42 protein-coding genes and 5 pseudogenes (2 of these 47 cut by a window edge) are annotated in these 57,671 nt (G+C 42.5%); 8 read left to right on the top strand and 39 right to left on the bottom strand.

Going from position 1 to position 57,671, the window contains the following annotated elements:
• The 3 genes from C173_RS20745 to C173_RS20735 all read left to right on the top strand — a co-directional run.
• On the top strand, positions 1–715 hold the 3' end of the coding sequence (locus C173_RS20745; RefSeq protein ID WP_051478227.1) for an extracellular solute-binding protein. It extends 848 nt beyond the left edge of the window; only the last 715 of its 1,563 coding nucleotides appear in the window; the start codon falls outside the window, past its left edge; the stop codon is at positions 713–715.
• A gap of 247 nt (positions 716–962) precedes the next feature.
• The gene (locus C173_RS20740) at positions 963–1,913 is read left to right on the top strand and encodes an MTP-1 family protein (RefSeq protein ID WP_036727878.1); all 951 of its coding nucleotides are present in this window, start codon (positions 963–965) and stop codon (positions 1,911–1,913) included.
• Between the two features lie 66 nt (positions 1,914–1,979).
• The gene (locus tag C173_RS20735; protein ID WP_036727876.1) at positions 1,980–2,990 is read left to right on the top strand and encodes a glycoside hydrolase family 130 protein; all 1,011 of its coding nucleotides are present in this window, start codon (positions 1,980–1,982) and stop codon (positions 2,988–2,990) included.
• Positions 2,991–3,056: 66 nt separating this feature from the next.
• Here C173_RS20735 and C173_RS20730 read toward each other — a convergent pair whose 3' ends face one another.
• Positions 3,057–3,701 (bottom strand): hypothetical protein, encoded by a 645-nt coding sequence (locus tag C173_RS20730; RefSeq protein ID WP_036727874.1) that lies wholly within the window; start codon positions 3,699–3,701, stop codon positions 3,057–3,059.
• 318 nt (positions 3,702–4,019) lie between these two features.
• Between C173_RS20730 and C173_RS20725 the strand changes: the two genes are divergently transcribed.
• Positions 4,020–7,139 carry an amidase family protein gene (locus C173_RS20725; RefSeq protein WP_081751268.1) on the top strand — a complete coding sequence of 1,040 codons (3,120 nt, stop codon included), beginning with the start codon at positions 4,020–4,022 and terminating at the stop codon, positions 7,137–7,139.
• Positions 7,140–7,914: 775 nt separating this feature from the next.
• Here the strand turns inward: C173_RS20725 and C173_RS20720 are convergent.
• From C173_RS20720 to C173_RS35395, 10 genes and pseudogenes are all read right to left on the bottom strand, one after another.
• Positions 7,915–8,814, bottom strand: coding sequence for a S8 family serine peptidase (locus C173_RS20720; RefSeq protein ID WP_235191968.1), 900 nt, complete (start codon positions 8,812–8,814; stop codon positions 7,915–7,917).
• A gap of 409 nt (positions 8,815–9,223) precedes the next feature.
• Positions 9,224–9,982, bottom strand: coding sequence for a hypothetical protein (locus C173_RS20715; RefSeq protein ID WP_036727871.1), 759 nt, complete (start codon positions 9,980–9,982; stop codon positions 9,224–9,226).
• 22 nt (positions 9,983–10,004) lie between these two features.
• A complete protein-coding gene (locus tag C173_RS20710) occupies positions 10,005–11,732 on the bottom strand; it encodes a prenyltransferase/squalene oxidase repeat-containing protein (protein ID WP_036727869.1) in 1,728 nt (575 codons plus the stop codon).
• 346 nt (positions 11,733–12,078) lie between these two features.
• Positions 12,079–12,309, bottom strand: a pseudogene (locus C173_RS33795) (sigma factor); the annotation flags it as partial.
• A 117-nt stretch (positions 12,310–12,426) separates the two neighbouring features.
• On the bottom strand, positions 12,427–15,648 hold the full coding sequence (locus C173_RS20700; RefSeq protein ID WP_036727866.1) for an AAA family ATPase: 3,222 nt from the start codon (positions 15,646–15,648) through the stop codon (positions 12,427–12,429).
• Complete coding sequence (locus C173_RS20695; protein WP_235191972.1) at positions 15,648–16,280, bottom strand: hypothetical protein; 633 nt, start codon at positions 16,278–16,280, stop codon at positions 15,648–15,650. Before C173_RS20695 ends, C173_RS20700 begins: the two co-directional genes overlap by 1 nt.
• Positions 16,281–16,305: 25 nt before the next feature.
• Positions 16,306–17,760: a hypothetical protein gene (locus tag C173_RS20690; protein ID WP_036727863.1), complete on the bottom strand. Its 1,455-nt coding sequence runs from the start codon at positions 17,758–17,760 to the stop codon at positions 16,306–16,308.
• Complete coding sequence (locus C173_RS20685; protein WP_051478224.1) at positions 17,736–19,043, bottom strand: DUF2399 domain-containing protein; 1,308 nt, start codon at positions 19,041–19,043, stop codon at positions 17,736–17,738. Before C173_RS20685 ends, C173_RS20690 begins: the two co-directional genes overlap by 25 nt.
• A 217-nt stretch (positions 19,044–19,260) precedes the next feature.
• The gene (locus C173_RS35690; protein ID WP_442792661.1) at positions 19,261–19,965 is read right to left on the bottom strand and encodes a family 1 glycosylhydrolase; all 705 of its coding nucleotides are present in this window, start codon (positions 19,963–19,965) and stop codon (positions 19,261–19,263) included.
• A gap of 60 nt (positions 19,966–20,025) precedes the next feature.
• Positions 20,026–20,250: pseudogene (locus tag C173_RS35395) on the bottom strand (family 1 glycosylhydrolase); the annotation flags it as partial.
• A 156-nt stretch (positions 20,251–20,406) separates the two neighbouring features.
• Here C173_RS35395 and C173_RS20675 point away from each other — a divergent pair.
• A complete protein-coding gene (locus C173_RS20675) occupies positions 20,407–20,889 on the top strand; it encodes a sensor histidine kinase (protein ID WP_155991596.1) in 483 nt (160 codons plus the stop codon).
• A gap of 191 nt (positions 20,890–21,080) precedes the next feature.
• Here the strand turns inward: C173_RS20675 and C173_RS20670 are convergent, their stop codons facing one another.
• The 4 genes from C173_RS20670 to C173_RS20655 form a co-directional block, all read right to left on the bottom strand.
• Positions 21,081–22,577: an alpha-L-fucosidase gene (locus C173_RS20670; RefSeq protein WP_036727860.1), complete on the bottom strand. Its 1,497-nt coding sequence runs from the start codon at positions 22,575–22,577 to the stop codon at positions 21,081–21,083.
• A gap of 53 nt (positions 22,578–22,630) precedes the next feature.
• Positions 22,631–23,539 (bottom strand): carbohydrate ABC transporter permease, encoded by a 909-nt coding sequence (locus C173_RS20665; RefSeq protein ID WP_036727859.1) that lies wholly within the window; start codon positions 23,537–23,539, stop codon positions 22,631–22,633.
• A 16-nt stretch (positions 23,540–23,555) separates the two neighbouring features.
• A complete protein-coding gene (locus C173_RS20660) occupies positions 23,556–24,473 on the bottom strand; it encodes an ABC transporter permease (protein ID WP_051478221.1) in 918 nt (305 codons plus the stop codon).
• Between the two features lie 76 nt (positions 24,474–24,549).
• Positions 24,550–26,247, bottom strand: coding sequence for an extracellular solute-binding protein (locus C173_RS20655; RefSeq protein ID WP_036727857.1), 1,698 nt, complete (start codon positions 26,245–26,247; stop codon positions 24,550–24,552).
• 324 nt (positions 26,248–26,571) lie between these two features.
• Here C173_RS20655 and C173_RS20650 point away from each other — a divergent pair, with 324 nt between their 5' ends.
• On the top strand, positions 26,572–27,411 hold the full coding sequence (locus C173_RS20650) for a helix-turn-helix domain-containing protein (protein WP_081751265.1): 840 nt from the start codon (positions 26,572–26,574) through the stop codon (positions 27,409–27,411).
• A gap of 241 nt (positions 27,412–27,652) precedes the next feature.
• Here C173_RS20650 and C173_RS20645 read toward each other — a convergent pair whose 3' ends face one another.
• Complete coding sequence (locus C173_RS20645) at positions 27,653–30,736, bottom strand: glycoside hydrolase family 2 TIM barrel-domain containing protein (RefSeq protein WP_036727853.1); 3,084 nt, start codon at positions 30,734–30,736, stop codon at positions 27,653–27,655.
• A 139-nt stretch (positions 30,737–30,875) separates the two neighbouring features.
• Here C173_RS20645 and C173_RS33000 point away from each other — a divergent pair, with 139 nt between their 5' ends.
• Entirely contained in the window at positions 30,876–31,730 is an 855-nt protein-coding gene (locus C173_RS33000; RefSeq protein ID WP_051478220.1) for a helix-turn-helix domain-containing protein, read from the top strand.
• A 35-nt stretch (positions 31,731–31,765) separates the two neighbouring features.
• Here C173_RS33000 and C173_RS20640 read toward each other — a convergent pair whose 3' ends face one another.
• The 11 genes and pseudogenes from C173_RS20640 to C173_RS20590 form a co-directional block, all read right to left on the bottom strand.
• A complete protein-coding gene (locus C173_RS20640) occupies positions 31,766–32,002 on the bottom strand; it encodes a hypothetical protein (protein ID WP_051478219.1) in 237 nt (78 codons plus the stop codon).
• Positions 31,995–32,174, bottom strand: coding sequence for a hypothetical protein (locus C173_RS20635; protein ID WP_036727852.1), 180 nt, complete (start codon positions 32,172–32,174; stop codon positions 31,995–31,997). Before C173_RS20635 ends, C173_RS20640 begins: the two co-directional genes overlap by 8 nt.
• A 176-nt stretch (positions 32,175–32,350) precedes the next feature.
• Positions 32,351–32,863: pseudogene (gene sigK, locus C173_RS20630) on the bottom strand (RNA polymerase sporulation sigma factor SigK); the annotation flags it as partial.
• Positions 32,864–32,980: 117 nt separating this feature from the next.
• Entirely contained in the window at positions 32,981–33,712 is a 732-nt protein-coding gene (locus C173_RS20625) for a hypothetical protein (RefSeq protein WP_036727850.1), read from the bottom strand.
• 48 nt (positions 33,713–33,760) lie between these two features.
• Entirely contained in the window at positions 33,761–33,946 is a 186-nt protein-coding gene (locus C173_RS20620; RefSeq protein ID WP_155991595.1) for a hypothetical protein, read from the bottom strand.
• Between the two features lie 289 nt (positions 33,947–34,235).
• Complete coding sequence (locus C173_RS20615; protein ID WP_051478218.1) at positions 34,236–36,455, bottom strand: AAA family ATPase; 2,220 nt, start codon at positions 36,453–36,455, stop codon at positions 34,236–34,238.
• A gap of 319 nt (positions 36,456–36,774) precedes the next feature.
• Positions 36,775–37,283, bottom strand: a pseudogene (gene sigK / locus C173_RS20610) (RNA polymerase sporulation sigma factor SigK); the annotation flags it as partial.
• 14 nt (positions 37,284–37,297) lie between these two features.
• Positions 37,298–38,347, bottom strand: a complete 1,050-nt coding sequence (locus tag C173_RS20605) for a hypothetical protein (RefSeq protein WP_036727846.1) — start codon at positions 38,345–38,347, stop codon at positions 37,298–37,300.
• Positions 38,344–39,447 carry a glycosyltransferase family 2 protein gene (locus C173_RS20600; protein WP_036727845.1) on the bottom strand — a complete coding sequence of 368 codons (1,104 nt, stop codon included), beginning with the start codon at positions 39,445–39,447 and terminating at the stop codon, positions 38,344–38,346. The genes C173_RS20605 and C173_RS20600 overlap by 4 nt, the downstream gene beginning before the upstream one ends.
• The gene (locus C173_RS20595) at positions 39,434–40,540 is read right to left on the bottom strand and encodes a glycosyltransferase family 2 protein (RefSeq protein ID WP_036727843.1); all 1,107 of its coding nucleotides are present in this window, start codon (positions 40,538–40,540) and stop codon (positions 39,434–39,436) included. Before C173_RS20595 ends, C173_RS20600 begins: the two co-directional genes overlap by 14 nt.
• Positions 40,537–41,601: a hypothetical protein gene (locus C173_RS20590; RefSeq protein ID WP_155991594.1), complete on the bottom strand. Its 1,065-nt coding sequence runs from the start codon at positions 41,599–41,601 to the stop codon at positions 40,537–40,539. The genes C173_RS20595 and C173_RS20590 overlap by 4 nt, the downstream gene beginning before the upstream one ends.
• A gap of 349 nt (positions 41,602–41,950) precedes the next feature.
• Between C173_RS20590 and C173_RS20585 the strand changes: the two are divergent.
• Positions 41,951–42,292: pseudogene (locus tag C173_RS20585) on the top strand (TIGR04141 family sporadically distributed protein); the annotation flags it as partial.
• A gap of 282 nt (positions 42,293–42,574) precedes the next feature.
• Here C173_RS20585 and C173_RS35685 read toward each other — a convergent pair.
• The 12 genes from C173_RS35685 to C173_RS20530 form a co-directional block, all read right to left on the bottom strand.
• On the bottom strand, positions 42,575–42,727 hold the full coding sequence (locus tag C173_RS35685; RefSeq protein ID WP_155991593.1) for a transposase: 153 nt from the start codon (positions 42,725–42,727) through the stop codon (positions 42,575–42,577).
• A 149-nt stretch (positions 42,728–42,876) separates the two neighbouring features.
• Complete coding sequence (locus C173_RS20580; protein WP_036727837.1) at positions 42,877–43,950, bottom strand: hypothetical protein; 1,074 nt, start codon at positions 43,948–43,950, stop codon at positions 42,877–42,879.
• 9 nt (positions 43,951–43,959) lie between these two features.
• The gene (locus C173_RS20575; RefSeq protein WP_036727835.1) at positions 43,960–44,970 is read right to left on the bottom strand and encodes a hypothetical protein; all 1,011 of its coding nucleotides are present in this window, start codon (positions 44,968–44,970) and stop codon (positions 43,960–43,962) included.
• A 110-nt stretch (positions 44,971–45,080) separates the two neighbouring features.
• On the bottom strand, positions 45,081–46,145 hold the full coding sequence (locus C173_RS20570; RefSeq protein ID WP_081751262.1) for a BtrH N-terminal domain-containing protein: 1,065 nt from the start codon (positions 46,143–46,145) through the stop codon (positions 45,081–45,083).
• A gap of 167 nt (positions 46,146–46,312) precedes the next feature.
• Positions 46,313–47,908, bottom strand: coding sequence for a serine hydrolase domain-containing protein (locus C173_RS20565; RefSeq protein WP_036727831.1), 1,596 nt, complete (start codon positions 47,906–47,908; stop codon positions 46,313–46,315).
• Between the two features lie 39 nt (positions 47,909–47,947).
• The gene (locus tag C173_RS20560; protein ID WP_036727829.1) at positions 47,948–48,889 is read right to left on the bottom strand and encodes a hypothetical protein; all 942 of its coding nucleotides are present in this window, start codon (positions 48,887–48,889) and stop codon (positions 47,948–47,950) included.
• On the bottom strand, positions 48,886–50,370 hold the full coding sequence (locus C173_RS20555; protein WP_036727827.1) for a class I adenylate-forming enzyme family protein: 1,485 nt from the start codon (positions 50,368–50,370) through the stop codon (positions 48,886–48,888). Before C173_RS20555 ends, C173_RS20560 begins: the two co-directional genes overlap by 4 nt.
• The gene (locus C173_RS20550; RefSeq protein WP_036727825.1) at positions 50,367–50,615 is read right to left on the bottom strand and encodes an acyl carrier protein; all 249 of its coding nucleotides are present in this window, start codon (positions 50,613–50,615) and stop codon (positions 50,367–50,369) included. Before C173_RS20550 ends, C173_RS20555 begins: the two co-directional genes overlap by 4 nt.
• Positions 50,590–51,396: a 2-amino-3,7-dideoxy-D-threo-hept-6-ulosonate synthase gene (locus C173_RS20545; RefSeq protein WP_036727823.1), complete on the bottom strand. Its 807-nt coding sequence runs from the start codon at positions 51,394–51,396 to the stop codon at positions 50,590–50,592. Before C173_RS20545 ends, C173_RS20550 begins: the two co-directional genes overlap by 26 nt.
• Positions 51,397–51,435: 39 nt before the next feature.
• Entirely contained in the window at positions 51,436–52,530 is a 1,095-nt protein-coding gene (locus C173_RS20540; protein ID WP_036727821.1) for a 3-dehydroquinate synthase II, read from the bottom strand.
• Positions 52,527–55,715, bottom strand: a complete 3,189-nt coding sequence (locus C173_RS20535) for an amino acid adenylation domain-containing protein (protein ID WP_036727819.1) — start codon at positions 55,713–55,715, stop codon at positions 52,527–52,529. The genes C173_RS20540 and C173_RS20535 overlap by 4 nt, the downstream gene beginning before the upstream one ends.
• Before the next feature lie 15 nt (positions 55,716–55,730).
• Positions 55,731–57,671 carry the 3' end of a non-ribosomal peptide synthetase gene (locus C173_RS20530; protein WP_036727817.1) on the bottom strand. 5,247 nt of this gene lie beyond the right edge of the window, so 1,941 of the gene's 7,188 nt are visible here — the last part of the coding sequence; its start codon lies off the right edge, out of view; the stop codon is at positions 55,731–55,733.

Below are 57,671 nucleotides of genomic sequence, written 5' to 3'. Positions count from 1 at the left end.
GAACCCTGACATCCTGGTCATGAAGCAGGAACAGGTAGATGCCCAGCTCGACAGCGGGGAGTGGTTCGTACGCCTGGGAACGGGCGGAAGCTTGAACGGACTCCAGAAATACAACCCGGATGCTACAGTGGACGATATCGGCGTAGTGTGGTTTAACCCGGAGAAAGAGTATCTGCGCCCTCTCTCCTTCAAGAACGGAAATGCCGTACCAGCGAACAGCAAGCACCCGGAGGCTGCCGTGAAATTTATGGATTGGATGCTGGCCAGCCAGGATAACTACGACCTGGTTCAGTATGGCATCGAGGGTGAGCACTACACCAAAGATGGCGACAAGGGCCTGAAGCCGATCAGAGACCCGAACAACAATAATAATCCAAGATACAGAGGCTCCGATTCACAGAACGGCAATGTGAACTTTATGCGCTTTGACCCGGAGAGCAGTATTCCTGAGAATAACAAGGTCTTATTCGAGCCTAATCCGAATGCGGTCAATAGTATCGCCGCCAACTTTATTTTTGACCCGACGAATGTAAGAACCGAATATACCAATATCCTCTCGGAAGCTTCAGCCAGCATCACTCCAATCTATATGGGGGTGCTGGACTATGACAAGGCCTTCCCGGAAGCGCTGGATAAAATGAAGAAGGCAGGTCTGGACAAAGTCGTTGCCGAATACCAAAAGCAGTTCAAGGAATATCAAGCCTCTCAGCAATAAAACGAGCTGCTATATAAATTGAACTAATGTTTTTTGTGTTTCGGAATTAGCTGTGACTCCAGAGAAGTTTTGGACTTCCGGCCGCTGTTGTCTCCAGATTTCATGATTTTATACCGTTTGTAACGGTTGAAATCCGGAGACAAAGGCGGACGCTACCGCTCCTCCAGTTCCAAAATTCCCCTCCGCCACTTTTCCTTTAACTTAAATTTTTAGTTCAATCTATATAGAATAAAGGAGTGAAAAAATTTTGAGCCTGCATCAGCAAAAAAGAGAATTTGAAGCAACAAAAACCATTTATGACAGCGCAACCTTGATATTTAAAAACGTGGACGGATTCGATGTCTATAATATTTCGATCCCTTTTGAACGGGATGGCAAGCGCTACTTGTTCGGCCGGGTGGAACGCCGGGAGGAATGGGCCCGCTCATGGGTCCGTCTGTTCGAGGAAACCGGTCAGGATGAGTGGACCCTGGTGGAGAACAGCATGATCTATACGCTGGAGGACCCCTATATCACTGAAATAGGTGATGAACTCGTACTGGGCGGAACGCATGTGCAATATGAAAGAGGCAAATACAGCACGTATTTCGGTTATTTTTACCGGGGGACGGATCTCCACGACTTGTACTACTTTACCACTGGTCCTAACAAAATGAAGGATATTCGCCTTGTCGCTCTGGCGGACGGCAGAATTGGCGTCTTCTCGCGTCCGCGGGGCCATGAGGTGAAGGGCCAATATGGCAGCGAATCGATGATCGGCTTCACGGTGATTGACAAGCTGGAGGATTTGACTGCTGATGTCATTGAGAACGCCCCTTATATTCATGGTATCTTCGGAGCAGGCGAATGGGGAGGCGTCAATCAGGCTTACCTGCTGAGCAGCGGCAAGATCGGAATCATCGGCCATATTTGTTATTCGCACAAGGATGAGAACGGGCAGGAAATCAAGGTCTATCTGAACATGTCCTTCATCTTCGATCCTGTGACCCGGGAATCCCATGACCTGCATCTGATCGGAAGCCGCTCCTGCTACCCGCCCGGACCGGCCAAGGCACCGTATTTGACGGACTGCGTCTTCTCTTCGGGGATCGTGATGCGGGGGGACGGCAAGGCCGATCTGTACAGCGGCGTTGGCGACTGCCAGGCCGGACGCATTACGATCGACTATCCGTTCGCACCCTACGGAAGCATTGTCTAAATAGATTGAACTAAAAATTCAAGTTAAAGAAAAAGCAGTTCAACACTCAAGGAGGATTATTCAACGATGAATGATAACAATACACCCGTCATAGGAGCTTTGGCATCCAGTCCCTTCATCCGCCGTCATCCGGCCAACCCTGTGCTGGATGCAGCGCGGGTCCCTTACCCCACCGCACTTGTGTTCAACGCAGGAGTGGTGAAGTTTGGCGGCCGGTATGTGATGGTATTCCGCAATGACTACGGCTCCCTTGAGAAGCAGACCCTGGAGCCGTCTCACACAACGGATCTCGGTATCGCTTTCAGTGAAGACGGAATTCACTGGACGGCCGGGCCGAAGCCGGTGTTCAAGCTGAACGACGAAGAGTATGTGCGCGGATATGATCCGCGGCTGACAGTGATCGGCGGCCGTTGCTACATGTGCTTCGCTGTAGATACGCGGCATGGGATCCGGGGCGGGATCGCAGTCACGGATGATTTTGAATCCTTTGAAATCTTGAGCCTGTCCACGCCGGACCTGCGGAATATGGTCCTATTCCCGGAGAAGATCAACGGCAACTACGTGCGGCTGGAACGGCCGTTCACCGTATACAGCCGCGGAGGCAGGGACCGGTTCGACACCTGGATCGCGGAGTCGCCGGATCTCATCTATTGGGGACGTTCCGATCTGTTGCTGGCGGTGGAGCAGGTCCCATTCGCCAATGACAAGATCGGCCCGGCAGCACCGCCCGTGAAGACAGACAAGGGCTGGCTGACCACCTTCCATGCGGTGGATCTTGATCCCGCCAGAGGCAAGAACGGCTGGGAGCCGTCCTGGAAGAAGCGGTATACAGCAGGCATTATGCTGCTTGACCTCCATAATCCGAAGAAAATCCTCGGGATGAGCGCCTCTCCGCTGCTCGCCCCTGAAGCCCCCTACGAAATCGACGGAGGCTTCCGCAATGACGTCATCTTCCCCGGCGGCATGATTCTGGAGGACGATGGCGAAGTCAAAATCTATTACGGTGCTGCTGACACTGTGGAATGTTTGGCGACCGCGCATGTCGATGATCTGATCAGGGTTTGTTTAGGGCAGTAAGACTGGCATCCTAACTAACAGAAGCGGGTATCATCCTTGAATGAGGATGATACCCGGTTTTTCAAACTATGCTTCAACCGCTTGCGGTAACGTTCTTTCATACTCCTTATATAACACATAACGCTGGACACCTCTCGAAGCCTCCACCGCTTCCCTGGCATACTTGACCGCGAGCTCGTTGTTGCCCGCTTTGCGTTCAATTTCCGCAAGCACTGCTGATCTCATCCATGCCTTTCGGATGGACTTCAAATGTTCCCGCGCCTGTGCACTATTCCCTTCCTCCAGCAAAAGAGCCGCTTCATAGTACGCCCGGTAATCCGGATAGCGGATATACGGCACGGCTTCCTGAATAGCAGCCATATCTTTTCGGTACCATCCGTAAGCCGCCTTATACGTTGCCTGTACCGCTACCCTTTTATGCTTGCTCATCAGCTGCTCCATAACCGTTCCCGCTTCATCCTCAAGCCGGTTCGCAAGAACATACTGAATATACAGCGCAGGATTGTTTGTCTGGTTGCGCAAAAAAGACTCCACGCGGTCCACACGCTTGTCCAAAACTGCCGGATAATAGAATTGGATTGTAAAAACAATGAGAGTAGCCACCACAGCGCCCACTACGATCAGGATTGGTGAATAGTCATTGAATAATGTGAATAAGACAAACACGAACAGCATGAAATAAACCGTAATGCTCCATCGATAGCGTTTCATTCTAAATCTCCTTTGAGTGTCATCCTATACAAGCAAAAATTCCATTTAAAATATTGTAGCACATTCCATAATCTATCAGCATAAAAGTAGGCTTATGAAAAAACTAACCAGGATAACTACCATATACATAACATATAACGTTATATAAAACACCTTTATATTATTTTTCATGCACTTTTTAATAAATATAGTACTCTCCCTTTGTTAAAATCTCTAAAAATACTTTAATTTCATATTATTCATTGACTGAATTAATATACAATGTTATATTTCTTAACACAATTAATAATATACATAGAGGAAAGGGAGATTGCCTACATGAGTAAGTTAAAACGTCTGCGTAGAACGAAGAGGCAAGTTATAGCTACTTCCATTGCGTTATCTGTTATTGCTTCAGGAGTCATTCCGTTTCAAACGGCCGATGCTTTAACGAGGGTTACTTCATCTAGTGGCACCGTATGGGAGATTCACGATGCTTTTGCACCCAGCTTGGACACAGGGAGCTTGCGTACCGTCGGTACTACACAAGTGCAGGGATTCGGTAATATCTTTGTTAAAGTATCTTCACCTTCAGCTTCCCTGATGAATGGACAAATGATGCGCGGGTTCGACCTCAAGTACGATGGCGTTAATAGATTCACTTCGTCTCAATCTGTCAATCTCGGAAATGTCACCGTCACCCGTGATGTGTATGTGGACACTATCAATAATAGAACTAGATTCTTTGATACTTTTACCAATAAGAATGATATGGCTGTAAAGGTTGATGTATCCTTCGGCGGCTCCTTAGGCTATGGCACAGCGGCCAACGCTTCAGTCGTCAAGGCAACCTACTCCAATGATCTGGAGGTGACTACAGACGATTCATGGATTGTGGTCGACAGCAGCGCCAGAAACAATAAACCTCTAGGTGTTGCGGTCGGGTCTCCACATCCATTTAATAATGGATTAACCGCTCTAGGGAATCAACAGCAGAATCCATTCACCACACCTCTGGCCAAGTCCGGTAATGAGGCGAATTTCTATGGCTTCATTAATACCTTGAACCTTGAACCGGGCCAGTCGAAATCCCTGGTGAATTTTGTACAAGTTGGAGAAGCTGGTGAAGCCGGGCTGAACAATCTGGTTGCCACGCTTAATGGACTTAATCAGCAGCTGGATGTATCCGGCTTAACCCCTGCACAGATCCGCTCCATCAGCAACTGGGATATCTCAGGCATAGAGGGACTTAATACTGGAGATACCCTGTTCGTTCCAGAGGCTCCTGCAGCGCAAAGCTTCATCACTTCCTCCCCTTACGATGTTGTGAATAAATCCATTGCACAGATGCAGCAGGATCTGATTAGCGGTACAACGACTTCTGTACAAATTACTCAAGCGTATCTGGATCGAATCAAGGCATACGATATGGGGCAACTCGGCTTCCATGCCTTCCTGCATGTATCCGAAACTGCGCTGGCTCAGGCCAAAGCGGCTGACGAAGCCCGTGCACAAGGCGCCAAGGGCGATCTGCTGGGAATTCCGATTGCGATCAAAGACATCTATGACACCAAGGACATGCCTACAACAGGCGGCAGTAAAGCACTTGAAGGGTGGCGCCCTGAATCGGATGCCTTCCAGGTGAATAAGCTGCGGGAAGCCGGCGCGGTCATTATTGGTAAAGTGAATACTTCGGAGTTCGCGAACAGCGGAAGCTTTAGTGAAAGCGGCTGGATGCAGACATGGAACGCACTCTATCCTTCCAAAACCTCTTTCGGCTCCAGCGGAGGATCGGCAGTATCGGTTGCAGCTGATTTCGCAGCGGCAGCTATGGGATCGCAGACCGGGGTATCTCTCTATGCACCGACAACAGGCGCCAGTCTAAAGAGCTTCCGTGGTACAGACGGCATGGCGAGTACGACAGGTGTGCTGCCGCTCACTTGGGGACAGGATTATGCGGGGCCCATCGCCAAAACCGTAACGGACCTGGCTATTATGCTGAATGCTACAACGGGTACGGACCCGCAGGATATTTTCACCGTAACTGCTGATGCAGATCATAAACGTCCGGAGAACTGGAAGGAGTCGCTGGATGCCGGCGCACTGAAAGGAAAGAAAATCGGATACATCCCCGAATCCTTTGTCTCCAGCTACGCAGATGATGATACCGGAGTGGCAGTAAAGAATAAGTTCTCTGAGCTGCAAGCTGCGGGAGCGGAAATGGTTGAAATGTCAAAAATGCCAGCAGCCCCTACCCGTCCTCAAGGCATTAACGGATCTACGGAAGGCTGGGCGCGCTATATCGAGCTTCATAAGGCCTTCCCTTACGCGGATGGAGCAAGTGTACTCGCTTCAGATAAGGTGCTTATCTATAATCAGAGAGGATATACTGCACCTACGCGGATGACGGAACAGGCTGTACAGGATTACATCAAGTATAGAACGGACTATAAAGAAGTGATCAAAGGCTGGATGGACGAGAATGGCGTGGATGCCATTGTCTATGCAGGCTTCATCAGTGACGTGTATAACAATGACGCATCAGCCTCTCAGTTAAGCTCTGACCGCAACACGGGAGTATTAACGTCTAATGTCGGCCTCCCTACCGTAGTGGTTCCTGTAGGAACGAACGACAGCGGTTATTCGATCTCGATGCAGCTTGTAGGCAGAGCATGGGACGATGCCAAAGTTCTGGGTATGGGCTATGCGCTTGAGCAGCAAAGTCAAGCCAGACTGCTTACCGCTTTTGCTCCAGCACTCCCATATGTTCCAACCCCTACTGATCCTGATCCAGTAGACAATGAACCAAGCAATCCAAGTCCTGGAGGAGGTACCGGAACTCCACCGGTAACAGCAACGCCTTCGCCTACACCAACACCGGCTCCTACAGCAACACCAGCACCAGCAGAAACAACAGCACCAACACCTGCGCCGGAAGTGGTCAGCTTCACAGATACACTGAATCATTGGGCAAAAGCAAGCATTGACCTGCTAATCTCCAAAGGATTGCTGACGGGTTATGAAGATGGAACCTTCCGTCCGAATGCAGGCTTGACCCGTGCCGAAGCCATCAAGGTCATTACAACGCACATGGGGCTTGACGGACAAGCAAGCAGCTTCACCGATGTATCTGGAGCACATTGGGCAAACAAGCACATCGGCGCAGCCGCCAGTGCCGGCCTGATGAACGGTTATAGCGACGGCACCTTCCGCCCTAATGCTAAGATTAGCCGCAGTGAATTAGCAACCCTAATCACCAGAGCCTTCAAGCTGACGGGTACCGGAACCACCTCATTCAAGGATGTTAATAAAGAGGCTTGGTATTATAACTCCATTGATGCACTCGCATCCAATAAAATTATTACCGGATACGAAGACAGTACCTTTAAGCCTGCTAAAGACATTACCCGGGCAGAGTTCGCTACTATGGTGGCGAGGTTGTTGGAGAGTGGGAAGTAAGGGAAGTTAAAAGTGTAAAGGAAAGAGGCTGTCCCAAAAGTAAATATTCTTATAGGTGGAAACAAAACCTATAGCTTCTTCAAAGCGTAACAGGTAAAAAAAGGAGCGATTCTCCGTTATTGGAGGACCGCTCCTTTGCTTTTCTGGTCGTTCGCTGCTTGCTTCAGCAGGTTGTGGGTGAGCGAAAGTAAGCTGAGCTCCAGCGTCACTTTTTCCATGCCCGTGATGCAGAAAGAGCGGGAAGCCCTGGTTATTCTATATTTGAAAATATAGTACGTCCAGCTACATATCTCCAGAGGTCTTCGGATTCGTTTTACGTTTAGTTCTCGATTTTTCCGACATCGGCTTTCCAGACATTGCTCTTTTCTTTGTGATAGGTGCTGAATAGTTGTTCTCGCTTACAATTCAACAGATGCGCAGTTGGAGGCCTTCCTAGTGAGTCATAAACAAGCGCGTCCTATACCTATTCCAAAGACGCAGTAAATACATCTTATTATACAAGTCGATACGCTGGTGGATCACTGCTGCTTTTAGTCTGATGCAATATAATTTTATTTTTTGGGAAACATAGCGATAATTAACAAGGCCAAAAAAGAAGTAAATAAGCCTACAAAAAAAGCAGGCACCTTCAAAAAACCCCTTTTTGCAGCCATATTACTGGCAACTAACCCCATCATTATGTTTATCAAAAATAAAAGAAGATACGGCAGTATTAAAGCCCTAGACATAATCTAACCACCTTTCTTTGTAATATAAAAGTAGATATAAAAGGTTATTAATAATTTTTTTTTTTATGACTCTTAAAATTGTCAAACTCGAAAAGATTCTCATAGGAAAATAAATTCATTAATTCATGCCTAACTTCCAATGCACTGTATGTGGGATTGCTATCGAAGATATTAGCAGCAAAACCTGCTGCAATTGCGGCAGAAAATGATGTCCCACTTGCTAAAAAGAAATTATGAGAAACATTAATTCTTGTAGTTGGTGCGACAATATTAACTCCTAGCATGTAAATGTCAGGTTTTAGACTCTCGTTTATAACCACTTTATAGTTAGAGTTATCGGCAATACTATATCTAATACCACTGGATTTTTTTTCGAATTTCAAACTACCAACTGCTAAAACATCAGTTAATCTGCCTGGGTATGTAAGTTTGTGATTTCCAGCAGAAGTTATTACCAGCACGTTATCATTTACAATCTCTGTTATTTTACTATTTAGAGGGTCTTCTAATTTCCCATCAGTTAAATATCCTGAAGACAAACAAACTATATTAATATTAAATTTATCTCTATTTTTAGAAACCCAATCAAAAGCCTTTAAAAGCGTATATATATCTGTTTTTCCGTTTTCATCCATAGCTTTTAATATAATTAAATTTGCATGTGGTGAAACGCCATAATACTTGTAGTCTTTATCAATCAATTCTCCTGCCATTATTCCACTCACTGCAGTACCATGCCCATTATCATCATATAAATTCTCCCTATTGTTAACGAAATCCTTGAAAAATGTCACATTTGATTCTTGAAATTTTGAGGCTCCCGTATCTATAACAACTATATTTACGGATTTTGTTTTTTCGTTTTTATTATTCGTTTTCATTTTTGTTAATTCTGTTGTACTAAATATTGCATCGTTAGGCATAAAACCACTTTGCAATAATTCCAAGTTAGAATTAACTTTATTATTGAAATTCAGATGCCATCCTACAAACAAAAGTATAAAAAACATAGTCAAGATTAATATAATGGATTTGGGTTTAGAGGTTAAATACTTCAATCATTCCACACTCCAAATAGGTTCTTGTTCTCTAAATCAACTTATTAAAAGTAATTATCCACCTTTCTGCAAACTGACTTCCAGCCAATAAATATGTTTCCATTTAATATCAATTGTCTTTTATTTAAGTTTTTCAGCCACTCTCTGTAATCAGTGAAAACATAGTGGGTCCTATACAAGCCGCATGCTTTAGAGTATTCCTTTCTTTAAAATCTAATTAAATAGTATAAAAGGAGACTTATTATAAGCCCCCTTTTAACTATACTCTACGGAATGGTCGATGAATTAGTTTTTAGTATTACCAGTTATAAAACTTCACATAAGTACGTGGTTTATATATAGTTGAGCCACTTGTCAAGTAAATATCTCCTCCGTCTTGATATATAATCGAGGAGAGGGAATTAACTCCAAGTGTCCCACTTACCATAAGATCGTCGTGTTTTGCACCAACTGTACCACTGCTGTTATATCTTTCAGATATCCAGCCTTTTGTTGAGCTTGAATATGTTATATTTAAAGAAGGTGGCCAAGATATAGTTCCCCCTATCCCATATTTATTAACGGTGACTTGTTGTACCAGTTTCAAATAATCAAAATTACTTCCAAACCATCCTGCCGAACTCCCTCCCCAAGCTCTAGCATTCCAACTATTAAAAGGATAATTCCAAGAAGCATCAGTGTTTGCCCATGTGTACGCCACAGCGTTATTCGTGTCATAGCCTGTTGAATTCCCGTAGTAGACCCCTTCACTATGCCCTCTATCTACATCGGTTTGCACATTTACATCCCCAAGGATAGTATTAATATATTTCATTGCTATTTTTGATGTTTCCGGGTCCATTTTTTCATTAAATGTATATACTTTATTACCACCATCCTCGTATTCAATAAGTTCAAAATCCCTATTAAACTTCTTATCGATGTTTACTTTTTGTGAAGAAATAAATTCCTTTTCAACTACTTTTTCTTGATCATTAATATCATTGGCAAATGCACTTACTTGGAAAACCGACATTAATAATAGCACTGTTACTGACACCTTAAACAACTTTTTCATTGTAACGTCTCCTTTAATTTTTTTATATACCATTCCATAGGTATCTTTGATATAACCAGATTCCGTAATACGTTGACTCAAACGATGCGAAACTTTCGGCCTCTGATTTCATTCTGAATACACCTTCACCTATATGATAAAAATACAAGAAATTCTTTAAACCTTCTTTCGTTGTAACGTCAATAGTAAGATTAAAATCTTCATAAAATTTTAAAATAGAAAATACCTCTTTTATTGACGAATCGTTTTTCAAATCTAGTACATTTCTTAAATGTCTATCTAATTGATTGATAGTTTGTTCCTTTCTAATAAAACTGTCTTCCTTTAGAAAATCTGCTATATAAAACTGATATATTGTATTATTAATTTGCATATTTTCATTTTCTTTGGTTAGTAGTGTCTTTAATCTCTCCTTGTTAAACTCAGAAATGGAAATATCGTATTTCTTAATTGATTTAAGTAACATCATTAAAACATCCATATTACAAGGAGTGCTTTTTCCTGTCTGAATACAATTACTTAAATAATTTTCAAATACCACTACAACATCATTTTTGAAATTTCTTCCGACTTCCACTAAGTTATTTTCACTTAACATATCTAGGTAATAAGGGTTTGTATTGTTACGTGAATAATTATCTACAAGGAATTGTTTTATTTGCTTGCTGTATTTCTCCCTGTTTATCATTGTCAAAATATTAAATGAGTAATATGTATCTATAAAGTTAGTGTTAATTTTACCTGGGGTAACATAGTATCCATTAGCTAATCGAAATCTATTAAGAATTTTAACTATATTACTTTTCCGAGGGACATTGATACTGTATGAATTAAGCATTTTTACAGCAATATATGTGGCTAACGAATCAGACTCTTGATTATTACTAAAAGCAAATCCACCGTCATCGTTTTGCAATGATAGTAAATACTCAGAATATACCGAAAGAAATTCCCCATAAATATTATTGTAAAGTTCGCTAAATGTCTCAATTATTTGAATATCAATACCTTCATTATTTTCCAAAGTATCATTAATCTTCTTTTGTAATTCTTCTAATATTTCACTGTTTTTTATATATTTTGTTACATCTACTTTGACTAATTTTGCAATATCACTCAGTAGTTTTATATTTGAAGCTTTAATGAATAAATCCTCGTCGGTTTTAACCTTTTTATTATTCTCCAACTCTAAACATTTATAGATCCACTCTTTAATTTTGTAATTATTAATATCCTCATTAACCTTCGACATAATCCTTAACCCCATATAAGTTGATAAATAGTTATTTTCTTGTTTAAATTCACTATCAAAATTAAAAGTATTGTCCTTATCTTGATAGTTTAAGATTTCTTTTTTTATTCTTCTTGTTTGTTTACTATCAAATTTCAATTTATTATGGAAAATCTCAACGTAGTAATAAATATCACTTAAATCTTTAAAATACAATTTATTAGTATCAATAAGTGGTAGGTTATCGTTCCCCGTTGAATACCCAAGATAGTTCAAAGTTTCTAGAGAATGAAATGTACCATAATAATCGACCCCACTCGCTCGAAGCTCATCTATTAAAAAACCAACACCTTTATTTTCTTCATTGTACAAATCTATTTTTTCAGTTATTTTTTTAAAATCATTAGTGTTTATTGGTTGCATCTGCATTTGGAGGCTGTTATCACATGCTGATAATAATATAAAAACAATAATTAATATCATTTTGACTAAGTAGTTATTGATTTTGAAACTTTTCATAAGACACCCCTCTTTTATTAAGCGTTTACATTCTGACGCTAATAAACGACCCTTATTATAGTAAATGCAAAGAACTGGGTTTCAAAAAAACAATATTAACTATTTTACATCCAATATATTCTATTTTTTTGATATTACACCCTTATTATTACACATTATATATATATGTCAATATGTTTATCTAATATCCCAAAAATGGAACCTTGTTATTCTAATTAAATCTTAAAGTCTAGTATGGAGTAATTAGTAGCTGAGAAGCCTACCTCTCACATCCCCAAATGTACATTTGAGACACGAAAGTTAAACCGCTTTAGGGCAATTTACGTAGACGCTTGTTTTGCGCAGGACCTTCCTTATCCGTTCCGATCGGATCGTGGAGGGATACGTCTTTGCGAGTTTTTTCCGGGGATCTTAAATGCATCAGGATTTCATTCTCAATACAACGGGCGGCAAAATTAGACAGCTTAGTTCCTTTGTTCGGGCGGTATCTCTCGATGGCTTTGATCAGTCCAATAGTTCCGATGGAGATCAGGTCTTCCATGTCTTCGCCGGTGTTGTCGAATTTCTTGAGGTTGTGGACACGTTACGATGTCAAAAAAATAAACCAATCAAGATCGTTTCCGATTCGAATTGGTTATTTTTAAGTTTTGAATTTAATCTCTAATTGTTTGTACAATGTAATTTATATTTGCTCTCATTCACGCTTTAGAATCAACCCCGTCACCTTACTCCAAGGTACGGTAGGGTCATGTTGCACAATATAGGCTTTGGAAAAGCGGTCCAGGTAAGAGTTCTCATGTGACTTCGGAGATAGGATAATTAATTTGCGCTTTAGCTCGCTCGCATAGAGATCAAATACTTTTAACTTCCGCTGCTCATCTAACGCACTATCGAATTCATCCATCACAATAAACCCCGGTGCCGTTTGCAGATTCTGTAACAAAGCGAGTGCAAACAGTAGTGAACTAAGCGACTCCTCCCCGCCAGAGACACCCTTACCAACTCTTCCTCCCCGTGCCTTCACACTGACATCCTCTAACGTTCCCCGGTGCCCTTCCTTACGGGCTCTTATGAATAAATGGAACAGCACCCGTCCCTTGCGATCCTCTTGCTGCTTCCAATCAATCTGCCCCTCGAACTGAAAACCGCTCATGTAGTTCTTGAATCGCTGCTGAATTTCAAGCACTCTCATATTAATGGTTGTCTCCAATTGATCCCTGAGCGTCTCAGCCCGTTCTTGATTCTCTTCATACAATAAGCTTGTCCGCTTATACTCATCCTGCAGCCGGTGAACCTCTTCTTCAATGACTTTGTAATTCTCAGGTGCAGCAGGGTCTAGACCCGATTCATACCTGGCATTATCAAATGTAACCTTCCCGGACTCATATTCTTGACGGAGCTTGGTAAACGACTGCGTTTTTTTCACATTACTAAGTTCTGGTGCAGGCTCGTTAACCAGCTCATCATAAATAAATGGTGCTGTTCCTTTGAAATTCTCAATTTCTTCGATGGCCGTAAGCAGATTTATTTGTGATGTCTCAAGCGCCTCATGGGTATCTTTTAATTGGATATTCATTTGCTGCAACGTACGCGTTACCTGTTCAACATCGTCTTGATTCTTGGCAAAATTCCGGTTTTGTCGGCGTTCATTACCCTCTATACGATCAAGCTGTTCTTCAAGAGTGTCAGATTGCTGCTTTATCATATCCTGTTGCGCGGCTAAGCTCTGGCGGTGCTTTGTCTTCTGCTGCAACGTCTCATACTGTTCCTTCTGCTGTCCCAAGCGCACATAAAAATCCGCTTCCTGCTGCAAAATTTCCTGTGTATGCTCCAGCTTGACCTGTTTCTCGAGGATTTTTTTGTGCACAACCTTTATTTCCTGAAGCTGCTGCTTCTGCTCGTCAAGACGTAGCACTTCAAGTGCATATTTCGCAGCCCGTCCTTCACGTTCATGCTTCTTGGTGAGGAAAGCTTCGGATTCACGAACAGCTTGAATAATCGCATGCAATTCCTGCATAGTCTGTGTATCACTCTTAATGGAGTCCTCGATATCCGCAAGCACTGTATTTAATTGGCTAATGTTCTTCTGAATTTCCTCTTTACGTTTCTGCAGAGCCTTCTGGCTTAGGATATAGTTCTTCTTCTCCTGTGGCCCGCGAATCCCCCTCGGATCAATCAGCAGACTGTTCTCTACACGTATTTCTCCTGCCTGATAGAATTGCTCTACCCACCATAGAGCTTTAACTGCATGCGGGAATACATCATCACTGATGCCTTTTTTCACATGAATCTGAAGCTCCTGAATGTCAGTAACCGATCGATCCGGCACAATACTTCGCAGAGGAACATGATACAAATCATTCGGAGCCTGTACATGCATACCATCAAAAAATACTGTATATTTAATAGCTTCGAATTGCTCCTCTGCTGCGGGCCGGGCGGACTCGTCTAATTCAACCAGCTCATTTAAGGTATAAGCACGCACCCCATTCGCTTTAAATAGCGCAAGTGACTCCCTCTGGCGGTCCGACCATAATTGATTATGCTCAAGCTGAAATCCCTCTTCCGTTAATGCCTGAAGCAGCTTCGCCTTCTTATCTCGTTCATGCTTAAAGTCTCGAATTCTTTGCTCTAATGCTGCAATATTCTTATCCACATCATAACTGCTGTGATATTGCCATAACCGTCCCTGGTGTTCATACTCCAGTGCCTTATCCTGCTGAATCTGCGCATGCAGAATATAGCTTGAATTCATTAATTGCGCTATCATACCCTCGGATTCCTGGATGTCTGCATCAGCCTTCGCCAAGTCACGATTCCGTTCTTGAAGCTGTAAAGTGATTGCCTCGAGCTGCGCCTGTACCTCTTCTTCAGTGCGCGTAATTCCAGACTTTTCTTGATTCAGCTCCTTCAGCTGGTGGTTCAATTCATTAATAACGTTCGTGGTTTCATTTATTTCATTATTAACAAGAGATAGCTTCTCCTGTAATAAAGTGATTTCCTCGTTAATCTGCTCTTTTTCCGCTTGGACCTGCGTTAGCTCATAAGTAATCCGCTCGGCTTGCTCCTGTAATAGGTCAAGGTTGTCTTTCGTTGCTTCCTGGTCCACGAGCAATTGGTCTTGCTTGGCTAATAAATGCTGTTGTTCCTGCTTATAAAAGGTTTCTAATTTCAGCAGTGCTCCAGCGTACATCCGGCCTCCTTGTACAAGACGCTTGCGATTATCCTCATACCGTTCCAGCGCTGCCTTAGCAATTCCCAGCCATTGCTTTTTATTGGAAACGTTAATGTCAGCTGTTCTTAGACTCTCCTGCACTTCCTTCAACTTCTCCATACTTTCTTCCCAGTTGTGCTGTACCTGATTAATGCCATGCATTTCAGCAAAAATACGAAACCGCTCCTGCGGGTCCATGACCGCGAATTGATTAACCTCCTGCTGATACCAAATCAGGTAGAACAGGTCGGGATCAATTTTGTATTTGTACTGGAGGTCCTTCTTGTACGTAGTGAAATTGTATTGCCGGTCACCTGAAGTATACTTAATAGTCTCATCCCATTGCTCCGGATCATCCCCCGATTGAATGATAAATTCCTTCTTGGCCGGCTGTCCAGGTTCCTGCACAATATAAATCGAGAATTCGATAAAGGCAGGGGCATCCATGCGCACGCTTCCCTCATTCTTAAACAATAGCCGAATGTGAGCTTTCCACGTATCATCCGGAAGGAGATTGCGGGATTTCAGACCCTCTAAGTCTACCTTGGAAGAATACAAAACAACCCCCATGCAGTACGTTATGGTAGATTTCCCTGCTCCATTCGGGCCGGTGATCAAGATATGTGATTCTTGTCCTGACAAGTCCATCATCGTTGGCTGATAATCCCGAATGCCAGTAAACCACATTTTCCAAGGTATCATTATGCTTCGTCAGTTCCTTCCTGATACAGATTATATCGTTTGAAAAACTTCAGAACTTCCTCTTTGTTTAATTGATTGGATTGACTGAATTCAACCGTACGCCGCAGAAAGGAATCCGAGAACATATTAGCCCCAATTCCAGTGATGGTATACGCCTTCTCATTTGAATTGGTATCATATTCTTCGAGTGCCCCGATTTTTTTCAATTGGTCAATATTTAGAATCAAACGCTGATTTGCCTTCGTCGTCTCATGTCCAAGAGCATTTAACAATTGATCGAATAGCGTGAACTCATGCTGCAACACTTCTTGCTGATAAAAGATAAACAAGAGAATGGCCAGACTTTCTTTGGACAATGTACTGCGTGCGGATCGGGCAGGAACCCGCATCATCACGATCACCTGATCTCTTTTCACATCATAGATTACTTTAAAATACCGGCTTACCGCCTGATTAACCCGCATTAAAAATGAATTGAACTGCTCATCATCATTAGATATCTTTAACTGCTTCTCTACCTCGCGCCGGGATAAGCCGAAATTGCCCACACGTATTGTTGCAGAGGATGAGAATAAAAGATTCATGAACACGATCTCTTCCGCCTCGGTTAGCATGCCTTTGATTGCCTGCATGACATTAAGCGGATTTACATTTAATTCATCCGTCAAGCTCATCGTCACTCCTCTTCTGCCTGTTCATTGAAGCTTTGTTATGCTTAACGACTTGATTAATATCCTTCGGATTCATCCAGTCCCATTCCTTGTCATATCGGGGGGCTTCGGATTCTGATTCCGCTGCCGCTTCCTCCATTGTCAGCTTCTTGCTGCCTACTAACGCAGATAACGCCGTAAGTGCGTTAATCGCATCGCCCCACTCCGCAGATGTTGCTTCAATGATTACCGTCTCTAGCGGAGCTTGCTCCACTTCCTGCATGAATCCTTCAATGGCGTCCGTCTCAATCATAGATTTCGTCAGCAACCACGCTGAATCTCCCATCATATCCTCTAATTGTGTAATATCAATCTCCTCATGGATATATTGGGTCTCCTGGATATCTTCCTGCATTCGATCCACTAGCGGCTCATAGTCCTCAAGATAATGAATAGCTTCACTAATAGCTGCACCGGACAGCGGCGCGGCGAATTTAACAGGCATCCACAGACCATCCATGGACTCCCCCTCGTATTCATTCTGCTCCATAAAGCTCATAATCTGATGAGCATTAGGAATGTCCGATTCTGGAGGCGGGTCATACATTTGAGTAATGAACATCCGAACTTTTTCGGGATTAATCGAGGACAAGAGCATCGTTTGCTTCATCATCGTAAATTTGAGATATTTATTAATCATCCCCATGCTCAGATTCGTGCCATCGGCAAGCGCAGATGTTCCTGCCTGCATTAAATCACTGAGCACCAGACTGTCCTCTAATGTATGAAACTTACGGAGACGCTCTGTCAGCTTCATCTCCAGCTCCTGCATCAACTGATGGATAATCTCTAACTGAGGCAGTGCATTACGGTCCGCCAGCATTTCTAATTCACGTTCCTTCATCAATTGTATAGCATTTTCCACGTTGCGAATCATACTGGCAATTTTGTTACCGCCGGAAATGCCATGATCATCATAGGCTTCGCTAAGCTCGGCATCCCGTCTGGCCTGGAATAACGATCGACCAATATCATCATGCATATAATAGGCTAAAGAATCATTAGCAAGCCGTATGAGCGTATCCATCATCCGCTTCCCTACATCACGCATTTTTAGCTGCCTGGTTTGTTTGGATATCCAGTTATACTTCACCAGGACATTTACAATCTGTTCAACCTTTTTCTTGCTTGGCGGGTCAAGGTCCTCATAGCGGTTCCGGTAACGAAAATACAGGGTATCTACGTTCTCAATCGGTTCATCCAGCCCCAGGGCCTCCTCATTGAGCAGTTGAATAATACGTAAGAACCGTAAAATTTCGATAGGCGTCTGCAGAAAGTTCTGGGAGCCCAGATCATTCAATACCCCTGACAACAGAGCAATATCCCTTAAGGCCTGGTGCATTTCCGGCCCGGATTCGTCAGTCTGAAAAATTGAAATTAATGGTTGATCCAGCTTCTCCAATCCTCTGCCTCCCCTAACACAATCTCTTGTTCCAACTTCATATACTGTAGCAAATCCTCCATGCGCTTTTGATACTCCGGCCAACTGGTTAGTATGGAGTGATCAGGGCAGATCCATTTATGCCGCACATCATGTCCACTAAGCGACTGGTACATTTCTCGTGCAATTTGCAGCCCCGCCTCATCATAATCACTCCACAAGATCACTTGACCGATTGAGCTACTATTCATTAATTGCCTGATAAAATACCGGTGCAAACTCCGGATATGGCCGTCTACACATACAATTATAGAATTAGTCTCTTGCAGGAAATGGGGTTCTGCTGACATCCGCGTCAAAACAGCCCGATTCTCGACTAACCATAGCGTAGTTGCTGCGGTTGAATACTCGTCTTGGGAAACGGAAATATTTGTTAAGGCATGGACAGGACCTGCCTGGAAATTTGACCATTTCCCTTCAATCGTACCCGCGAAATAGATGGGTGTAATCTGCCCTCCGCTTATCATTCCTAAGGCTTCCGCTGGCTGACCGCTTAGCGTCTCCAGCATGTTAAGAAACTCTATTTTAGACAGATCAAATGCCTTAGAGCCTCCAATACCCGGGTAATACCGCGCGCCAATTTCTTTCCAGTCAAATATCTCTTTGGTACAAGAAATCATGCCAAAAGCCAGTAAAAAGTGTAATGAATGAATTCTCTTAGATACGCTCCAATTCGCAGGGAAAACAGCCAGATCCTTCAGAGTAGTAATACTCCACGCTAAACTCTCCGTTAAGAATACTGTCAAACCCTTTAACTGAAGCATCCGTTCGCCCGGTACACACATTATTTCTTCCATTCTCCGGGCAGCTTCTGACTGATAAAACGTAAATTGATCTATTATATCCCTTTCTGTGTCTTTTTGCTTATTTATCAGTTGAACATATAATAAATACCCCATACGGTAATATATCCGGTCTACCGATTTCCCGTCTTGCTTGAACCGGACCTCCTTCACAATCCATCCCTTACTCAGCCAGTCAAAAGTTTGTTGATTGTCATCTAATAAGGCACGCTTCCCCACTGTCCAGCGTAACAGCTGCTGCTCCGGAGGTTCTTCAGCACTTAAGCCATCCTGCCATGCAAGGGTAATGATCCCTACTCTTCGTAGCGTACGGGCAGTCCTTTTTACAATATCTATATCAACAAGAGAATCATCACTTATTACTGTTGGCATCTCCAGTTGCTCATCTTTTTTCAAATAATTTCGGCTTATAAACGAAAGGATATCATCTGAAGTATTCACTTTTGCCTCCTACCCTAAGCTCTTTAATTACATATTCAAGCTGCTTAGATAAGTATAGCGGAAAGTAGAATACTCTACGATGATACCCAAAATTTGTTCATGATATAGAAACATAAATAGCCTGTAGGAATGAGACGTTATTCTCTCATCTCTACAGGCTATTATCCTCAGCGGAAGCTTCTATGTCGTCCGCTAGTAAGGTTATAGAAAATCCACACTAATAAATAATATTAGCTCGGGCAATCTGTCCAAGATGATAAGCGCTAGGTTTAGGAGTGCGCTCCTGTGTCTGCCGGTCTACTTCAATTAACCCGAAACGCTTGGAGAATCCAAGCTGCCATTCAAAATTATCAAGTAGTGACCAATGCAAATACCCCTTAACTGGAATCCCGTCAGCAATACATGCAGCCACACCCTTTAAAGCCCGATCAATAAAAGCAACACGGCGTGTATCATCATCCGTAGCAACACCATTCTCCGTTACGATAATCGGCTTGTTCAGATGCTTCGAAGCACAACGAATAACATTCTCTAGAGCTTCGGGATAGAATTCGTAACCCATCTGGGTACGCTCTCTATCAGCAGGTACAGGGATGAGACCATCCGGTCCGTAGATCTCACGTGAATAGTTCTGTAAGGCCAGGAAATCATCGTCCTCCATATAAGGAAGGAATTGTAGAAATTCCTCATGTAATTCATGAGCAGCCTGTTCTTCTCCACCAGGGACGGACTGAAAATCAAAGAGCGACATGCTTAATCCGATTTTAGTGTTCGGACTAACCTGCCGGATAGCCGCCCTTGCCTCCACATGCGATTGGAAGATGATGTGCAGGCCTTTTTCGGAACGTGGTGACAGGAAGGTATGCACCTCCATGGGTGGTATACCAAATGCTTTGGACAATTCAGCATAGTAGTCCCGCATTTGTTCTTGAAAATCCATGTTCATGCCAAGTTGTCCTGCTGCAGATCCCCCCTGCTGATACTGCTTCATAACTTTTGCAATTCCAATAGAAATATTTGCCTCATTGATTGTACATACATAAGGAATTTGATCTCCTAATTGGCTCATGACATGAGCGCAATAACGTGCAAACCTTGCTGGCGTACCTTCAGCTTCCCAGCCTCCGGCGCTAATAAGCCATTGCGGGGAGGTGAAATGATGAAGCGTTACGACCGGGGTTACATTCAAGTTGCTGCAAGTTCTTAATACATCCCGGTAATGTTACATGGCTGCTTCATCGAATTGCCCTTCCTCCGGTTCAATCCGGGCCCACTCGATGGAAAAGCGATAAGAATTGAGGCCAAGTGCGGCTAAACGTCCGCTCAGAAATTGATTGTTCATTCTGTCGACTTCTATCGGTACATGATCAAAATAGAGGTCGATTTGCTCCCACTTTATGAAGAAATCAAACATGTTAACACTTATCTTCAGATTCAGTCAATCCGCTATAAAGACAGGTTTACCTATTCCATTGAAACCGATAAGATGATCGAGGATATGCTTGTTCCACCTATGCTTATTCAAAATTTTGTAGAGAACTCCATTAAATATGCTATACAACCCGATAAATCAACACATATTTCAGTTAAAATTGTCGCGATCGAACTCGATTTCTACCCATTTGCTAAAATAATGATTTCCGACACAGGAAACGGATATCCTGCAGCTCAACTAGAGCAATTGAATCAAGGGAAAGCTATAGTTGATAGCAAGGCTGAGCATATTGGAGTCAGTAATACCCTGCAGCGTCTCTCCTTGTTATTTGAGGGAAAAGCAAAATGGCGCTTTTATAATCAAAACGGCGCCGTAAGTGAACTCATCTTGCCTGCGCTCTTCCAAGAATAAGTAAAGTCACAGTTAGCACCTCGGACGTCATGAGTTGAGTGCGGCGTATTACGATCGACTATCCGTTCGCACCCTATGGAAGCATTGGCCTAGAACACTTTTCGTACTCCAAGATGATCTGATCAGACTTTGTCTGGGACAGTGAAGCAAAAGCGGGTATCATCCTTGAATGAGGATGATACCCGCTTTCTCTATCCTTCCAGTTCGACCGCAAGACAATGCACGTACGGCGTCGGCAGATGTTCCGGCAAAGATACAACCAGCGGGCCTAATGCCTGGCTGAATTCTACCGGTCCTGCACCGAGCAGACGCACGTGTCTAACCCGTTCTTCCGGCCCGAATGACCGTATGACAGCCATCCGGTCACCGGGTGCCTTCATCTGGAAGGCGTAGACCGTATTCCCTTTCTGCGTGAACCGGAAATCCGTCGCATCCCACTCCACCCTGTCCTCTTTGTATTGCTCGATAACCACGCGCGAATTCCCTTCGCCAGACACGTGGAACGGCCTCGTCCCGTAGACGCCTTCCGAAGATACAGCCATCCACTGAGCCATCTCCTGAAGAATATATCGGCATTCGTCATCAATTGTTCCATCCGGTCTCTGGGGTATATTTAGCAACAGATTGCCGTTCTTGGAGATGATATCGATCAGGATTTCAATCACGTGATCCGGTCTCTTGTATACGGCTTTGGCATTATAGAACCAGTCACCGACACAGGTGTCCGTCTGCCAGGGCTCTTCCTTGATACCCGGCTCCTGGCTGCGTTCGATATCCAGGACGCCGACCGAGTACACTGCTTTCCTGCGGTCTTTCTGATTATAGACCGCCTTATTCACGCCTCCGTTACGGGCGGCGCTGCTGTTATAGAGATGGGCAACTGCCTGAAGCCCTGCCGCCATAACCGCCTCATCCGGCGCAGTCGCCGCATCCTGAAAGATGTCAGTGAACGGAAGTGCTCCGTCGGAATACAGCAGATCCGGCTGGTACAGATCGATGAGCTCCATCATCACATCCAGCCAGCGCTGATGCCACTCCGGCTCGGTGGCATACCACGGATCCAGATCGTACATCTTTTTATCTGCGTGATAATACATCTGATTGGGCAGGTACAGGTCTTCGTATTGCGGATCATTGCCATCGTATGGGACACCCTTGTACAGGCCTTCCTTATCCTGTCCCTTATTGCTCTGGAACCAGCTGAACGTTGCTCCAAGATGCTCGGTCAGGCCGAATGGCAAGCCCCGCTTGTCTGCTGCTGCTTTCCACAAGGCCACGATATCCTTCTTGGGTCCCATCTGAACGGAATTCCAGCGGTGCAGCCTGGAATCGTAATTGAAGAAGTTGTCATGGTGCATCGCCTGCGCCACGAAATATTTGGCACCCGCAGCCTGATACAGATCCATCAGCTCTTCGGGATCGAACTTCTCTGCCTTCCAGAGCTGGACAATGTCCTTGTAGCCAAAGACCGACGGATGGCCGTAATGACGGATATGATAGCGGTATTGGTCCGAACCTTCAAAGTACATGTTACGGGCGTACCAGTCACCGAACATCGGCACGGACTGCGCTCCCCAGTGTGACCAGATTCCCAGCTTCGCATCCCGGAACCAGGCTGGACATTCGAAGGTTTGCAGGGAAGCAAGCTTCGGCTCAAACGGTCCTTTGACCCTAGCAGATGTCTTCATTGAACGTTCCTCCAATTCGCTTTGTGTTTTAGAGACGGGTAATATGCCTGTAACTATTCTTTCACCGAACCGATCATGACCCCCTGCACAAAATACTTCTGCACAAAAGGATAAATGATCAGAATGGGAACAGTTGTAATGACGATCAGTGAATATTTCAAAAGCGTCTCCATGTTCTTCATCATGGTCAACCGCTGAGGGTCGAGCGACGCGGACATGCTGGTGTAGTCGATTTTGTTCTCGACCAGAATCTGGCGAAGCACCAATTGCAGCGGATACAGAGACTGTGAATTCAGAAAGATCAGTGCATTAAAATATGAGTTCCATAACCCCACCGCCGACCATAGCATCAGGACAGCAAGAATCGGCTTCGATAACGGCAAGACGATACGGGTCAGGAACTTGAAGTCCCCGCAGCCATCCAGCTGGGCAGCCTCGTACATTTCCTTCGGCAGCGAATTCTGGAAGAACGTCTTCGCAATGATAATCGAGTAAATATTGAGTGCCGACGGCACGATAATCGCCCATGGCGTATTGAGCATCCCCAGATCCTTGACTACAAGATAAAAAGGAATAAGTCCTCCGTTAAACAGCATCGCGAACAGAATCGCCCAGATCCAGATGTTGCGTCCAACCATCTCTTTTCTTGACAATGGATAGGCCATCATGACAGTAAGCGATACGCTCAGCAGGGTGCCGCCCACCGTGTAGAGCAGCGAGTTGACGAATCCCGTCCACACCGCATTGTATTGAAAAACACCGATATAGCCGTCCAGCGTGAAATCAACCGGCAGCAGCCAGACCTTGCCTCCCTGTACGGCCGCTGCCGAGCTGAAAGAGGAACTGACGATAAAGATCAGAGGGTACAATACCAAAAGCAGAACTATTGTTAATCCGGTGTACACGCAAAATAAAAAGATGCGGTCTGAGCCGGACTCCCGAATCGCGGATGTGCGACGCATGAAATTTCCTCCTAACCTAGAACAGACTGCTGTCTGAAACTTTACGGGCGCTATAGTTGACCGCGGTAATCAGGATCAGGCCGATGACAGAGTTGAATAAGCTGATCGCTGTCGCAAAGCTGAAGTCGGCGTTAACCAGTCCGATCTTGTACACATACGTGGATATAACTTCCGAACTGCTTAGATTAAGGTTGTTCTGGAGCAGGAATACTTTCTCGAAGCCGATACTGAGCAGCCCGCCCACGCTGAGAATCATCAGGATAATAATGGTGGAGCTGATGCCTGGCAGATCAATATAGCGGATCTTTTGCAGCCGGCTGGCTCCGTCAATTCTTGCCGCCTCGTACAATTCAGGATTGACGCTGGCCAAAGCCGCAAGATAGATAATTGCCGCATACCCGGTTTCTTGCCAGATGCCCGACCAGACATAGACCGACGAGAAGCTGTCGGCGCTTGCCAAGACATTCGGAGGATTGTTGTTGCCGAGCAGACTGGAGAACAGCGCCAGAGGGCCGCTCGTCGGAGACAGCATGATCTGGATCATACCGACCAGGATAACCGTCGAGATAAAATACGGCGCGTAAGTAAACATTTGCACGGTTTTTTTGAAGCGGACATGCTTCACTTCGTTCAGCGCCAGCGCCAGAATGAGCGAGCACGGGATCGACACGATCAGATAGTACAGGCTCAGGACCAGCGTATTCTTGACCAGCGGCCAGAAATACGGTGACGAGAGAAACAGCTCGAACTGCTGAAGGCCGACCCAGGGACTCCCCCAGATACCCTGAACCGGATTAAAGTTGCGGAAGGCAATCTGAACGCCAACCATCGGCCAATAGCTGAACACGAGCAGAAAAGCTGTCGGGAGCGCGATGATGGCGTACAGCGGCCAGTGCCGGACTATGCGTTGCCGTAATTCAGAATTCGGTTTCATCGTCGATCATTCCTCGCTTAAAAAAGTTGCATCATCCGCTCCGGAGTACCGCGGAGCGGATGATGCCCATGCCGCTTTAGTGCAGCGATTCGAGATTCTTCACCACTGCATCATCGCGCTGGTAGCTGCTCGTATCAAACGGGCTCACGATCGCTTCTTCGGTGATGCTCAGGAAGTCTGCCAGACCCAGCTTCTTCACACCCTCCACATATGCATCCCAGTCCTTGTCGATCGATTTATTGCCGACGATGAACTCGGCGGTCCATTGGTTGACGTATGAAGTAATGTTGGTCTTCAGCTGGGAATATTGCTGCGACTTGGCGGGATCGATCCAGATTGAGGCTGGCACAACCTGCGCCGGCTGCTTGCCTTTGTAATCCTTCTCCGTATAGTAGTGCAGCAGCGCTTCCGAGCCGGAGCCATCCGGCGTGAACGGGGATTTGGCGACGATGCTGTTGCGCCATTCCTCCGACTGGTAGATCGGCCCCAGCTGATTCCAGCCCCGGGTGAACGGTGTCGGCGGCTGAAAATCAATATCGAACAGCGCCGGTGTCCCGACCAGTCCGGTTTCACCTTCCTTAGCTCTAGTCCAGTATTCGCCTTCCGGCCCCATGTTCGCCATGGTCGCGCCTTCCGGCGTCCAGATGAAATTCAGCAGCTTCATGATGGCAATTTTCTCTTCTTCTGATGCTTTATTCGTAATGGTGAAGACGGCTCCACTGACGCCATTGCCGCTGAATGCCGCGTATTGGGCGCCCCCCGGACCTTTGAGCGGCGGGATGGTGACCCAGTCAATGATTTCACTCATGTTCTCGGCTCCGACGACGCAGTTGATGCAGCCCCAAGGCACTACGCCCACTTCATGATTGATCGCTTGCTTGCTGAGCACATCATTCGTCTGGGTAAATGCCGCACTGCTGATCAGACCTTTGCTGTACAAGCGGTTAATATAGGAGAGCCCGTCTTTCCATTCATCCTTGATTGCGGCAAATTCAAGCTTTCCGTTATTTATCTCCAGGCGGTTCCCGCCGTCGTTATACACGAAGGCATTCATCAGGAACGTCGTCGGATCGGAGTTCCAGCCGTCCGTGGACCCTGTAAGCGGCAGGATGCCGTTCGACTTAAAAACCTCCAGCATATGCTCGAATTCATCCGTAGTCGTCGGAATACTAAGACCGTACTTTTCCAGGAGCGGCTCATATACCCACAGCTTGCTGGAGTAGTAGCAGTGCAGGCAGTAGTTATAGAACGGCAGGCCGTAAATGTTGCCGTCCGGAGCGTATACCCCTTGCTTGAGCGCCGGCGTGTTCTCGATTTCCTTCCAGACATTAGGCGCATACTCTTTCAGGAGATCGTTTAAGGGCACAAATACGCCTTGCTTGCCGTATTTCAGCAGGTCCTCATTGGTGAACTGCCCTGCCCAGAAGATCGAAGGATAATCTCCGCTGGCCAGCCGCAGCGGCTGCTTGGTCGTAACATCCGTGTTAGGTACAGTTGACCACTTGATATCTATATTAAATTTCTCTTCGGCATACGTTGTGAACCAGTTGGTATCCATATTCCCGTTGGTGCTCGAAGTGCCGGCGAACAGATTGACAGTGACAGGCTTGCCTTGTCCGGATGAGTCCGTCGGATCCGTTGCGTTTGTACCCGATACACCAGCCGGCGTGGTAGCGCTTTCTTTTTTACCGTTATTACTTTGCGAACATCCGGCTAACAGTATAATGACCATGATCGTTAACATTAAAATTACGGTTTTGCGTTTCCCGTTCATCCTTGAAGCCCCCTCTATTTTATTCATGCTGTACAACGATACTGCGAATCACCCCCTTAAACTGAATAATCCATTCTTAAAATTATATAAGATTATCACTGCTGCTTCAGACAAACAATAACTGTAGCGGAATGAAAATAAATACCCTTTCAAAACTGTTGATGAAGGATAAACAGACCTCTAGCCATTATTTTAGTCCAATAAACAGAAGGTTAGGTGCTGCATTTCGTTCAAACTTTGTCTTGATTATAAGGGATGGCAGTTCAGAGTAAAATCAGGTAAAATTAAAGTATCATATAAAAAAATGAAAGTTGTTGATGGTCCATGGAGCGTTATATGAAGCATTACATGAAGCAATTTCTCGTCACCACTTTGGATCGGACACTGCCGATTTATATAGAACTGACGGGCTATAATGAATGGCAAGAGGAATTTGACCGGCCAGAGGGCTATCACTGCTATCACTGGCTGCATACGGTAAGCGGGGAAGGCCAATTCGAATGTTCGGGAACCACGGTTACGCTTGGACCGAACCAGGGAATCCTGCTTCCTCCACATGTCCCGCATCGTTATGTCACCTTATCACACCCGTGGTCCACCTGGTACGTTACCTTCAATGGTAATTTAGCTCCGACCATTATCTCCTCATTGGGATTGGCTACATCTACGGTCATTAGCTGGGAGCCCGGCTCCAGGCTGTCCAAGATTCATTACAGAACGCGCCATCTGGAGCAACGGCCATCCGAATTCAGCGGAATGGACAGCTCGGCTTTCGTCTATCGCTTCCTGATCGATCTAAAGCGCTTTGGACAAGTGGATAACCAGCGCTCCTATTCCCAGCATTCGAAACGTCTGCTACCCATGATTCAGTTTTTGGAGAATAATTTTCATGATCCCGGCATCGGTCTGGCCAATCTTTCCGAGTTCACCGGCCTCAGTTCGCAGCGGCTAAATTATTTATTCCGCATAACCACCGGTATGAGCCCTTATCAATATTTGATTCATTTACGCATTCAAAAGGCCAAGGAGCACCTGATCCTGGACAAACACCTGACCATCAAAGCCATTGCCACACTTGTCGGTTTTTTGGACGCGAGCCATTTCATCTCCACCTTCCGCAAATTCGAGGCAATTACGCCCCAGCGCTTCCGGGAGCTTAATTGAAGATGCTGTAAATATCAATAAACCGGAACCTCTTCTTGCTTTATTACTCGTTATTTAAATGTGACATTGTTTATAGACCAACAAAAAAGACCCGCCTATGGCAGGTCTGCTTTGTCTCTCACCGCTTCGCCTTATAATACCCCAATACGGTAATATATCCGGTCTACGGATTTCCCAGCTTGCTTGAACCGGACCTCTTTCACAATCCATCCCTTACTCAGCCAGTCAAAAATTAGCTTTCTTAAGAAATAATTTCTATAGTTACCCTATAAACATAAATACCTTTCTTAATTTGATAGGGATCGTGAATATTTTTGGTCCAGCCGGTATCTCCGCCAAGACCTGCATGTTTGTGATCAATATGAAGATAAACAGAATCTGAATGTCCCAGCTCGTCTTCATAGGCGGCGTTGTCATATTGCTCAATACTGTGCCCATGAATATCAAAATGGAAATGTCCCGCTGCCGATACTTTTACTGATTGTTCTTCGGATGACAAATATAAATACCGGACATCCTCCTTACCACCGCATTCTACCGGTAAGATATAGGGTACGTGCTGCTGTTCTACAGTGCTCTCATATACTCCAACGAATGCAGCAGATTTACGATCCGCGTAGTTCTCCCATGGCCCGCGACCATACCATTTCATCTTCTTCCAAGCCTCAGAGAACTTAAAGCTTAGCCCAATTCTCGGGAGGGTGTCGACCTTGGCATTGTTCACAACTGTATTTGTGATTTCTATACCTTTGCCGCCGACGGTATAATTGGTTTTTGTTTCAATGCATCCATGATATATACAATGAACTTGAATGATAACAGCAGCAGGTGCTGCAAATACCCGAATATTCTTGATTTCTTTTTGATGGGAATGGAGCCCGAGCGCTTTCCATTCATCTGCATAATTGGACGATTCGAGATGAATACCTGCATCAATGCCTGTCGGAGGGCGATAGAAGTTATTTGTTCCTCCCGTGAAATAATTCTTGTTATTGTATTTTACAGAGATGAACTCTGCGGTTTCTTTCGAGAAAAGAACCGTTGTATTTTCATTATAGATATGAATTTCATTTGCCGTTTCATCATACTGCAAACTATCCTTTTCTATATCTCCGGTATGCACTTTATTAACAGAATCTTTAATCTCTATCTGGCAGGCATAAATACAGGCTCCCTTCTTAGAATAAAAGGTGTCCTCGTCCAAATAAGCATAGAAATTAAGAAAAGCTTCCCCGGAGACTTTAGACGAATCGTATGGCGCTTGAAGCTTATCAACGGATCCTGGTGCTGTGTGGTATTTAGGCAAGCTACCGCTTTCAATCACCTTTCCATCGCAAACCAGCTCCCAGGCCATATTCAAATGGCTTAAATCCCGATGCGTGTAATGATTATAAATTCGATAGCCATCATTCCCAGGCATGTAATCCATTTGGATAGGAGATTGTACATTTTTTATTTCATGCGCAGCCGGCTTGAGCGTTAGATTAGGGAAAACAATGCCATTCAGGCACATATCAGGTGCAGGATCAGTAACCTCTTCCTGGAATGCCCCGCCATAGACATACTTTTTATTTCCGTCTTTATCCTGCTTAACCAGCGCTTTATCCTGAAAATCCCAAATAAATCCTCCTTGAAACCGCGGGAATTTATGAATGAGCTCCCAAAATTCCTTAAAGTTTCCGTTACTGTTACTTTTCGCGTACGCATATTCACACATAATAAAAGGACGTAAATCCTCGCTTTCAGCCATGACATCCAGGATCCAATCTTTCTGAGGATACATAGGCGCCATAATATCGGAGATGTTTGCCGGAGGATTCAGAGACTCATACTGAACGTACCTTGTTTTGTCATACTCCTTAATCCAGCCGTACATCGCAGCATGATTCGCTCCATAACCGGATTCATTACCCAGAGACCAGAGAATAATGGATGGATGATTTTTATCTCTCAGAACCATCCGTGTAGCCCGTTCCATATACGCATTTGTCCATTCGGGGGATGCGCTTAACTGGCCGCCAAGACCGTGTGTTTCAATATTGGCTTCATCCACCAGGTAAATGCCCAGTTCATCACACAAGTCATACCATTCGATTGCGTGCGGATAGTGACTTGTTCTTACCGCATTGATATTCAGCGATTTCATGACCTTGATTTGCTCGCGCATATATTCTGTTGTTACGACTCGTCCTGTTTCAGGACAAAAGGCGTGAAGATTGGTTCCCCGTATAATGAGACGCTTCCCATTAATTCTCAGGACCCCTTTTCGATCGATCTTCACTTCACGGAAGCCGACATTCGCGCTCTCAATATCAACTACATTTCCAGAATAATCAATCATTTCTAACACCAATTTATAGAGATAAGGGTTCTCGTCGCTCCACAAGTGAGGATTTGAAACGGTTTTCGTAACCTTTGCTACATATTTTTCTCGCAGGTAGGAATCACAATCCGCAAACTTTGGCGTTTCAAACTCAGTCACCAATTGCTGATCGCTATCATACAGGGACAACCGCGCATGGGCATCACCATAACCATTCACTTGATTATTAGGTACAACCGTCACAGATAATTCGGCATTGTTGTAATTACCGGAAAAGAGGGTTTCGATCTTATAATCATGGATGCGCAGCTGTGGTTTTGCATAAATGAGAACATCCCGGTAGATCCCCGAGAGATGCCAATAATCCTGATCCTCCAGGTAAGTACCGGCCCCAAACCGCATAACCTGAACAGCTATACGGTTTTGTCCCTTTTGAATGTAATCCGTGATATCAAAAGAAGCGTTAAGCTTACTGTCCTGAGAATAACCAACCAGTTTGCCGTTTAACCACAGATAAAAACACGATTCCACACCTCCAAAATCGATAAATATATCCCTTTCGTTAAAATGTTCGTCAACTTCGAACGTTCGGACGTAACAACCAGTAAGGTTACCATCTGGCACATGAGGCGGATTCAAAATGTATTCATTATTCCTAAGTTGAATTTCGTGACTTGAACCCTCCCCTTTTTGAACAAAGGGATACAACATATTGGTGTATACAGGTTTTCCATACCCGGAAAGCTCCCAATTGGAAGGAACAGGAATATGATCCCAATGAGAAACATCATGTTCAGGACTGTAGAATTCATCCGTTACTTCATCGGGAGATCCGAACCATTTAAACTTCCACATTCCATTCAGGCTTTTTACGTATTTAGACTTTCTCCGGTCTCCGCTCAAAGCCTGTTCAACGGTTTCGTATACTCCGTAGGGCTCATGCATGGGATAACGGTTTTTTTGAGTAACATATTGATTTTCCCAATCTCTGCTTAGCTTCATTGGCTTAAATAACACTCCCATCCATTGTTCTAATTGGTTGATCTTTTAATGTAGATGCCCCTATAATATAAGGAAATTTCCTTATATTAAATGTTGAGTATGGTATTTCATTTATCCATTTTGGTAGGGGTGTGCGTACATGAATGTTGAAGACATTAATGAAAATGATGTAATCTACCGGTGTATCGGCAAAGATTTTAATCAGGGTATTTTATCTTGCGGCTTTATGCGGAAAAGATCAGCAGAGCGTTCTCAATATGATTTTAAGATAGGATATTACAGCTGTTTTGTAGTATTGCAAGGCAGTGGAACGTTTATTTCTGCGGACGGTACCGTTACTCCTATGCAAGCAGGTGATCTTGTTCAACGTTTACCTGAACGTTTGCACTCTACTGCAATTGAACCAGATGGGAATTGGATCGAGTTTTATATCAGTGTCGGATATCCTGTCTATTCATACTTAAAGACACTTGGAATTATTAATTCCGATAAGGAAGTCCAATCGGCACAGCATACGAATGATTTTTTCTTTGATTTTGTTTCCTTGCTGAAAGCCTTGAAAAGTGCAACAGATGAAAGTCTTCCCTCCCTGCTAATGAAGTCTCAGGATTTGATTATCAGATTGCACAGCAGCATTCATAATGCTCATAGCAATGAAATTGAAAGTAAAATAACAAAAGCCTGCGAGCTGATTAGTGTCTCCAATGATATTCACTTTGATATTCAGGAAGTGGCATCTGCCGTGAATATGGGTTACGAGAATTTCCGGAAATTTTTTAAAGAGACTACAGGGATTTCCCCTAAGCGATACCACACTGAACATTTAATGAGACAGGCCAAAATGATGCTGCTATCTGGACTTCCCATCAAACACGTAGCCGTTAGCCTTGGTTACGGGGATATATATTCATTCACCAAACAATTTACGAAGTCAGAAGGGGTATCTCCAGGACGATATATTCGTAAAACAAAACCTGTTAAAAATGAAGTTTGAAAAACAAAAAGCAACTCATCCGCAGACAAGTTGCTTTATAAATGCTCTATTGTTATCGGATTCCGGATGCATTCCCTGACTATTCTTATGGCTTCCTTTCCAGCGGATACTTTACTCTTTTCAGGATGCCCATTATTAATTTTACGGGCCAGTGCATCGGGGTCAATATTTACACTTACCCCAAGCCTGTCAACAATCAAGTTGCGGATTGTGCTCTTGCCACTTTCATTATTACCGGCAAACACAAACATCGTTACCTTTGTCTCATTCATGGATGAAATCCTGTTCATTCATTTTCTCAATTTCACCCGTACTATATTCTCTAACAATTTGCCCCTCATTTGTCTTATATACTATATATGTTCCATTTGCTTTAGCATCCAACTTCGCCCGGTCACCTGTTAACCGAATCAATTTAGCAAGGTCCTTCGTAAGATTCATCATTCCACAAACACCTCATTTCGCACTTATAGTTCGAGTATACCACAGTACAGCGCATTTTATATCCGCTTCAATCCTTACAGATAACACAGTGATTTTTGAATATCTTATTAAAAAACACAAACAACCTGCAGGACCGAGATATCTAATGTCTCATTCCTACAGGCAATTTTCTTACCTCACCGCTTCACCTTATAAAACTCATGATACAGCTTCATCAGCGCCCTCTTCTCTATCCGCGACACATAGCTCCGCGAGATCCCCAGCTCCTTCGCAATCTCCCGCTGCGTCCTCTCTTCTCCACCTGTATCAAGCCCAAACCGCCCGACCACAACTTCCTTCTCCCGGTCATCCAGGATATCCAGATTACGATAGATCTTGCTCTTCTCAATCTTCAGATCTACTTCCTTAATTACATCATCCGCTTCCGAGCCTAGGATATCGATCAGGGTGATCTCGTTGCCTTCCTTATCCGTTCCGATCGGATCGTGGAGGGATACGTCTTTGCGGTTTTTTTTCAGCGAGCGTAAGTGCATCAGGATCTCATTCTCGATACAACGGGCAGCAAAAGTAGCCAGCTTCGTGCCCTTGTTCGGGCGCTAGCTCTCGATGGCCTTGATTAGGCCGATGGTGCCGATGGAGATCAGGTCCTCCATGTCTTCGCCGGTGTTGTCGAATTTCTTGAGGTTATGGACACGATGCGATGTCATTTCATTAATCAATTTTAACTTAATGAAAACATGCATTTCTGAACAAAATCTAACTATAGCACTTTTTAATAATTCCCATAAAAATTCAAGTTTTCTACTTTAGACCTCGTTGTTGTAGCGTGATTTATACTTAGCAAAGCGTTCATGGTTCATAAATCCTTCTCGATACTTTTGGTTTATTTTAACTGCTTGGACAAATCTCATATGGATTTGTTGGTTTCTTTTTGCGAAAGAACATTTTTCAAGTGCTAAATACCACAAGTCAAAAATAACGATAGTAAGATACCCGATCTCCCAAAGGAAAGCTTTTTGCATCACTACATCACGACTATCGATAAAACCAAAATGATCCTCTTTACTAAGCGAATTAAACATATTCCAATGTGCATAAAAATTATTTATCATATCTTTAATTTGCTTTAGCTTTTGAGAATGACTTGGAAATTCTTTTTCCACATATTTAAAAGAATTAACTAGGGCCGCCTTTATTGGCTTTGCCCCATCTTCATCCTGACCAAGGAATTTCTCAATGTTTGGTTCGACAAGAGAATAAGCCGCCAAACATGCTTTTTCAATAGCTTGACGTTTCATTAATTTTGATTGTGTCTCATGTCCTCTTAGAGCAGATAGTAAACAAAGATACAAATCATTTTTAACCTGGTTACTTAGAAGAAAAAAACTTCCTGCCTTCTTATCTTCAAATATAACAATATCCGATAAAAGAACAAGTAGCTCATTAATATTAGAAATAAGATCTTGACTCTTTTTTAATGAATCTTGCAATACCATTTCCTCTTTATGAATATAATCACCGATATCATTTTTTCTCATCAGGGCCTCCCTTCCATTCCCTCCGGAGCCTCTACCCGGGCATCTATATTATAATTTTCCTAGTAAGACACGTTGACGATAATCTCTAAGCATTTGATTCAGGACTTTTCCCGTTTTCAACCGAACCACGACCTGCTCTTCTTGACGTTTGGTATTAGCCTCAATCCATGGCCATTCACCATCAAGAGCAGTTAAGCCTTCTAGGAAGTCATCTTTGTAACGGTGTATATTCAAGAAATGCATTCTCCATTGTATCTTCAAACAACAAGATGACCTCGAAGAACCTTCCTCGAGCAAAGCTTGCTTCAGGTTCTTCTTCATCATACAAAAACTCATTAAGCTTATAAGCGGGACTATTCTTAATAAAATATTTCAAGGCATAATCTGCATGAACTCTATATTCTCCAAAATAAAGGAATTCCCGTTCTGGTGTAGGGGTTACATACCGTCCACTGTCTAAATAAACTATCTGTTTACCATATAGTTATATTCTTTCTTAATAAGAAGGATAAGAAGGACTCAATCATGATACCTGTGCTTGAGGAATCTTATTTTCTTCCTCAATGCCCATCATCATATTGTAATGTGCATGATGATTTGTAACCTTGAATATTTTCTCGAAAATATTCAGGTACCTAGCATTTGTATCTAATGGATGCTCAATATACAAATCATCACTTGCAAAATGAGACCCATCATTCGCCCAGGACAAAAGCGATTTACATACTACCTTTTCTTCTTCATCGAATTTATTCAGTATATCATCTTCACTAAAATTTCCAAATACTTTGAAATAGTTTTCTATAATTCTACGAATCAAGTTTTGAACCGTAGTTGAAGAACTAATCTGTGTTGCTGATCTAAGTTCTTGCCACATTAACTCGTACGAAGTTTTAATTGGATTTGTATCGTAAGATTGAGCCGCTGTAACATCATTATTAACTTTTCGAATAATCCAAAAAGTTTCATCATGTAATTTAACGCCCTTTGAACGCTTTTTATTAAACGTTACTTCCTTGTGAAAGTAGACATTATGGGTTAAAACAAATAATTGAACAACATTGTTTTTATTGTTCCTGCTATCCTCTATAAGTTTCAAAATGAGATTGCTAACGATAAATAATACGTTGCTATCCAAGCTAGAAATTGGGTCATCTATCACAACGACTTTATTCTCTGAAATAAGATCTCTGTTATTACTTCCATTCAATAAATGCATAAAATATAAAAAGGTTACGAATGTTTTTTCTCCTTCACTTAACGTCTGATTTACATCTTCTCCAGTGGATCGTACCAATCGATAATTACCCTGGTTTTGTGTATGCGCAAATTTAAAATTTGTAAAATTATATGCTTTTAACAGACGGTTCATCTCATTAACGGATGGAATTACACTAGTGATTTGAGCCTCCAACCCCTCAACTTCTGAAATTAATCTGTTTTTCTCAGATGTTTTTGACGTAATCCTATCCTTTATCCCCGTTATCGCATTCTTAATGTTAAATTCTTTTCGTACATATTTTTCGTGATTATGCAGATTCTCATTTGCTATGAATCTCCATATCTGATTCTTTAGTAGTTGTTCTTCCAGAGTCCGATTATCAATCAACCTATTATGTCCATGAATCTCCTGATTTACTCTCTCAATTTCCAGATTGATATTTTTTACAAATTCATCAACAGGAACTAGTGTCATTCCTTTACTCGGTTCTTTTTGTTTTTGTTCAATCAATTCGAGATTGATTTCATTCTTCGATCTGATTAGTTCAAACTGTTGATAAATTTTCTCTTTATCGATATATGGCAATTCCTTTTCCAATAGGTCCTGGATTGAAGTTTTAAGAATACTATAAGATTCCATGTACTGATCAACACACTTTTTTAATTCCTTCATCTCATTTTCATAAGTTTCATTAAAATACTCTTCTAATTGATGTAGAAAACCAACCGGCAATGACTGTTGACAAAAAGGGCATTTACCTTCTGAATTATGTACATGATCATATCCTCTTTTTACCCAATCGCTTATTGCCAGTTTAGAAATGAGAGCGGCGATATCAACCTCTTGTTTACCAACAATTTGATTTTGGTATATCTGACTTGAACTAGCAGCGTCTAGTTCGTCATTTTTTATTGATTGTATAGCTTGAATTATCACTAAACTTCCATTGAATAATTTATTTGAACGAGCGCGTAAATTTTCAACATCACATAACATACCTTCAAGTGAATGCGACTGTTTACATTTATTCATAAAGTTAATTTTATTATTTCGAACACCTGAAAAAGCTTGCAAAAACTCGTTATCATATTTTCTTTTCATTTCCCAACAATCATCTATAAACTCATTTTCATTCGAGGTATATTCTTCTTCTTTATTGGATAAGTTAGTGCGCATTTTCCGAATCTCTTCATCTAATTTATCAACCAGCCTCTTTTTTTCAGTAATTTCGTTTTTTATTTCAGTTGACTCCTTACCTAATGTGAATATACCTTTTATGTTCGATTCCTGATGGAAATTTTCCTCAACGAATTTCTGGTTATATACCAATGTTTTTAATGGTTGAGATACCCAATTAATATTACAATCTGAAAAGTTATCAATATTCTTCATAACATTTGATAATGATGTTTTCCCACTTCCATTAGAACCGTAAAAAAAATTAATTTTATTTAATCCGCTAAAGACAACACCTATATCGTTATAAGTGGCTATCTTCTTAATGGAAATCTCTTGAATCATTACTTTTCACCCCTTAACCGTTAATTGAGCGTGATACGCCATCAGATCATTATCTGTTCACGAATAGCAATATTCCTGGATTTTACAGCTGCACGTTGCGCTTTCGCAGTTTCTTTAATCAATTTAATAACTGTAATTCCAAAACTCCTAGCCACCTCACCCCCTCTAAATTACCTTGTATTGAATCACATATATCCAAATTATAACATTAGATTTCAAATGTTTTACATGGAAATCCGACTTTTCACATAATTCTTTTGAACTACTTATCCATATTTCGACAACAAAAAAAGCCTGTCAAAAGACAGACCCTATACTCTTACCGCTTCACCTTATAAAACTCATGATACAGCTTCATGAGTGCCCTCTTCTCTATCCGCGACACATAACTCCGCGAGATCCCCAGGTCCTTCGCGATCTCCCACTGCGTCCGCTCCTCGCCTCCAGTGTCCAGGCCGAAGCGGCCGACGACAACCTCTTTCTCCCTCTCGTCCAAGATATCGAGGTTACGGTAGATCTTGCTCTTCTCTATCTTCAAATCCACTTCCTTAATCACATCGTCCGCTTCCGAGCCGAGGATATCAATCAGCGTGATTTCATTACCTTCTTTATCTGTCCCGATCGGATCGTGCAGGGATACGTCCTTGCGAGTCTTTTTCAGCGACCGAAGATGCATCAGGATCTCATTCTCTATACAGCGAGCTGCAAAAGTAGCCAGCTTCGTGCCCTTGTTCGGTAGCTCTCGATAGCCTTGATCAGACCAATGGTGCCGATGCAGATCAGGTCCTCCATGTCTTTGCCGGTGTTGTCGAATTTCTTGAGGTTGTGGACACGATATGATATCAAAGTCCACTAGCGGCATATTTTGTTAGTATCTCACCAAAAAAACTGTTTTTAGGGATTAACTCTTTAAGAAACTCTATATCCCAAAAATATTTCAATATTGTTGCCCCATACGGAATAAGTTGCTCATATTCCAGTTCCATAAACTCAATTTGATACAACTCTTCCATTTTATAATTCTCGATATCTTGAGAAAAGTACTTTTGCTCAAATTCAAATAATTCAACTATATTAAAATCTGTGCATAAAGGGCTATTTTTAAATAGTCCCTTTTCATGGACTCTCTTAAAAAAGATTAATATGATGTATCTGGTAATTTTGGAATACCAGTAATGATGAATAGTACAATCAGTGTTGCAGATCTTATACTGTTTACCATAAACAAATGACAGAGCAAATTGCTCTAAAATGCGGTAATGAAACTTCTCATAAATCGTATCTATCATTTCCAGGACCTCATCCAGTGAAGAAAGATGGGATTTATTAAGTCCAACTACACCTGAATTCCACATTTCCATAGTAAGAGGTACTTTAATTTCTTTAGCACTTGTGGTCATAAAACTGTTATCTTTAATAAAATTCAACAGACTGAGTTCAGAGTTCTGCTCTTTGGGGTCGATGACCACTTCCTGATGAATCCGCATTCTTTGCTCAAGCGTATTTTCCTGAGCATACATATGAAATTGATTTTGGCTAATTCCGCAGAATAACTCCTCCAGATTATCTTTTATAAAGATGGTATCTGTATCTACTAATAATAGATTGCCCGGATATTTGCCCATACAATCTTGGAGTAATTTAATTTTCGCTCTATAAACATAACCTCCTTTCATCCAAGATTCTCTCAGTGTTTCTGTCAACTCCTGATAGATAATTCTGTCGTTCTTTCCAAACACACGTGTGAAAAAATCGCTTTGATCCGTATAAATTATAATGCTAATGTCTTTATGGTCTTCAAAGCCAGCGGAATAATAAAGTGACAGAATTGAATAGACTGCTTCCAGAGCAAATTCACGTTTTCCGTAAGCCAAATAGGCAATATAGTTCATTTCTCGCCTCCGTCCAGAACAGTACTATAAGTAAGTTTTTTGGACATTGGGAAATATTTAATAACACTCCTGGTCTCGCCCAGCAGCTGAATATATATATCCAGGTCTGTAGATTCAATGTAATCGTACACAACCAGTTCCAGGCCTTCTTCATTAAGACATTTTATAATAACCTGCTTGATTTCTAGTAATTCTTCAGTTTGCTTGAGATTAAGTTCAATTCTTCTGAGAATAGCATGAGCAGGAGTAAGCAACTCCAGCATTTGATCATTCATAAAATAGTCAGTTAAATTTTCAGGCAACTGATTCAGCGCATCCGGGTATTTCTTAAAAAAGAGGCTGATATTGTTTGTGAATTCAATTACTTTCACGTTCTCAGGTGTATCTCTCATCTCGTTGTGAGGCTGATGCAAGACTTCGATTTTATGATTTATAATAAACTTAACGCCCGCTTTAAAAAGTCTGTACATTAGTTCTGACTCATCAAAGCCCCAGCCTTTTATTTCTTCACTAAAGAGCCCTACCTTATTAATATAGGCCTTGGGAATGGAAACAATATTTGTATGCGCCATAAGCCAGGGGTGCCTCATAGCATTGGAGTTGTAAGAAAGCACATTATATTTTCTGTAGCGGTCATCCAGAGATTCATTATTACTGCCGTCAAATCTGTGCTTCATGAATATACTTTGATCATGCACCGCTTCATACTCCACATTCCGCTCCAGCATAATCCGTGCTCCAGCAACTACAATATTACTGTCCATCGAATAACATCTATCAAATTCACTCAATAGATTTTTATTGGCTAAAACGTCTCCGTCCATACAAATAATAATCTCACCGCCGGCTTCCTTGATTCCCAAATTTCTCGCCCTATTTCGGCAGGATAACTGGCTTCTTTCCGTAAAGATATACTTCATTTCATAATTTCTGTTAATCCCCTGTACATATTCTTGCGTTCCGTCCATAGATCCGTCATCTGAAACAATAACCTCAAACTCATCCCTTCCGAATCCTTCCATATAGTTTAACGCTTCTAATGTATTTCTCAAGGTTTCTCTCATTTGATATGTAACGATGACAATGCTATATTTTCTCATACACAGCCTCTCTTTTCTCAAAGATAAATTTCATTGTCATTGGATAGTATCTTATAGAGCTTTTTCTTTTCCCCAGCAACTGGATCCAAATATCTAAATCTGTATCCTCAATGAAGTCATAGATCTCTAATTCGTGTCCCTCCCAATCAGAGATCTTTTCAATTGTTTCTTTGAGCATTTCCAGATCCTGTTTTTCACTGAACTCGAACTTCAATTTTAATGGATTATTTTTGCGGGCCTCCAACATATTATACCTCGTGGCTATACTGCTAAAGAATGCATACACTTCCTCATCCGACAGCGGCAACACACCGCGATGCTTGCGCAGGAATACATCAATATTTTTATACAGTCCCTCTATTTTATCTTCTTCAACGAAATTCCCATGATTTCCATGCAGTTGATGCAAAACCTCCAGCTTACTATTTATTATTACTTTCACACCTGCTTTATACAGTCTGTAGGATAATTCAATATCTTCAATCCCCCAGAATATTAACTCTTCGTCAAATCCGCCAGCCAGTTCTATTTTGCTTTTAGGTACGGCCAGATTGCACGTTAAACCATAGATATAAGGGAATTTCATCGCAGAGCTGTTATAAGAAAGTTCATCAAAGATGGGAAGGCGAAAGTCAAACATTTCCGGCTTATCTGCTGTTAAAGAAAATTTATCAAAAACACTTTTATTACATATGTCCTGGTATGTAACATTATCTCTAAGCATTAGCCGTGTACCCACTACCATCGCTTCCGCTTCCATCCGATAGACACGATCCAGTTCGGCCAGGTAATCAGGTTTTACAATAATATCTGCATCAATAAATATAATATATTCTCCTCTGGCTACCTTCAAGCCGTGGTTCCTGGCTCTAGATCTGCTGGATAATTCATCTCTATCAAGATATAAATAATCCAAATCATAATTTTGATTTATATTTTCAATAAAGGGATATAACGGATAGTTCGAGCCATCATCTATCACTATAACCTCATATTCGTCTCTCACGTAACCTTCTTGATAATTAAGCGCTTTCAGACAATTAAGAAGAAGATCCTTATTCTGGTAAGCAGGTATAATAAAGCTAAATCTCATTGAACAACCTCCTTCCCGTTCCTGAATGCATTTGTCTGTCTGATCTTCTCCAGAAGCTCCGACAAAATCATTTGTTCTTTATGAGCAATATCGTCTAGTGAATTCACAATAGTATCGATGCATGATTTATTCCCTGTTAACATATATTTAATCATAAGCCCATGGAAAATAACGAACCTCTTTTCTATTTCGACATAATGTTCATATAAAGGTTCTATACCCATGAGATATCCTTTGTCGTGCATGTGCTTTATCCTTTTCAACATACATCTTTTATGCTCAACTAAAATACTAGTAATTCTTGTATCATATTTTATTTTACGATTTATCAAATGCATATAATATTTTTTCAAATAAGGATACACCTCCATTCCAAAAGCTTTGTTCTCATTTGACCATGGATTACTTGATGCCCGATGTTTTTCGGAGGTATTTATGCCAAATAAATAATCATGGAGCAGTTCTTCTACCAGCTTCAAATCAAAATTGTACTGCCCATGATTATTGAATTTGAAAAGATAGACCCAATCGTGCCAATAAGGAATATTTTTATTAATAGAATAGCCTTGCAAAAAACCCTGTTTAAATGTATCGAAACTAATCTCGAAGTGATCAAAGAGCGCATTTTTGTCATAAGCTATGACCATAAAGATACTTTTTTCCTCATCATAACCATAAATCATCAGATCATGTAAAAAATGATGTTTTCGATGATCCATTCTAAATGGAACATAAAAATCATCTAAATGACCATAAAAATAGTAGCCAAGATCGATATGGCCGATAATAAACTTGATGATGTCCTGCTGTGTTTTAGCCAATGTACATCCTGACAAATGCTGATTTTTAAGCCAAGGGGAGGTGAAAGCCTGATTTTTCCCGTAAAACTCTAGAAATAAATACCCATCCTCCAATATATTTTTACTACAGAATAACTGAATATAGTTACTATAGAACCAATCCAGATAATCTTCTGTATTAGCCAAGATAGATAGCGGACAGGCATCGTATAGATAGCATTTTACTAATGGCTTACTAATGGGCAAAACATTTCGACTCATCGCTATCCTCTCCAAATATTCAAATTCATAGAACTTTCCAATAATTATCCCCACACTATGTTTCTCTAGTTTGTTTTCAATTTTATACCAATACATGCCAAGTAAAGTATGATAAATGATATAATTCTTATAAAATGAAATAATATTAGATGATCTATACTCGTTGGATCAGGATTTTCTCACCGAGATTCAAGCTAAAGAAAAAGAAGGACAGTATAATGAGAGACAAAATTCGAATTATTAATTATGTTTAGATAAACAGAACTTTCAGGTGGCGAATTCAAGAAGCAAAATTGAAGTTTGCGACCAACTATCTAAAGATAAACATTTTGTTTGAGTAAAGAAAAGAACACGTTCAGCGACCCTAAGTCACCTCTTTGCTCATGATTCTGTTTCAATGGTCTTATTAAAAGATTCATCTGATTATTTAAATTTTGTAGTAGAGCAAGCGAATGTGAAGTTCCCAAACGAGAACTTTAATCAGGAAAACCTCCCATATAATGATTGCACATTAGTTTATGTTATTTCCTCCACGAACCCGAATGACATCAAGGCAATACTCCCATACTTCAGTAAAGTAAACCTTTTGCATCATGTTAACCTAATTAAACGTTTAGGTATCAAGGTTGCCTTGTTCAAAATTCCTGTAAATGGAGAGGCTAATGAGACTGATGAGGGCGAAGAAGAGTAAAAGTAATTTATTTTGTCATACAGTAGGACGTTTAAAGGGACGAGTCATTATGATTTGTCCCTTTTTTTACTTGTGACTTATTTTAGTTCATCTCTAGACCACTCTCATTTTAACAGGTAAAAGTTTATTCAAAGAAGAATCTCAGCCTTAGCCTTATCGAAGTATTGGTTTAGCCAATTTGGAATAATGGGAAAGTCGTAATTCAAATCGGTCGTCTGGACTTTAAATTTCCCCATCGCCTGTGGCCGCAGATGGTGTGCCCGTATGGCCGACCTGGTTTTTTCACGCACCGCAAATCCAGTTCTCGAGTGGCCATTTTGGAATGTTTAGTTCCAGAGCAATCTCATCCATAGACTTCCGTTGTTCTTGAATGTTCTTTACCGCTTCTTCTTTAACCTGTTTGTTGTATCGCTTCCGTTCGGCCCTGGTTACCACCTCTTTTAGTGATTAATCTATTATCCTGAGTTAGATTTACCATATCTATCTACTAATCTAATTCAAACCTTCTGATGAAAAGCTTTGCAAGGTCCCGGTCGCGTTGTTTTGAAGAGCCATATAGGCATCACGCTACTCCGATATTGTTCTTATAAGAATACATAGAGATCATGTAAAAGCCTGTTGAGAATTACAATCTCTTTTCTCACGTAAGAATCAAGCATACTGCAAAACAATTTGTTTTTCATGTGTTTTTTTAATAAGTTTCCTTTCAATACAACATTACGCAGTTTCAAAAAATCGCGTTGTAAATCCTTTGCATCCACTATGTATTCAACTTCTCTTTTGAATATATTTTTTGAAATATATTCAATTCTGTCCAGCATTACTTTTTTATGTTCCCACAATAAGTAAAAAGGGCGTATATCAAAATCGTGAAATTGTAGTTGATAGTTATAGAATTCTTTAAGTGCTTCATACACATTCCGCATTTCTTGAAATGAAGTGGAATTCAGATAGGCGTCTAGTAAAGAAACAACTTGCTTCAGATCGAACGCAAGATCGGCATTTTGGGGAGCGTAAAGATAAATATACTGCATCCAATGATATTCTTCCCGATCAACTCTAATAAGCCGATTTGCACTCATAAATGCTTCTTTGAATTCATTAAAAGTAATTTGGGCTTCAATAAAACCACTCTTTTCGTCATATCCAAGCACATGAAAAATCATTAAATCCGAATCATAACCATATAAAAACAATTCATGCGGAGTATGATTTTGATGAAATACACGTTTGCGAAAAGGTATAAAATAATCATCGAGATATATTTTGATGTAATAGCCGTTTTCAATAAACTGAATAATGGCAACAACAATATCTTTCTCAATTAAGAAACCATTTTCTTTCATTTCGATAGCATAAGGAGAGTAATTGTGAAATGGCGCATTGGTGTCATAGTTAAAAAAATCTATAACTTTGTTTGTTTCTTGAGGAAATTCGGGAGGGCAAGCAATTTGAATATAGTTCGAATATAGCCACGCTTCGTGATTTTCGCATGCGGTCACAATGGATAAATGAGAGGGATGAACCGGATACGAGATGATGGGAGGCTTTCCAATACAAAGTTTTTTTTCACAATTAATCTCCTCGAAATCATTTAGATTAGGAATGAAATTCCACCTAGGATTAGCATACGTAGCCCTGAAATAATTTGCCGTCAAAAATTCCGCTCATTGTGGAACTATCTCGGTCAATAGCTGAATAACCTCGGATAAAGTACGGATTTCCCTTTCTCGAACCTCCTCTATAACGTTTACAATATGCTCCAGCACTACTGGATTTTTATTCATCTGATACTTCAAACCAATATTACGGGCTTTCAATGCGTCTTGTTCGATTTTGCAGTATTCATTTATTAAGTATTCCGGTATGTCTAACGTTGATGTATCCAGCAAATATTTCAACCTGGATACCATGCATTTTTTGTGTTCGTAAATAATATGAAGAGGACGAATATCCAGTTCGTCTGTTGATTTTCTGAGATACTGTACAACGGAATCATATACATCGACCCCATATATGTTTTCCGATGGATCATCGTACATCCGAAATCTGATCGAAGTATTCCGCGATAATAAATAATCCTGCATGAGTTCAATAGTAATCTTCAAATTAAAATGAAAGGACTTTTCGAATTTCACTTGAAACAAGTGCATTCCATTGGCCCATCGGACTAAATAACCATCCGAAGTTTTTATATCAATAAAAGCTTGCTCGAAGTCACGTAAATTGACTTGCGAATATCCGTACTGCATTTTTGCATTAAAACCAGCGACATCTAGAACTCCTTTCGTCTCGTCGAAACCATATAGGAGAATATCATGCACATTATGAAATTTCCGATATGCCGACCGATTCGGGATATAAAACTCATCAACAAACGTAACAATATAATGATCGTTACTTATGGAATCGATGAGAAACCTCATTGGGTCAGCGTATTTGAATATAAAAGTTTTCGGTAAATACATTTCTTCCAATAGAGGCGACTTAGGATTCAGTCTCGAAAATTCATAAAAGTTTAAATTAAATTGAGGAGTATCGTTATTACAGTAGAGTTGAATATAGTTGCAATAAAACCAATCGTAAAATGACGGATGCAGTGAACTTATTGATAACGGGTATGCGTGATGTTGATAACCTATAATTGGTGACTCACCCAACGGCAACTTTTTAATCATACTGCTAAGCACCACCCTTATATTTTTTTATCTCTATCAAATAGACAACCTTCGTATGATCAAATAAACACAAGCATATCGCACAATTCGTGAGGATAGCTAACAGTCCGCTATAGTAATTTCACCAGTTTTCTTAATGCAATTTCTTCGGTATTTACAACTTCACTAATAATAGTGTCTATTTTGTCTAGGATACTATCATTTTTAGTCATATTATATTTTATAGTCAGGTTCCGGATATTTAATGAACTATTTACAATTTTCTCATAATCACTATAAAAATCGTACACTCTTAAGTTTAGATAATTGATTCGTTCAACCATACACTTCTTATGTTCCCATAGAAGGTGGGGAATTCGTATATCCAAATTTTTAGTATCTTTTGTCTCTTTTACTTGCTTGATGAGTTGCCGCATATAGCTATAAACTTCATGGCCAAATATCCAATATTTTATATTCTGCGCATAAGCATGAGGCCCATCAATGGGATTTTGGTCCCAGTAGACTCCATTATTGATAATGTTCGATGATAAATAACCTTCTATTTGATTTTTGAGATGTGTGGTGTTAAGTTTATATTCGCCTTCTTTAAAATTAATTACTCGAAACAATCTTCGAAAGTGTTCGCAAATATCGCTTTCCCAGGCTTCTATCAGTTGTTGATATGAAATCATTGTTTTTATAAACTTACCGTTGTCTAAATTATCAGCTATATAAAATATATTTGCTTCATCATCATACCCATAGACAAGTATAGAATGTTCTTTATGAATTTTCTGATAAGAGTTGCTTTGGGGAATATAAAACTGATCCAAATAGAGCCACACATACTTATTTTGGTTTAAATAACCAATTAAAGTGTCCTTAATCCGAAATATGTACTCATAGTAAATTGTTTTATGTGGCGGCTTATAAACCTCTAGCCACGGACATGAGCTTAATCCATCCCCATACTCAAAAAAAGTGAAATGATCAGTAAAATACAAAGTATCATCACAAGTATTAATTCCTAATGATATAAAATTACTATAATACCAGGGAAGATAGCTTTCATCTTTCGCAATAATTGAAAATAATGCAGCATATACGTTGAAGGTATTTAGTTTGGGTTCATACATCGGCAGAATAACGCTCTTCACTGTTAAATCATCTCCCAAATATGGTGTTGTAGGCATGATGCAGATTTAGAAAGGAATCCCTTTTTCATATTTCGATTGAAAGATGTGCACAATGCATCGCTTATCCCATCTTCCTTTTGCTAGTTCTCTTCCCGTAAAGCAATCAGCTCCTTCTCTTCCGAAGAAGGATTTCCCTCTTCAGAGAAAGAGCCTGCCGTTTACGCTCACAACAATATGGACCTGTCTATTCTAGTAAAGTATATATTTTTAGCTTGGATGGCAGAGGATACAATGCACCCGATCACTTGGTCATTCTCCCTAACAAATTGGACAGACCTGAACCAGTAGTGTTCCCCGGAAAAGTGATCCCTCTGATAATGAAACAATTCCATACTTCCATGCTTCATATGCTCCGCGTAAAGCTCTTTCTCCCGTACGATCATTCGGTAAGCAACGTTCAGCCCGCTGTTATAATACACACCTGCATAGGCCTCAACCCCATCGGATACAGGCACAATCTTCTGCACCCGCTTCTCTTCGCCGCACCAAATAAGTGTCATACTGTCTATCCGGTTATCCCCGTTCCGATAAAATACAACAGGATCACCGTCTTGATCTATGAAATTGTCCTGCAAATGCGGAACCAGTTCGAACTTGGGCCCGCCTGTTATTTTCCAGAAAACTTGTCCGTCCTCAATGCCAATAACCGCAACATGTCCTTCGCAGATGAGGTAATGGCCCGAAATCTCTTGATCCGGTACATGCTGGACAGACCGCAAGGGCTGGCCGGATTGAGCCGCCACCTGCTCTTCCTCACTGTCATTTAAGAGAAACTCTATAATCCCTCTTACAATATCCCATTCCTTCAACGATTCGAGATTGCTAAGCAGCGCGACGCCAATGCGTTTCTCTGGAATAAAGCTAAGTGCACTTCTGTAGCCTGCGTACTTCCCGCCGTGTTCCAGCACCTGTACCTTGTTATGCTGGCCGAGAAACAGACCGAAGGCATAATTGGTTACAGACCCATCTGCCAGTTGGCCCGGTACGGCCATTCGCTCCACAACGCTTCCTCCGTCAAGGAGATGGCCGAGCCATTGCCCCAAATCCTCAATGGTGGTGTATAGGCTGCTTGAACCAGCCACGCGCAAATAGTCCCTGCACTTCGCATACGTTCCGCGGTCTGCCAGCCGATAAGAATACGCCATACCCGGAACAACCTTATACAAATCATCATTGAAGAAAGAATGCTTCATTCCGATACTGCCAAACACATTCCTGTCCATCCATTGATGAAAAGGCTCACCCGCAATTCTGGATATGATCTCCGCCAACAGCGTGTATCCAGTGTTGACATATTCGAATTGCTCTCCTGGCGCAAAATTGCGAGAGTTCATGCGGGGAATCAGCGCTCTCACATCATCCATTGTAATTTCGTCCCCAAAGCGCCAACCGGCAATCTGCAGGATATCGCCCCATTCCTGCAACCCGCTGGTGTGGTACAACAAATGACCGACGGTAATTTTACCGCTTGATTCCGGAAATTCCGGCAGATAGGTGCGAATGTCCTCGCCGAGGGACAGCATATTTCGTTCAATTAATAATGAAACCGCATATGCGGTAAATTGCTTTGCCAAAGAACCGGAGTCAAAAACCGTACGGCCTTGAATAGGCATCTCATACTCCAGATTGGCTGCCCCGTACCCTTGGATAAGAACGGGTTCGCGGTCCACATACACTACAACCGCAGCTCCAGGCGAGTGTTGGTCGATCGTATCTTGCATCAGAGAGTCCACGTAACGCATCAAAGATTTCTGATCCATGCTTCACCTCGTATAAATGACTTTTTTAATGCGTTTTTATCATAGCCGAGTGGCAAGCTGCTCTAACCCGGCAAAGGCTTTTCTCTCCGACTGAACGGCATGCATAACCCGCTCTATGATTCTGGCTCTTAAATCCTCTTCCATGGTATGGCTTAGTTTAAACAGCAAATTAGCGATCATTCTCCACTGTTCCGATAAATCATGAAACTCTTCGTCTTCACTATCGCCGTAAATATCCCGTTCTCTTTTTATCTCGGCTATAAATCTGCTCATGAGCAGCCTGCTTTGCGCCAGTCCTCCGGGTCTTTGAAGTTGAAAATAGATTGGGTAGATCTGCTCTTCCCCCGTATGTGTCCGTATCGTCTCACAAAGCTTATTCAACCCGTCATAACCCAACAGCATGTCCCCGTGTGATGTCATATTCATATGCTTTACCGCACCGAGCAGTCCCCTCCTCTCCATAAGGTACCGGTCTTCCTTCCACACCGGTAAGCCGTCAAAAGTGTATAAGGTAACCAGTCCATCTCCGAATCCCGCCGCTTTTGCAAAAATATCCGTATCCAGCTCTCTGATGCCGTTGTCGTAATAAGTAAACCGTTCCTCCGAAAGATGAAGGAAAACTACGATCCTGCCGCAATCCTTCACACCGTAGTTTGGAGAATACTCCAGATAGAAGTCATTGACCCATATGAGGTATGGAGTCCTTCTCATCTTTTCCAGGTTCTGGATCACCGGGACATCTATGCGGGTAAGCTTATGCGTGAATAAAGCTTCGAATCTTATAAACAGCTCCTGAAAATCACCATTAAATCCAAATAAATAGTCTGCTCCCCGGACATCTTGATTAATGCGGAAGCCAACCAGCCCCAGAATGCCCCCCAGCCAATCCTCTGACACATTTAAGCCGTGGAACTGGAGATAATTCCTTACGTTGGCAAGAAAACAAAAATTGCGGGTATCTTGCTGGAAATTATCGGTCATTTCAGTTCGGACTCCTTAATGCTACTTGAGATAAGTCGCTCATTGTTGAGCTGTACGCTCTTGCCAAGACTGGTCTTTGTAATCTCATTAACGAAATAGACTACCCTTGGTGCTTTGTATAAGGCCAGTTTCTCGTAACAATACTGCATAATCTCTTCTTGTGTAACATTGGCAGCCGGATGGGGGATTAGATATGCCGCTACAATTTCTCCAAATTCGGGATGCAGGAGGCCGCCTACCATCACATCAGCCACCCCGGGATGTGCCGCTAGCACCGCTTCCACCTCTTGCGGATTGACTTTAAGCCCGGCGACATTAATCATCTTCTTGAGCCTTCCCAGAATGAAGATATTGCCCTCACGATCCATTTTTCCAAAATCACCTGTAGGCCACCAATCGTCTTCGAAAGGAGCATCGTTTAAGTACCCGTAAGCATGCCCTTTTTTACGGACGAATAGCTGTCCCTCTCCGCTTCCTTCATCCGTAATCCGTATCTCAACATTAAACAGCGGCTTTCCGACAGATTCAATATTAAGCTTCATATCGGGACTTAAATTCACGGCCATAGTACCTGTTTCAGTGCTTCCATATTCCTGATGGATAACATGACCTGTCTGCTTGTAGAATTCGGCCGCCTCCATCTCCTTGATTGGAGCACCTGCTGAAATGCATAACCTTAATGATGACAAATCATATGTACGGGATTCCAGCTGTTGGATTAACAGATGATACATGAATGGAACCCCTTGAAAAACCGTCGCTTTCTCCTCCTCTATAGCCTTAAGGATTGGTCTAGGAATAAAGGTGTCATACAACAATAAAGTCCCCCCAATAGCCAAACACGACAGGAAACAAGAGCCAAACGCATAGGAATGGAAAAAAGGGGTAACTCCTACAAATATATCATCAGACGTAAACGGAAGCGTTCCCAAATAGTTGGACAACGCTTCGTTCAGCGTACGGTAGGTATTGACGATTCCTTTGGGATATCCTGTTGACCCTGAAGTATACAGAATCAGCGCGATATCGTCCTGACTGGGCACCTCCAAGGCGTTGGCTTCCGGTGAATCAGGGCTAAATCCGGTAGCGTCAGGCTGGAGCCGTGAATTGACATCAATGATAATCTCATCGCTTAGATCTACATATTGCCGTAAATGCTCCAGACTCTGTCCATTTCCGATAATGCACTTCAATTGGTTCTCAGCAAAAATATGTTTCATTTCTTGCTGATATTTAATATCTGCAAGCACCGGTATCGCTCCGATACCGGTGCTTGCAAAGTAGTGGACAACAAAATCAATGCTATTGGGGAGATATAACAGAATTTTATCCGTTCTGCCGATGCCCTTATCCGCCATATCATTCATTACTCGGGTAATCTCCTGGATTAAGGACCGGTATGTCCATTCCTTTCCTTGATATTTGATGGCGGTATGGTCCGGCCTGTTGCAAGCATGACTGTGAAGAAAACTGAACGTCATTCAGGCTCCTCCCCCGACTGTTTTTTTTGGATGCTGTCAAGCAAGCTGCTGACGGATGCAAAACCGCCCCTTGCCCAGTCTTCATCATCGATACTGATGTGAAAGGTTTGTTCAATAAGTGTCATGAGTTTAAGAAATGCAAGAGAGTCCATGACAATTTTCTTATCGCAATACAATGTATCTTCGGCGTCCAACTCCAGACCCGGCAAATCTCTCAGCTTATCTAAAATATCTTGGCGATTCATCGAGTTCCTCCGTCTCAATGCGAAATAAACAGTCCTTATATTCGTATTCCCGGTGAATAAGCCTGCTTAACGTTTGCGTTACCGATTTGGGATTCGGATGCTGGAAGATGTTCCGTCCCATTGCAATTCCCGAAGCTCCCCCAACCAAGGAATTTTCCACCATTTGTAATAATTCAATTACGGGTTGCTTTATTCCTCCAGCTACTATGACTGGAATGTGAACACTATTCGTAATTTTCATAACCGCTTCCCTTGAACCCGGATATTCAATCTTGACAATATCTGCCCCCAGCTCTTGTGCAACTCTGGCCGCATGTGCAGGGGTATCTGCACCGCCATTTTTCGCATATATCATGACTAAAAGCGGCATCCCCCATTCCTCACAGGAATATGCCACCCTGCCTAAATCCTCCAACATCCGGGGCTCATATTCCACTCCAAGATTCACATGCATGGATATCCCATCTGCCCCCAGCTTTACCGCCTCTTCTACTGTCGCAACAAGCACCTTGGCTCCTTGTGCCGGATTCAGTACGGTTGAGGCAGATAAATGAATCAACAATCTGCAGCGCAACGGTTTTGGCAATGTCAATACTTGCCGGAGGAGGCCTTTGTGCATCACGACTGCATCAGCCCCTCCCTCATCCACTTGTGTAAGCATATGTGCGATATTCTCCAGGCCTTGCAATGGCCCATTGGTTACACCATGATCCAAAGGAACTATACATAGTTTACCATCTGATGGAATTAATCTTTGCAATCTAATTTGCTTTCCGTTCATTTTCCAACCACCTCTCTCTGAAGATACAGCAGTATTGGATTATTTCTCTTCAAAGTGCTCATCAATTTTAATCCCGACATGCCGGCCTCCCGAACAAATATAAGCCGCCAATTCATCCCCTGGCTTCAATGTCGAAGCGTTATAGGGTTCTCCATTAAATCCTAAAATGCGGATATGCCAATCATCCTGTACAATTGTATTGATAACCTCATTCCCGGCATCAACCTCAATTTTTATTAAAGGTCTCATTTCCGTTTTCACTCTGCCAACAGATACTTCCCTCGTATTCCCTTCTACATCCACACATAGCACTCTACTGCCAGCCTTCAGGTTAGCCAAATATTCGGTCATCCCCTGCGGGGTCCAAATATATGAATGAATGGCTCCCGCATTGACACGGAACGGCCTTAGCTCCATATAGGGAAGATAATGGGTCTCCGAACTGACCAATAGCCCTCCTCTTGAAGTAGAGCCGATGATCATGCCCTCAATTTGCGTCATCAGACTGGTGGTATCTACACAAGCTCTGTACCCCATACCAATGTGTTCTATACTTCTAACGACACCTTTGACTAGATTCAACTTGCCTTGTTCCTGTTTACCGAGTAATTCATTCATTTTCACCAATTCGGCAGCCTCTTTCGTTTCTAGAACTACACCATGACATCCCACTTCCATTACACCGAATGCAATTTCCGCATCCTGTGCGCTATCCACCGCCTTAAGAATTTTCGTGTCGGTCTGTTGAAGACGGGCGATTAACAGCTCCAAGGGGATGTTGGTAACATCCTTAAATTCTGCGATCAAAAAGTCATGCTTCATTCCGGCTTGCCAGGCGCTGTCCATTTCCTCTTGATTTCCAATTTGTTGAATAAATGCAGTGACATAGCCCTCTGCTTTTTTGGATTCCAACAGTACCCTGTTTCTGGACATGATAATGACCTCCATGCTAAGGTCCTCGCAGTCCTCTTCATTCCGGCACTCCACAATAAATTTTAATTTGCTGGGAGCTTTCAATATTCCCAAGGCGCTCCGCTGAACGATTGCATATTCAAACCGCTGGCTGAACAGCAACGGCCAAAGATTGCTTGCAGCTTCAATTTCTCTTCCGTCAAACCATACCGTTTTATTCATAGGTCATCATCTCTTTCACTAATGGATTGGAGTTGTTTCTTGGATTTCATAAACGTAACCAGATCTTCAACCGTACTTAAATGGTCACCCGCTAGCTCTCCGTCGTCAAAGGCAATATCCGTAATTTGTTCGATAATCACGATCAGCTTGATGTATTCCAGTGAATACATGCCCAGATCATTCAGGAGTACCTTCGGCTTCACCAGCTCTGGCTCAACGCTCAGAATATCCACTAATATCTGCCGAATGTTCATAAAGTCCTCATCCTCCAAATAGGACATGTCCTCCTGTTCCATGGCAATCACGCTGGTTGCAAGCTCCCGGGCCATTTGGGCAAGGACATTTTTATGAATCTTTTCATTAGCAGTTAGAGGAAGCTGGTCTACCTTAAAAAACTGCCCAGGAATCATATATTGCGGAAGCAGCTGCTCCAGCCGCTCCCTTAGTTCTGAAGGGGTCACGGAAGTACCCGAAATATAGAACGCTACGATTTGAGAATGTTCATTATCGTCATCGGTCACAACTGCAACAGCATTTGTAATTCCAGGCAGGCCCAACATGACATTTTCAATTTCTCCGAGTTCTATTCTGTAACCGCGTATCTTGATCTGGTCATCCATTCGCCCCGCTATTTCCAGCTCACCATTCATCCCCCATCTTGCGATATCCCCGGTTTTATAGATTCTGATATCTTGGGAATGTCTGCTGTATACGAACCGATCAGTGGTTAAGCCGGGTTGCGTATATCCTCTGGCCAGTCCGGTACCCGAGATATATAACTCTCCGTACACCATCGGCGGCTGCAGACACATATTGTGGTCCATAATATAAATCTGCATATTTGTGATCGGGCCGCCAATTGTGACATCGTCCTTATCTGTCATATCTTCCACTGTTGCATATACAGTGCATTCGGTAGGGCCGTAAACGTTGTATACTCTTGCTCTGGTATTCTCCCTAAGCTGCTGCAGCAGCGGAGGTGACAGCGGCTCTCCGCCGGTTATCACAATATTCACCTTTTGTAAGACAGGGGCTGATATATTGTCGCTTAGTATAAGCTTCAGCTTAGACGGGGTGAATTGCAGTATTTTAATTCGTTCATTTCCAATTAATTGAGCCAGCAGCCTTGGATTTTTTTGCTCCTCCTTCGAGGCGATGACAACCGTCATGCCTATACATAAAGGCAGAAGTGTCTCCATTACAAAAATATCAAAAGAAAAATTAGAAGAACATAATATGGTCTGCTGGGAAACAAAATCAATCTTCTCATTCATCCCCTCAATAAAATTGACAACCGCTTGATGTTCAATTACAACTCCTTTTGGAGTTCCGGTTGAACCCGAGGTATAGATGAGATAAGCCATGTGGTTTCGTTCTGCCAGCGGGAGCAAATTAACATCGTCATAATCTTCGTATTTAATGTCGGCAAGGTTGATCACATCTTGATCAATTCCGGGCGGGACTTCATCCATGTTCGTCAATACCAAGGCAGTCTGGCTATCCTGCAAAAAATACTTAATTCTTGCTTCCGGCAATTCAGGGTCAATAGGAAGATAGGCTCCCCCTGCTTTTAAAACGCCTAAAACGCCCACAATCATATCAACAGAAGGCTCCAGTAGTAATGCAACAACACGTTCCGGTCCAACCCCCCTGTCTCTTAAATACCGGGCAAGCCTATTCGCGTGACGGTTAATCTCGTTATAATTAAATGTCTTATTATCAAAGACGACCGCAGCGGTACTTGCTGATAGTTCTGCCTGTTGCTCAAATATTTGATGGATGTTCTGTGTATAGTAATGATTGCTGACATTATTGAAGCTATACGGGATGAGATGCTGCTGCAGAGACGATATCTCCATATGTTCCACCGGCATTTCCGGTTTGTCCAATACTTGCTGGATCAGACTTCGTAGATGACAAGAGATCGATTCGATAAATTCCGGCTGATAAACATTTGCATTGTATCTGAAATGAAAGGTTATTCCATCCTTCATAATCGGAACCGTTACAGTGCAGTTGTAATTAGTCTGGCCGGTCATATGAGTCTCTTCAATTTCAAAAGGAAGCCCGCTCTCTTCACTGCCAGCTCTTATATTCTCGTTGATGGGATAATTCTGAATGACCAAGATATTATCGAACAGTTCCTTCTGAAGCGGGCTCATAGCCTGTATAGAATTCAATGGGTAATGACTATAAGCAGTTGTTTCAATCGACTCTTTTTGTATTTGTTTAAGCAGATTGCTGAAGGGAATTCCTTTCGGAATATTCATTCGCAACGGAACCGTGTTTACAAACAGTCCCGGCATTTTTTCGATTCCCTCCACGGCGGGATTTCTACCGGAAACAACCAAGCCGAACAATACATCGTTTGTACTGTTGTAGCGGGACAAAAGTATTCCCCACAGGGCTTGAATCAAGTTGCTTATGGATATTTTGTTGTCTTTGGCAAATACAATCAACCAATTCGTCCATTCTTCACCCAAACTGAATTCAAATTGCTTCTGAAGAAACCCGGATTTTTTTTGCTTTAGCAGCGCGGGTAAGCCTGTCGTCACTTTTAAGCCGTCAAGATATCCTTTCCAGAACAATGAACTCATTTTATAGTCTTTTTGTTCCTCCACCCACTTCACGAATATTCCGAACGGTACAGCTTCGTCCAAGCTTGGCTGCTTACATTGGGACAAGGATTGATAAACAACAAGAAACTCATTGAACAGAATCCCCATTGACCAGCCGTCCAAAATAATGTGGTGGTAAGACCAGATCATCATATAGCGGTTCTGCCCAAGTTTCACCAGTGTTGCCCTGATTAACAGGTCTTCCTGTAATTTGAACCCCCGTGTCCGATCTGCTGCCTTTAAGCGCTCAATGTATGCGCTCTGTTCCTCCAATTCCAAGTGCGAGAAGTCATGACAGGCGACGCGGGCTATTCTTTGCTCCAGTGTAATCTGCAGGAAATCCTCTACGTTCTCATAAACAAATATGTTGCGAAGCACCTGGTGCCGATGGATTAAATAATTTAGACTTTCCTCGAATATCTTTAAGTTTACTTCTCCTTTTACCATAACGCTGCATTGTTCGAAGTACGTTTCCGGGTTGCCGCTCCGCAGAGAATGATATAATATTCCTTCCTGTGTAGGTGTCAACGGTAAAATACTTTCAATTTCATTTATCGTCGTTTCCAAGGCTCCAATCCTCCGCTATTTGAGATTTTTGATTCGTTGAGTGAGCTTGTCCAGATCTTCAATTCGCAGATTCTTCCGATACCCCAAATCTGAAGGAGTCTTCATTTGCGTATCGCGCAGCATGCAATAATCCAGAATCCCCTTCAATTGTTCAAAGTATAAATTCATCAAGCTCTGCATTGATTCATACCGGTATTGATTGTTGCTGAAACGGACGGATGTCACCAGCTCATCGTTATTGATCCAGGCTTTAAACTCCAAAGCAACCGTCTGCGGAAACAACGGGCTTATCGTCTGACCGCATTGACTGGATACAAGGAAACCCGGTATCTTCTCAGCCGTTCCCTTCTCGGATTGCCCACTATACGAAAAACTGATTGCAGGCGTGATTTCAATTTGTTCGCGGTTTGGAGTTAAATAGGCAAGCATTCCAAAACCCGCTCCTTGATTAGGAATTCTTCTGATCGTCTCCTTGATATTTCTGATGTTGTAGGATAAGTCGCCGGCTTGTTTCATCTCTATTAAAACCGGAACCCTTGTATCAAAGCAGCCAACCGTCCTCTCCGTGCTCCCCCCGTTATGGACATTGCTTCTTCCGCTCAACTCCATCTGTAGAAGCAATCGTTCCATTCCGGACCACTTATGAAAAGCCAGCATCAGAGAGGTAATCAGAAGATCGCTGATCTCGGTATGAAATGCAAGATTGGCTTTCGTAAGCAGAGCATCGATATCCAAGCTCGGTATTGCAACCTCAATGACTTCACTTTCTCCAACTGTGCCTGCTGTTCCGCCCAGTTCATTCTTCAATTCAATTCCAGCCGCTAGTTTCTTTAAATTTCTCCAATACGGCAGTTCGTTGTCCAAATTAGAACTGGCATATTCAATGGTTTGTATTGCCCAATCCTTATATGAATGCGTTTTGTCCGGGAATGTAATGCTCTTGCCCTGGAGAAGCGCTTCATACCCTGAAACAAAATCCTCATAAATAATATTCAAAGAGATACTGTCAGCAAGAAGATGATGAATAACGACAAGCAACCGGCTATCTGTGCCACACTCATACAGGGCCAAGCGTACAAGCGGTCCTTCTAACAGATTCAAGCTGCTGTGAATAGCATCCGCACTCTCCCGGAGGATACGCTTAGAATGCTCCTCGTCCAGTCCGCAAAGGTCAAAGCTCTCTAATGAGAAAAGACCGCTATCCCATCCCCTGTTGATCTGAACGGTTCTTGTACCCTTCCTGGCAAATATGCTTCTTAAGACGTCGTGATGCATCAGGATAGAGTCGAAGGTACTGTGTACCAAGGCCTCGTCAAACCCGCCCTCCCGATGAATCATCATGGCTTGATTGAAGTGGTTGACCTGGCCGTTCGCAACTTCAAAAAACCAATGGTGAATCGGCATCAGAGGAATCTCTCCTACGATGAGGCTCTGGTCAATGCTGCTGTTGGTATCCTTAAGACATTCACTTAGTTTGCTGATCGTCTGAAATTCAAACAAATCCTTCATATCGAAGTACATCTGATGCTTATGCAGCTGCGACAAGATTTGAATAGATTTGATGGAGTCTCCGCCCAACTGGAAAAAGTTCTCCTCCACTCCGATTCGCTCGTAACCGAGCACTGCCTGCCAAATCTCCGTTAATATCTTCTCGTGCTCTGTTACAGGCGCTGCATAAGGAGTTGTGTCCGGCTGATGGTGATTCTTCTTTACGGCTGGGAGCTGCTTTTTATCCACCTTGCCATTTCCGTTAAGAGGAAATTGATCCACTTCAATAAAGTAAGAAGGAATCATGTAATCGGCCAGCTTCTCCATCAGGTACTCCCGTAAATTCAAGGATATGCCCTTGATTACTGGGAGATAATACGCGACTAAGGAACGATGACGGTCTTCATCCAAGAAATCCGATACAATAGCCTCTTTAATTGCCTCATGCTGCCTTAACTGGTATTCGAT

The organism is Paenibacillus sp. FSL R7-277, assembly GCF_000517965.1.
In the GTDB taxonomy this organism is placed as follows: domain Bacteria; phylum Bacillota; class Bacilli; order Paenibacillales; family Paenibacillaceae; genus Paenibacillus_AQ; species Paenibacillus_AQ silagei.
The sequence above is the reverse complement of the archived record's forward strand: the minus strand, read 5'-3'. Positions and strand labels throughout refer to the sequence as shown.

What these genes read in the sequence shown, in the direction of transcription:
- C173_RS20735 (WP_036727876.1), top strand. Translation starts at nt 1,980, where the DNA reads ATGAATGATAACAATACACCCGTCATAGGAGCTTTGGCATCCAGTCCC.
- C173_RS20730 (WP_036727874.1), bottom strand. Translation starts at nt 3,701, where the DNA reads ATGAAACGCTATCGATGGAGCATTACGGTTTATTTCATGCTGTTCGTG.
- C173_RS20725 (WP_081751268.1), top strand. Translation starts at nt 4,020, where the DNA reads ATGAGTAAGTTAAAACGTCTGCGTAGAACGAAGAGGCAAGTTATAGCT.
- C173_RS20715 (WP_036727871.1), bottom strand. Translation starts at nt 9,982, where the DNA reads ATGAAAAAGTTGTTTAAGGTGTCAGTAACAGTGCTATTATTAATGTCG.
- C173_RS20710 (WP_036727869.1), bottom strand. Translation starts at nt 11,732, where the DNA reads ATGAAAAGTTTCAAAATCAATAACTACTTAGTCAAAATGATATTAATT.
- C173_RS20700 (WP_036727866.1), bottom strand. Translation starts at nt 15,648, where the DNA reads ATGATACCTTGGAAAATGTGGTTTACTGGCATTCGGGATTATCAGCCA.
- C173_RS20695 (WP_235191972.1), bottom strand. Translation starts at nt 16,280, where the DNA reads ATGCAGGCAATCAAAGGCATGCTAACCGAGGCGGAAGAGATCGTGTTC.
- C173_RS35690 (WP_442792661.1), bottom strand. Translation starts at nt 19,965, where the DNA reads ATGCGGGACTACTATGCTGAATTGTCCAAAGCATTTGGTATACCACCC.
- C173_RS20675 (WP_155991596.1), top strand. Translation starts at nt 20,407, where the DNA reads ATGATCAAAATAGAGGTCGATTTGCTCCCACTTTATGAAGAAATCAAA.
- C173_RS20670 (WP_036727860.1), bottom strand. Translation starts at nt 22,577, where the DNA reads ATGAAGACATCTGCTAGGGTCAAAGGACCGTTTGAGCCGAAGCTTGCT.
- C173_RS20665 (WP_036727859.1), bottom strand. Translation starts at nt 23,539, where the DNA reads ATGCGTCGCACATCCGCGATTCGGGAGTCCGGCTCAGACCGCATCTTT.
- C173_RS20660 (WP_051478221.1), bottom strand. Translation starts at nt 24,473, where the DNA reads ATGAAACCGAATTCTGAATTACGGCAACGCATAGTCCGGCACTGGCCG.
- C173_RS20655 (WP_036727857.1), bottom strand. Translation starts at nt 26,247, where the DNA reads ATGAACGGGAAACGCAAAACCGTAATTTTAATGTTAACGATCATGGTC.
- C173_RS20650 (WP_081751265.1), top strand. Translation starts at nt 26,572, where the DNA reads ATGGAGCGTTATATGAAGCATTACATGAAGCAATTTCTCGTCACCACT.
- C173_RS20645 (WP_036727853.1), bottom strand. Translation starts at nt 30,736, where the DNA reads ATGAAGCTAAGCAGAGATTGGGAAAATCAATATGTTACTCAAAAAAAC.
- C173_RS33000 (WP_051478220.1), top strand. Translation starts at nt 30,876, where the DNA reads ATGAATGTTGAAGACATTAATGAAAATGATGTAATCTACCGGTGTATC.
- C173_RS20640 (WP_051478219.1), bottom strand. Translation starts at nt 32,002, where the DNA reads ATGAATGAGACAAAGGTAACGATGTTTGTGTTTGCCGGTAATAATGAA.
- C173_RS20635 (WP_036727852.1), bottom strand. Translation starts at nt 32,174, where the DNA reads ATGATGAATCTTACGAAGGACCTTGCTAAATTGATTCGGTTAACAGGT.
- C173_RS20625 (WP_036727850.1), bottom strand. Translation starts at nt 33,712, where the DNA reads ATGAGAAAAAATGATATCGGTGATTATATTCATAAAGAGGAAATGGTA.
- C173_RS20615 (WP_051478218.1), bottom strand. Translation starts at nt 36,455, where the DNA reads ATGATTCAAGAGATTTCCATTAAGAAGATAGCCACTTATAACGATATA.
- C173_RS20605 (WP_036727846.1), bottom strand. Translation starts at nt 38,347, where the DNA reads ATGAACTATATTGCCTATTTGGCTTACGGAAAACGTGAATTTGCTCTG.
- C173_RS20600 (WP_036727845.1), bottom strand. Translation starts at nt 39,447, where the DNA reads ATGAGAAAATATAGCATTGTCATCGTTACATATCAAATGAGAGAAACC.
- C173_RS20595 (WP_036727843.1), bottom strand. Translation starts at nt 40,540, where the DNA reads ATGAGATTTAGCTTTATTATACCTGCTTACCAGAATAAGGATCTTCTT.
- C173_RS20590 (WP_155991594.1), bottom strand. Translation starts at nt 41,601, where the DNA reads ATGAGTCGAAATGTTTTGCCCATTAGTAAGCCATTAGTAAAATGCTAT.
- C173_RS20575 (WP_036727835.1), bottom strand. Translation starts at nt 44,970, where the DNA reads ATGATTAAAAAGTTGCCGTTGGGTGAGTCACCAATTATAGGTTATCAA.
- C173_RS20570 (WP_081751262.1), bottom strand. Translation starts at nt 46,145, where the DNA reads ATGCCTACAACACCATATTTGGGAGATGATTTAACAGTGAAGAGCGTT.
- C173_RS20565 (WP_036727831.1), bottom strand. Translation starts at nt 47,908, where the DNA reads ATGGATCAGAAATCTTTGATGCGTTACGTGGACTCTCTGATGCAAGAT.
- C173_RS20560 (WP_036727829.1), bottom strand. Translation starts at nt 48,889, where the DNA reads ATGACCGATAATTTCCAGCAAGATACCCGCAATTTTTGTTTTCTTGCC.
- C173_RS20555 (WP_036727827.1), bottom strand. Translation starts at nt 50,370, where the DNA reads ATGACGTTCAGTTTTCTTCACAGTCATGCTTGCAACAGGCCGGACCAT.
- C173_RS20550 (WP_036727825.1), bottom strand. Translation starts at nt 50,615, where the DNA reads ATGAATCGCCAAGATATTTTAGATAAGCTGAGAGATTTGCCGGGTCTG.
- C173_RS20545 (WP_036727823.1), bottom strand. Translation starts at nt 51,396, where the DNA reads ATGAACGGAAAGCAAATTAGATTGCAAAGATTAATTCCATCAGATGGT.
- C173_RS20540 (WP_036727821.1), bottom strand. Translation starts at nt 52,530, where the DNA reads ATGAATAAAACGGTATGGTTTGACGGAAGAGAAATTGAAGCTGCAAGC.